53 protein-coding genes and 1 tRNA gene (2 of these 54 only partly in view) are annotated in these 57671 nt (G+C 70.1%); 21 read left to right on the forward strand and 33 right to left on the reverse strand.

The features are described 5' to 3' along the window. Nucleotides 1-1928: the 3' portion of a phosphoenolpyruvate carboxylase gene (locus MT347_RS04800; RefSeq protein ID WP_243498586.1), read on the forward strand. Its footprint begins 745 nt before the window's first position; 1928 of the gene's 2673 nt are visible here — the last part of the coding sequence; its start codon lies beyond the left edge, outside the window; its stop codon occupies nt 1926-1928. Nucleotides 1929-2346: 418 nt separating this feature from the next. On the opposite strand, the gene MT347_RS04805 is transcribed toward MT347_RS04800, so the two are convergent. Together MT347_RS04805 and mfd are read right to left on the reverse strand one after the other, a co-directional pair. Next, nucleotides 2347-2946: a gamma carbonic anhydrase family protein gene (locus tag MT347_RS04805; protein WP_243498588.1), complete on the reverse strand. Its 600-nt coding sequence runs from the start codon at nt 2944-2946 to the stop codon at nt 2347-2349. Between the two features lie 52 nt (nt 2947-2998). After that, entirely contained in the window at nt 2999-6583 is a 3585-nt protein-coding gene (gene mfd / locus MT347_RS04810; protein ID WP_243498590.1) for a transcription-repair coupling factor, read from the reverse strand. Nucleotides 6584-6667: 84 nt separating this feature from the next. Here mfd and MT347_RS04815 point away from each other — a divergent pair, with 84 nt between their 5' ends. Both MT347_RS04815 and MT347_RS04820 read left to right on the forward strand, forming a co-directional pair. Then, a complete protein-coding gene (locus MT347_RS04815) occupies nt 6668-7153 on the forward strand; it encodes a hypothetical protein (protein WP_243498592.1) in 486 nt (161 codons plus the stop codon). A gap of 155 nt (nt 7154-7308) precedes the next feature. Next, nucleotides 7309-7803: a hypothetical protein gene (locus MT347_RS04820; protein WP_243498594.1), complete on the forward strand. Its 495-nt coding sequence runs from the start codon at nt 7309-7311 to the stop codon at nt 7801-7803. 230 nt (nt 7804-8033) lie between these two features. Here MT347_RS04820 and pth read toward each other — a convergent pair whose 3' ends face one another. After that, nucleotides 8034-8618, reverse strand: a complete 585-nt coding sequence (pth, locus tag MT347_RS04825) for an aminoacyl-tRNA hydrolase (protein WP_243498596.1) — start codon at nt 8616-8618, stop codon at nt 8034-8036. A 129-nt stretch (nt 8619-8747) separates the two neighbouring features. Then, nucleotides 8748-9374, reverse strand: coding sequence for a 50S ribosomal protein L25/general stress protein Ctc (locus tag MT347_RS04830; protein ID WP_243498598.1), 627 nt, complete (start codon nt 9372-9374; stop codon nt 8748-8750). A gap of 369 nt (nt 9375-9743) precedes the next feature. Between MT347_RS04830 and MT347_RS18105 the strand changes: the two genes are divergently transcribed. After that, complete coding sequence (locus tag MT347_RS18105; protein ID WP_261742869.1) at nt 9744-9869, forward strand: hypothetical protein; 126 nt, start codon at nt 9744-9746, stop codon at nt 9867-9869. Nucleotides 9870-10003: 134 nt separating this feature from the next. Here MT347_RS18105 and MT347_RS04835 read toward each other — a convergent pair whose 3' ends face one another. The 6 genes from MT347_RS04835 to MT347_RS04860 all read right to left on the reverse strand — a co-directional run bounded on the left by MT347_RS04835 (nt 10004) and on the right by MT347_RS04860 (nt 16139). Continuing rightward, nucleotides 10004-11032: an L-idonate 5-dehydrogenase gene (locus MT347_RS04835; RefSeq protein WP_243498600.1), complete on the reverse strand. Its 1029-nt coding sequence runs from the start codon at nt 11030-11032 to the stop codon at nt 10004-10006. A gap of 9 nt (nt 11033-11041) precedes the next feature. Continuing rightward, nucleotides 11042-11779: a fumarylacetoacetate hydrolase family protein gene (locus MT347_RS04840; protein ID WP_243498602.1), complete on the reverse strand. Its 738-nt coding sequence runs from the start codon at nt 11777-11779 to the stop codon at nt 11042-11044. After that, complete coding sequence (locus MT347_RS04845; RefSeq protein ID WP_243498604.1) at nt 11779-12546, reverse strand: SDR family oxidoreductase; 768 nt, start codon at nt 12544-12546, stop codon at nt 11779-11781. Before MT347_RS04845 ends, MT347_RS04840 begins: the two co-directional genes overlap by 1 nt. Next, complete coding sequence (locus MT347_RS04850; protein WP_374206493.1) at nt 12543-13958, reverse strand: MFS transporter; 1416 nt, start codon at nt 13956-13958, stop codon at nt 12543-12545. Before MT347_RS04850 ends, MT347_RS04845 begins: the two co-directional genes overlap by 4 nt. A gap of 290 nt (nt 13959-14248) precedes the next feature. After that, complete coding sequence (locus tag MT347_RS04855) at nt 14249-15043, reverse strand: IclR family transcriptional regulator (RefSeq protein ID WP_243498608.1); 795 nt, start codon at nt 15041-15043, stop codon at nt 14249-14251. A gap of 40 nt (nt 15044-15083) precedes the next feature. Continuing rightward, nucleotides 15084-16139: a D-2-hydroxyacid dehydrogenase gene (locus MT347_RS04860; protein WP_243498610.1), complete on the reverse strand. Its 1056-nt coding sequence runs from the start codon at nt 16137-16139 to the stop codon at nt 15084-15086. Between the two features lie 110 nt (nt 16140-16249). On the opposite strand from MT347_RS04860, the gene MT347_RS04865 reads away from it, so the two are divergent. Continuing rightward, complete coding sequence (locus MT347_RS04865; protein WP_243498612.1) at nt 16250-17167, forward strand: NAD(P)-dependent oxidoreductase; 918 nt, start codon at nt 16250-16252, stop codon at nt 17165-17167. A 15-nt stretch (nt 17168-17182) separates the two neighbouring features. Here the strand turns inward: MT347_RS04865 and MT347_RS04870 are convergent, their stop codons facing one another. Continuing rightward, the gene (locus tag MT347_RS04870) at nt 17183-17893 is read right to left on the reverse strand and encodes a FadR/GntR family transcriptional regulator (protein WP_243498614.1); all 711 of its coding nucleotides are present in this window, start codon (nt 17891-17893) and stop codon (nt 17183-17185) included. 126 nt (nt 17894-18019) lie between these two features. Between MT347_RS04870 and MT347_RS04875 the strand changes: the two genes are divergently transcribed. The 8 genes from MT347_RS04875 to MT347_RS04910 all read left to right on the forward strand — a co-directional run bounded on the left by MT347_RS04875 (nt 18020) and on the right by MT347_RS04910 (nt 25791). After that, nucleotides 18020-19423 (forward strand): GntP family permease, encoded by a 1404-nt coding sequence (locus MT347_RS04875; protein WP_243498616.1) that lies wholly within the window; start codon nt 18020-18022, stop codon nt 19421-19423. A 21-nt stretch (nt 19424-19444) separates the two neighbouring features. Continuing rightward, a complete protein-coding gene (locus MT347_RS04880) occupies nt 19445-19954 on the forward strand; it encodes a gluconokinase (RefSeq protein ID WP_243498618.1) in 510 nt (169 codons plus the stop codon). A gap of 88 nt (nt 19955-20042) precedes the next feature. Further along, nucleotides 20043-21638, forward strand: coding sequence for an NADP-dependent phosphogluconate dehydrogenase (gene gndA, locus MT347_RS04885; protein ID WP_243498620.1), 1596 nt, complete (start codon nt 20043-20045; stop codon nt 21636-21638). 50 nt (nt 21639-21688) lie between these two features. After that, the gene (locus MT347_RS04890; RefSeq protein WP_374206494.1) at nt 21689-22114 is read left to right on the forward strand and encodes a VanZ family protein; all 426 of its coding nucleotides are present in this window, start codon (nt 21689-21691) and stop codon (nt 22112-22114) included. Nucleotides 22115-22118: 4 nt separating this feature from the next. Beyond that, the gene (locus MT347_RS04895) at nt 22119-22853 is read left to right on the forward strand and encodes a response regulator transcription factor (protein ID WP_243498625.1); all 735 of its coding nucleotides are present in this window, start codon (nt 22119-22121) and stop codon (nt 22851-22853) included. 56 nt (nt 22854-22909) lie between these two features. Further along, on the forward strand, nt 22910-24388 hold the full coding sequence (locus MT347_RS04900) for an ATP-binding protein (protein ID WP_308194206.1): 1479 nt from the start codon (nt 22910-22912) through the stop codon (nt 24386-24388). Nucleotides 24389-24941: 553 nt separating this feature from the next. After that, the gene (locus MT347_RS04905) at nt 24942-25382 is read left to right on the forward strand and encodes a hypothetical protein (RefSeq protein ID WP_243498627.1); all 441 of its coding nucleotides are present in this window, start codon (nt 24942-24944) and stop codon (nt 25380-25382) included. A gap of 31 nt (nt 25383-25413) precedes the next feature. Continuing rightward, the gene (locus MT347_RS04910) at nt 25414-25791 is read left to right on the forward strand and encodes a VOC family protein (protein WP_243498629.1); all 378 of its coding nucleotides are present in this window, start codon (nt 25414-25416) and stop codon (nt 25789-25791) included. Nucleotides 25792-25812: 21 nt separating this feature from the next. Here MT347_RS04910 and MT347_RS04915 read toward each other — a convergent pair whose 3' ends face one another. Genes MT347_RS04915 through MT347_RS04930 form a run of 4 tightly spaced genes read right to left on the reverse strand, consistent with a single transcriptional unit; the run spans nt 25813 to nt 29389 of the window. Then, nucleotides 25813-26412: a hypothetical protein gene (locus tag MT347_RS04915; RefSeq protein ID WP_243498631.1), complete on the reverse strand. Its 600-nt coding sequence runs from the start codon at nt 26410-26412 to the stop codon at nt 25813-25815. Nucleotides 26413-26454: 42 nt separating this feature from the next. Then, nucleotides 26455-28008 (reverse strand): FAD-dependent oxidoreductase, encoded by a 1554-nt coding sequence (locus MT347_RS04920; RefSeq protein WP_243498633.1) that lies wholly within the window; start codon nt 28006-28008, stop codon nt 26455-26457. After that, nucleotides 28005-28883 (reverse strand): FAD:protein FMN transferase, encoded by an 879-nt coding sequence (locus tag MT347_RS04925; RefSeq protein ID WP_243498635.1) that lies wholly within the window; start codon nt 28881-28883, stop codon nt 28005-28007. Before MT347_RS04925 ends, MT347_RS04920 begins: the two co-directional genes overlap by 4 nt. A gap of 5 nt (nt 28884-28888) precedes the next feature. Then, the gene (locus MT347_RS04930) at nt 28889-29389 is read right to left on the reverse strand and encodes a hypothetical protein (protein ID WP_243498637.1); all 501 of its coding nucleotides are present in this window, start codon (nt 29387-29389) and stop codon (nt 28889-28891) included. A 227-nt stretch (nt 29390-29616) separates the two neighbouring features. Between MT347_RS04930 and MT347_RS04935 the strand changes: the two genes are divergently transcribed. Beyond that, on the forward strand, nt 29617-30567 hold the full coding sequence (locus MT347_RS04935) for a manganese catalase family protein (protein ID WP_243498639.1): 951 nt from the start codon (nt 29617-29619) through the stop codon (nt 30565-30567). Between the two features lie 63 nt (nt 30568-30630). On the opposite strand, the gene MT347_RS04940 is transcribed toward MT347_RS04935, so the two are convergent. The 3 genes from MT347_RS04940 to MT347_RS04950 all read right to left on the reverse strand — a co-directional run bounded on the left by MT347_RS04940 (nt 30631) and on the right by MT347_RS04950 (nt 33176). Then, nucleotides 30631-31665, reverse strand: a complete 1035-nt coding sequence (locus MT347_RS04940; RefSeq protein ID WP_243498641.1) for a ribose-phosphate diphosphokinase — start codon at nt 31663-31665, stop codon at nt 30631-30633. Further along, a complete protein-coding gene (gene glmU / locus MT347_RS04945; RefSeq protein ID WP_243498644.1) occupies nt 31655-33103 on the reverse strand; it encodes a bifunctional UDP-N-acetylglucosamine diphosphorylase/glucosamine-1-phosphate N-acetyltransferase GlmU in 1449 nt (482 codons plus the stop codon). Before glmU ends, MT347_RS04940 begins: the two co-directional genes overlap by 11 nt. 1 nt (nt 33104) lies before the next feature. After that, nucleotides 33105-33176, reverse strand: a tRNA-Gln gene (locus tag MT347_RS04950). Between the two features lie 84 nt (nt 33177-33260). Between MT347_RS04950 and MT347_RS04955 the strand changes: the two genes are divergently transcribed. Continuing rightward, nucleotides 33261-33758, forward strand: a complete 498-nt coding sequence (locus MT347_RS04955; RefSeq protein ID WP_243498646.1) for a MarR family winged helix-turn-helix transcriptional regulator — start codon at nt 33261-33263, stop codon at nt 33756-33758. Next, entirely contained in the window at nt 33755-34267 is a 513-nt protein-coding gene (locus MT347_RS04960) for a hypothetical protein (protein ID WP_243498648.1), read from the forward strand. Before MT347_RS04955 ends, MT347_RS04960 begins: the two co-directional genes overlap by 4 nt. A gap of 262 nt (nt 34268-34529) precedes the next feature. On the opposite strand, the gene MT347_RS04965 is transcribed toward MT347_RS04960, so the two are convergent. From MT347_RS04965 to MT347_RS04995, 7 genes are all read right to left on the reverse strand, one after another. After that, nucleotides 34530-36323 carry an ABC-F family ATP-binding cassette domain-containing protein gene (locus MT347_RS04965; protein WP_243498651.1) on the reverse strand — a complete coding sequence of 598 codons (1794 nt, stop codon included), beginning with the start codon at nt 36321-36323 and terminating at the stop codon, nt 34530-34532. 92 nt (nt 36324-36415) lie between these two features. Then, nucleotides 36416-37351: an ABC transporter substrate-binding protein gene (locus MT347_RS04970; RefSeq protein ID WP_243498653.1), complete on the reverse strand. Its 936-nt coding sequence runs from the start codon at nt 37349-37351 to the stop codon at nt 36416-36418. After that, entirely contained in the window at nt 37348-38130 is a 783-nt protein-coding gene (locus MT347_RS04975; protein WP_243498655.1) for an ABC transporter permease, read from the reverse strand. The genes MT347_RS04970 and MT347_RS04975 overlap by 4 nt, the downstream gene beginning before the upstream one ends. Next, entirely contained in the window at nt 38127-38876 is a 750-nt protein-coding gene (locus MT347_RS04980; RefSeq protein WP_243498657.1) for an ABC transporter permease, read from the reverse strand. Before MT347_RS04980 ends, MT347_RS04975 begins: the two co-directional genes overlap by 4 nt. Then, nucleotides 38873-39697: an ABC transporter ATP-binding protein gene (locus MT347_RS04985; RefSeq protein ID WP_243498659.1), complete on the reverse strand. Its 825-nt coding sequence runs from the start codon at nt 39695-39697 to the stop codon at nt 38873-38875. Before MT347_RS04985 ends, MT347_RS04980 begins: the two co-directional genes overlap by 4 nt. Nucleotides 39698-39711: 14 nt before the next feature. Beyond that, on the reverse strand, nt 39712-40014 hold the full coding sequence (locus MT347_RS04990) for a DUF427 domain-containing protein (RefSeq protein ID WP_243498660.1): 303 nt from the start codon (nt 40012-40014) through the stop codon (nt 39712-39714). 136 nt (nt 40015-40150) lie between these two features. Further along, entirely contained in the window at nt 40151-41077 is a 927-nt protein-coding gene (locus tag MT347_RS04995) for a 4-(cytidine 5'-diphospho)-2-C-methyl-D-erythritol kinase (protein ID WP_243499055.1), read from the reverse strand. 246 nt (nt 41078-41323) lie between these two features. Here MT347_RS04995 and MT347_RS05000 point away from each other — a divergent pair, with 246 nt between their 5' ends. Then, complete coding sequence (locus tag MT347_RS05000) at nt 41324-42904, forward strand: stealth family protein (protein WP_243498662.1); 1581 nt, start codon at nt 41324-41326, stop codon at nt 42902-42904. Here the strand turns inward: MT347_RS05000 and MT347_RS05005 are convergent. Further along, nucleotides 42855-43790, reverse strand: coding sequence for a phosphodiesterase (locus MT347_RS05005; protein ID WP_243499057.1), 936 nt, complete (start codon nt 43788-43790; stop codon nt 42855-42857). The two genes, MT347_RS05000 and MT347_RS05005, sit on opposite strands and share 50 nt — an antisense overlap. Nucleotides 43791-44066: 276 nt before the next feature. Beyond that, nucleotides 44067-44906, reverse strand: coding sequence for a 16S rRNA (adenine(1518)-N(6)/adenine(1519)-N(6))-dimethyltransferase RsmA (gene rsmA, locus MT347_RS05010; protein ID WP_243498665.1), 840 nt, complete (start codon nt 44904-44906; stop codon nt 44067-44069). A 66-nt stretch (nt 44907-44972) separates the two neighbouring features. On the opposite strand from rsmA, the gene MT347_RS05015 reads away from it, so the two are divergent. Then, the gene (locus MT347_RS05015) at nt 44973-46433 is read left to right on the forward strand and encodes a sugar porter family MFS transporter (protein ID WP_243498667.1); all 1461 of its coding nucleotides are present in this window, start codon (nt 44973-44975) and stop codon (nt 46431-46433) included. A gap of 593 nt (nt 46434-47026) precedes the next feature. On the opposite strand, the gene MT347_RS05020 is transcribed toward MT347_RS05015, so the two are convergent. From MT347_RS05020 to rsmI, 3 genes are all read right to left on the reverse strand, one after another. After that, nucleotides 47027-47890 (reverse strand): TatD family hydrolase, encoded by an 864-nt coding sequence (locus MT347_RS05020; RefSeq protein WP_243499059.1) that lies wholly within the window; start codon nt 47888-47890, stop codon nt 47027-47029. A gap of 200 nt (nt 47891-48090) precedes the next feature. Then, entirely contained in the window at nt 48091-49665 is a 1575-nt protein-coding gene (metG, locus tag MT347_RS05025) for a methionine--tRNA ligase (protein ID WP_243498670.1), read from the reverse strand. Between the two features lie 167 nt (nt 49666-49832). Next, on the reverse strand, nt 49833-50651 hold the full coding sequence (gene rsmI / locus MT347_RS05030; protein WP_243498672.1) for a 16S rRNA (cytidine(1402)-2'-O)-methyltransferase: 819 nt from the start codon (nt 50649-50651) through the stop codon (nt 49833-49835). A 22-nt stretch (nt 50652-50673) separates the two neighbouring features. Between rsmI and MT347_RS05035 the strand changes: the two genes are divergently transcribed. Then, nucleotides 50674-52242, forward strand: a complete 1569-nt coding sequence (locus MT347_RS05035; protein ID WP_243498674.1) for a dolichyl-phosphate-mannose--protein mannosyltransferase — start codon at nt 50674-50676, stop codon at nt 52240-52242. 1 nt (nt 52243) lies between these two features. Then, nucleotides 52244-53005, forward strand: coding sequence for an AAA family ATPase (locus MT347_RS05040; protein WP_243498676.1), 762 nt, complete (start codon nt 52244-52246; stop codon nt 53003-53005). 210 nt (nt 53006-53215) lie between these two features. Here MT347_RS05040 and MT347_RS05045 read toward each other — a convergent pair whose 3' ends face one another. The 3 genes from MT347_RS05045 to MT347_RS05055 are packed head-to-tail and all read right to left on the reverse strand — an operon-like array spanning nt 53216 to nt 57323. After that, nucleotides 53216-55033 (reverse strand): thioredoxin domain-containing protein, encoded by a 1818-nt coding sequence (locus MT347_RS05045; RefSeq protein WP_243498679.1) that lies wholly within the window; start codon nt 55031-55033, stop codon nt 53216-53218. 15 nt (nt 55034-55048) lie between these two features. After that, a complete protein-coding gene (locus tag MT347_RS05050) occupies nt 55049-55885 on the reverse strand; it encodes an aldo/keto reductase (RefSeq protein WP_243498681.1) in 837 nt (278 codons plus the stop codon). A gap of 52 nt (nt 55886-55937) precedes the next feature. Beyond that, a complete protein-coding gene (locus MT347_RS05055) occupies nt 55938-57323 on the reverse strand; it encodes an aminotransferase class I/II-fold pyridoxal phosphate-dependent enzyme (protein WP_243498683.1) in 1386 nt (461 codons plus the stop codon). A 128-nt stretch (nt 57324-57451) separates the two neighbouring features. Here MT347_RS05055 and MT347_RS05060 point away from each other — a divergent pair, with 128 nt between their 5' ends. Continuing rightward, a protein-coding gene (locus MT347_RS05060) for a nitrilase-related carbon-nitrogen hydrolase (protein ID WP_243498685.1) crosses the window boundary here: on the forward strand, nt 57452-57671 show its start. Its footprint extends 629 nt past the window's final position; the window shows 220 of its 849 coding nt (coding positions 1-220); the start codon lies at nt 57452-57454; its stop codon lies beyond the right edge, outside the window.

A 57671-nucleotide genomic window follows, 5' to 3' on the forward strand; every position in this document is an offset into this window, starting at 1 on the left:
ACATCCTCCAGGGTGAGCACGCGGGGTCGCGCCCGCCGATCGTCAAGCCGTTCGTCCGCGTCGGCTCGTGGGTCGGCGGCGACCGCGACGGCAACCCCTTCGTGACGGCATCCGTCACCCGCAAGGCCGCCGCGATCGCCAGCGAGCACGTGCTGTTGGGACTGGAGCGCACCACGCAGCGCGTCGGGCGTGGCCTCACCCTGGATGCCGGGACCACCCCGCCCAGTGATGCCCTGGTCTCCTTGTGGCACCGGTTGCGCGCCGCCGACGAGGACGCCGCGAAAGAGATCGCCGAGCGCTCCCCCGACGAGCCGCACCGCCGCATCCTCCTGCTCCTGGCCCGCAAGATCGCCGCGACCCGCACGCGCAACGCCGACCTCGCCTACCGCGACCCCGAGCATCTGCTCGCCGACCTGCACACGGTGCAGGACTCGCTCGTCGCCGCCGGAGCTGCACGCCAGGCGTACGGTGCGCTGCAGCGCCTGGTCTGGCAGGTCGAGACCTACGGCTTCCACCTGACCGAGCTGGAGGTGCGCCAGCACTCCGCCGTGCACCGCAAGGTGCTCGACGAGCTTCGCACCGGCGGTCAGCGCAGCGAGCAGACCGACGAGGTGCTGGAGGTCTTCCGCTCGATCGCTTACGTGCAGGAGCGCTTCGGCCCCCGCGCCGCCGGTCGCTACATCGTGTCGTTCACGCAGTCGGCCGAAGACCTCGCGAACGTCCACGAACTCGCGTCGTACGCGATGGGACCGGGCGAGGCGGTCCCCGTGCTCGACGTCATCCCCCTGTTCGAGACCTTCGCCGACCTGCAGGCAGCGCCCGGCATCCTCGCCGAGATCGTCTCGCACCCCTCGTTCGTCAGCCGCTTGGATGCCACGGGGCTGCGCCTCGAGGTCATGCTCGGGTACTCCGACTCGTCGAAGGACGTCGGGCCGGTCGCGGCCAACCTCGCGCTCTACGAGGCGCAGGCGAAGATCTCGACGTGGGCCGAGGCCGAGGGCATCGAACTGACGCTCTTCCATGGACGCGGCGGCGCGCTCGGCCGGGGCGGCGGTCCCGCCAACTCCGCGATCCTCGCCCAGCCCCCGCACTCCGTCGACGGTCGGTTCAAGCTCACGGAGCAAGGCGAGGTCATCTTCGCCCGCTACGGCGATCCCGACATCGCGATGCGCCACATCGACCAGGTGGCGGCCGCGGTGCTCACGGCATCCTCGCCCTCGATCGAGCGGCGCAACCGCGGCGCTGCCGACGCTTTCGCCGATGTCGCATCGGCCATGGACGTCGCCTCGCGCGAGCGCTTCTTCGCCCTGGTCAAGGCCCCCGGCTTCGCCCCCTGGTTCGCCACCGTCACGCCGATGGAAGAACTCGGACACCTCGCCCTGGGCTCGCGCCCCGCGCGCCGGGGCCTGTCGGTCGAGTCGCTCGAGGACCTCCGCGCGATCCCCTGGGTGTTCTCGTGGACCCAGGCCCGCATCAACCTCGCCGGGTGGTTCGGTCTCGGAACGGCGCTCGACGCCGTCGGCGATGAGCAGCGTCTGCGTGACGCCTACGAGCAGTGGCCGCTGTTCCGCACGATGATCGACAACGTCGCGATGAGCCTCGCGAAGGCCGACGAGCGCATCGCCCGCCGCTACCTCGCCCTCGGCGACCGCGACGACCTCGCCCAGCTCGTCATGGACGAGATGCTGTTGACCCGCTCGTGGGTCGAGCGCATCACCGGCGGCGACCTGCTCGGCAACAAGCCCGTGCTCCAGCGCGCGGTGAAGATGCGCAGCCCCTACGTCGATGCGCTGTCATTGCTCCAGTTGCGGGCACTCCGCGCCCTGCGCGCCGCCGCCCCCGAATCCGACACCCCGGATGCCGAGCAGCAGCGACTGCTGCTGCTGTCGGTGAGCGGCGTGGCCGCGGGACTGCAGAACACCGGCTGAGCGGCATCCTGTCTCGTCGACGCGCCGGCTCCCCGAGTGGGGGCCGGCGCTTCGTCTTCGGCGGTCGAGGCTCGAGCGTGCCCTCAGCCGGACACTGCACAGGCAGGCCCCGAGAGCCGGGCCTCTACAGGTGGGCCCATAGCCGGGCACTCCGCCGGCGGGCCGGGCACAACGGCGAACCGCTCCCGCGGCACGCCGACATAACGAGCCGCCGGCCCGGCGCGTCGCGAATCGCCCCGCCGCTCGACACCTCCCCGCTGGCGCACGCCCCGCCGCTCCACACCTCCCCGCTGGCGCACGCCCCGCCAACCCGACCTCCGCGCACGGCACAGCCGGCCCGATCCCACGGCACCGCGAAGACGCCCCGACCGGCCGACCCGACGCAGACGGACGCGAGGATGCCGAAGGCGAGAGCGGGTCAGTCCAGCCGGCGGTCCGCGGCGTGACGGGCGAGGCTCCGGCCGTAGCGGTCGGTGAGCTGCACCATGAGGTCGGGCGTCTCACGATCGAGGCCGAACACGTACCCGGGGAAGTCGAGCTCCTTCTGCGCGGCCCAGATCTCCTCGTGGCGGTCGGGCGGGAGGATCTGCAGGGGGTCACCCACCGCCACCCACGAGATCGGCACGACAGTCCCCGGGGGCAGGACGGTGCGCACGTGCACCACGGCGTTGATGCGTACTTCGCTGCGATCGCCGATCTCGGCGCCGTTGAAGATGCGCGTGCCGGTGGCCAGGAAGACCTCGTCTCCGATGTCGGCGCCCGCGACGCTCGACATCGGGCCGATCAGGGTGTGCGCGCCGACGTGCACGGCGTGGGTCGAGCTCGCCCGCACCAGGGCGTTCTCCATGACGATCGTGTTCTCGCCGAGCACCACCGGACTGCCCTCGGCGGTGAGGATCGCGCCGTGCAGCACCTGGCACCCGGGTCCGATCGTCACGTCGCCGCTGATGACCGCGGTCGGCGCAACGACCGCGTCGGGATGGATGCGGGGCTCAGCCCCGAGATGAGCGAAGCGCATGGAGGCGTCCTTCCCGTCGGTGCCGACAGCGTAGCGCTGCGCCGACGCTGCGTCAGGAGGCCGGGACGGACTCCTTCTCGACCGGCAGCGGCCACAGCGCGTCGAGCAGTTGGCGCACCCACGCGATCAGGTTCGCGTCGTCGGCGTCCTGCGGCAACGGCACCACCATGGCATCCCCGCTCGCGACGAGCTTCGCCTTGGGGTACAGGCGCTGCAGACGCACGCGCATGGAATCGGCCAGGTTCGCCGGGGCGACGCGCAGGTTGGAGCCCATCGCGACGACATCGGCCAGACCCGCCTGCGCGGCTCGGCGTCGCAGGCGAGCGACGGCGATGAGACCCTCGACCTCGGCCGGCGGCTCCCCGTAGCGGTCACGGAGTTCTTCGACGACGAGGTCGATGGCGTCGTCCTTTGCGGTGGCGGATGCCGCGGCCGACAGCTTCTGGTACGCCTCGAGCCGCAGACGCTCGCTGTCGATGTAGAACTCGGGAAGACGCGCATCGACCGGGAGCTCGAGCCGCAGCTCGGTGGGGCCGTCGACATCCTCCCCGCGGAAGGTCGACACGGCCTCGCCGATCATGCGGAGGTACAGGTCGAAGCCGACGCCGGCGATGTGCCCCGCCTGTTCGGCGCCCAGCAGGTTTCCGGCCCCGCGGAGCTCGAGGTCTTTCAGCGCCACCTGCATGCCCGAACCGAGGTCGTTGTTGACGGCGATGGTCTCGAGGCGATCGGCCGCCGTCTCGGACAGGGGCTTCATCTCGTCGTACAGGAAGTACGCGTACGCCCGATCGCGACCTCGGCCCACGCGCCCGCGCAGCTGATGCAGTTGCGACAGGCCGTACTTGTCGGCGCGGTCGATGATGATCGTGTTGGCGTTCGAGATGTCGAGCCCCGTCTCGATGATCGTGGTCGACACGAGCACATCGGCGCGGCGCTCCCAGAAGTCGTCGACGACCTGCTCGAGGGCGTGCTCGCCCATCTGACCGTGGGCGACGACGATGCGCGCCTCCGGCACGATCTCGGCGAGGTGCGCGGCCACCCGTTGGATGGACGACACCCGGTTGTGCACGTAGAAGATCTGCCCCTCGCGCAGCAGCTCGCGCCGGATGGCGGCGGCAATCTGCTTGTCGTTGCGGGGACCGACGTAGGAGAGGATCGGATGCCGATCCTCGGGCGGGGTGGCGAGGGTCGACATCTCGCGGATGCCGGTGACGGCCATCTCGAGCGTGCGCGGGATCGGCGTGGCGCTCATCGCGAGGATGTCGACGTTCGTCTTGAGCTTCTTCAACTGGTCTTTGTGTTCGACGCCGAAACGCTGCTCCTCGTCGATGATCATGAGCCCGAGGTCTTTGAAGATCACCTTCTCGGTGAGGATGCGGTGCGTTCCGATGACCATGTCGACGGTGCCGTCGGTGAGACCGGCGAGGGTCGCCTTCGCCTCTTTGTCGCTCTGGAAGCGCGAAAGAGGGCGCACCGTCACGGGGAAGCCGGCATAGCGCTCGGCGAAGGTCTCGAGGTGCTGCTTGACCAGCAGCGTCGTCGGCACGAGCATGGCGACCTGCTTGCCCTCTTGGATGGCCTTGAACGCCGCGCGCACCGCGACCTCGGTCTTGCCGAAACCGACATCTCCCGAGAGCAAGCGGTCCATCGGGATCGGCTTCTCCATGTCGGCCTTGATCTCGTCGATGGTCTGCAGCTGGTCCATGGTCTCGGCGAAGGGGAAGGCTTCTTCGAGTTCGCGCTGCCACGGGGTGTCGGGCCCGAACGCGTATCCCTTCGACGCCATGCGCGCCGAGTACAGCTTCACGAGCTCGACCGCGATGTCGCGAACGGCCTTGCGGGCCCGACCCTTCGCCGCCGCCCAGTCGCTGCCGCCCATCTTCGACAGCGTGGGTGCCTCGCCGCCGACGTACTTCGAGAGCAGGTCGAGTTGGTCGGTGGGCACGAACAGCTTGTCGCCCGGATACCCGCGCTTGGCGGGGGCGTACTCGAGGACGAGGTACTCCTTCGTCGTCTTGACCGCATTGCGCCCGCCGCTGGAGACCTCACGCTGGGTCAGCTCGAGGAATTTGCCGATGCCGTGGGTGGCGTGCACGACGACGTCGCCGGGCTTCAGCTGCAGTGGATCGACGACGTTGCGTCGCCGCGAGGCGAGCTTCTTGACGCCGCGGTTGTCGCCGCCCACCGACCGTCCGTAGAACTCGGTCTCGGTGATGACGGCGAACTTCGCCTCGACGAGGTGGAAGCCGCGTTCGAGCGGCGCGCACACCACGTGCGCCACACCGGGTTCGGGTGGCGTCCGCACGTCGTCGACGCGCCGCGCCGCGATGCCGCGCTCCGCGAGCACATCGCGGGCGCGATCGACCATGCCGGGTCCGGATGCCGTGACCACCACGGACCAGCCGTCGGCCAACAACTGACCGACGTGCGCCGTGGCGCCGTCGACGTTGCCCTGGAACGACGGCACGGAGTCCGCCTTGATGCGATGCGCGGAGTCGTCGCCGACGACGAGACCCTCGTCTTCGGCGTCGGCCGCGCCCGAGTCGAACGCACTGAACTGCCACCAGACGCCCCCGCGACCGCTGGCCCTCTCGTGCAGGTCGTCGAGGGTGACGAAGTCGCCGGAGTCGAGGTCGACGGGGGTATCGGCCCCCGCTGTCGCCGCCGACCAGGCCGCCTCGAGGAACTCGCGGTTGGTGTCGCCGAGTGTCGTCGCGCGGGCGAGGGATCGCTCGGGATCGACGAGGGCGACGGCGCTGCCTCCGGGGAGGTAGTCGACGATCGTGACGAGGTCGTCGATGAGGACGGGGATGAGCGATTCCATGCCCTCGGCGGGAATGCCCTCCGACATCTTCTCGAGCAGTTGCCGCAGACCCGGGTACGCGTCGCGCAACGCGGCGGCGCGCGCGCGGACCTCGGCGGTGAGCAGGAGCTCGCGGCTGGGAACGAGGGTGACGTCGGTGATCTCGCCCGGGAGCGACCGCTGATCGGCGACCGAGAAGGCACGGATCTGGTCGACCTCGTCGCCGAAGAACTCCACGCGGTAGGGGTGGTCGGCCACGGGCGGGAACACGTCGAGGATGCCGCCGCGCACGGCGAACTCGCCGCGTCGCGACACCATGTCGACGCGGTGGTAGGCCAACTCGACCAAACGCGTCGTGACCGCCTCCAGCTCGTGTCCGCGACCGCCCACGACGAGCTGGACCGGCTGGACGTCTCCCAAGCCGGGGGCGAGCGGTTGCAGGGCGCTGCGCACCGAGGCTGTGACGACCAGCGGCGCCTGGCCATCCCACGCCGCGATGCGACGGAGCACGTCGAGGCGGCGACCCACCGTCTCGGGGCTGGGGCTGAGGCGCTCGTGCGGCAGGGTCTCCCACGCGGGGAAGTGGAGCACATGGGCGCCGGGGAGAACGGCATCGATGGCCGGCCCCAGCGACTCGGCGCGACGGCCGGTCGGAGCGATCACCAGCACGGCGCCGGGCTCGCCCGCGGCGCGTCGCCGCTCGATGAGACCCGCGATGACGGGCACGTCGAGGCCATCGACGAGGGAGAGAGACAGGTCGGCGGATGCCGCGGAAGCGGCCTCACGGTACGACTCAGCCTGCTCGAGGGCGCGAACGATCCCGGGAACTGTCACTCGGGAGAGTTTACGCGGGGGCTCCGACATCGGGCCGTCCGCGGAGGCAGGCGAGAACCCGACGACGTCTCGTAGGCTGACGGCATGACCTCCCCGAGCGCCCCGAGCGGTCCGGTCTTCGCCGCGCCGCACGTCGCGCCGCCGGTCGGGACGATGCTCGCTTCCCCGCAGCCCCGCCGTCGCGGGCGACCACTGGGGACGTGGGCGCTGCTCCTGTCGATCGTCGCCACGGTCCTGGCATCCGCCGTCGGGGGTTTTTCGGCGTTCCGGACGGCGCGCGGTGCGGGACCCGGACTCGAGGCCGTCACCTCCCGCACCCTCGATTGGCGCGTGCTGTCGCCGGTGCGCGACATCGTGCTGGTCGGCGAGATCGCCTTCTGGGCGGGCACGGTCATCGGAGTCGCCGCGCTCGTGCTCGGCATCGTCGCCACCGCACTCGGCTCCGGACGCGGGTCGGGCATCGCCGCCATCGTCGTCTCGGCGTTCGGACCGCTGGTGTTCGGGGGTCTGGTCGCCGCGGGGCTCGTCGCGGGACTGGCCACGATGCCTGTCGGAATCGCCCCGATCTGATCGTCGTCGGCGATGCGCTACCGCGCCGATGGGGCGCCCGTCCAGCCCCGCCGGTCTTGCGCAACCGCTTCTCTACACTCGCGGCAACGGGCACACCGTGCCCGCCATCCGCCGAACCGGGCACCCGCTGCCCGCCGACGACACAGGAGCATCCCGTGAGCACCAACCCGCCGCCGCCGGAACCCTACAACCCGCCCCTCACGCGCAGCGAGGCCCACGCGGCGCCGGGCGGTTACGCCGCTCCCGCATACGCCCCCGGCCCCGCGGCTCCGGTGTCGAAGAAACTCGGCATCATCGCCTTCGTCGCCTCCCTCCTGGCCGTGGTCGTGGGCTCGATCCTGGCGTTCGTGGCCGGTCTGCAGACCGGGAGCATCGCGCAGTACACCGACTCCTCAGGGCAGCTCGACACGAACGCGCTCCCGCCGGGAACCGAGCAGACCGCCGTCATGGTCGCCGTGCTGTCCGTCGGCGCGTTCGTCGTCTACGGCATCCTCGGTCTCTGGGGCTTCATCCAGGGCATCATCGCCGCGGTGAAGAACCGCGGCCGCGGGTGGGCGATCGCCGCGATCGTCATCGCCGTCCTCGGCGGAATCGTCGTCATCGCCGCGCTCGGCGTGGGTGCCGCCGTCGGCCTCGGCTCCGGCATGTGACACGCACGTCGCGAACGACCCCGTCCCTCGAGGGCGGGGTCGTTCGTCGTTTTTCGTTCCTGTGTCCGTCGGCCGAATGCCGGGCGTGTGGACGGCACCGGCGGCGGGTTCTCGGCACGGGAAGACGGTTGCCGGCGCAGGATCGGTGATCGGGGCGAAACGGTGATCAGATGAGAGGGCGGTGATCGGTGCGGGGCGGGTGACGGGCCGACGGCCTCGGGAGGCGGTGGTCAGGCGCGGGGGGCGTGGAAGCGCTGCTGCGCGGCGACCAGGCCCTCATCGACGAGCAGCTCCACGGCATCCGCGGCATCCGAGACCAGGATGGGCAACGTCTGGCGCTCGGTCGCGCTGAACGGATCGAGCACCCAGTCGGCGGGATCCTGCCGACCCACGGGACGACCGATCCCCACCCGCACACGTGGGAAGTCGGCGGTACCGAGGGCTTTGGCGATGTCGCGCACCCCGTTGTGTCCACCGTGGCCGCCGCCGGTCTTGAGCTTGAGCGTGTCGTAGGGGATGTCGAGCTCGTCGTGGACGACGACGACGCGATCCGCCTCGACGCCGTAGAAGCGCGCGAGACCGGCGACGGGACCGCCCGAGACGTTCATGAAGCAGTTCAGCTTGGCGAGCACGAGCTTCGCCGATCCCGGCCGGAGCCAGGTCTCGACGACCCGCGCGTTGGCCTTGTGGGCGCGGAACGCCTCGCGCCGTCGGCCGGCGAGCTCGTCCATCACCATCTGGCCGACGTTGTGGCGGGTCGCCTCGTACCGCGGGCCGGGGTTGCCGAGACCGACGATGAGCCAGGTGTCTGCCATGGCATCCATCCTTCCCGATGCGCGAACCCCGTCCGCACGCACGAGCCGGGCCGCGAAAGCCCGGGAGAAGAGAACGAGGGGACGCGAGACGCGCCCCCTCGTGGTCGGCGAGCAGGAGCCCGCCGGGGATTACTTGTCGTCGCCCTCGGCCTCTTCGGACTGCTCCTCGGCGACCTCGGCGTCGGCCTCGGCGATCTGCTCGTCGGCGGCGATGGTGTCGAGCGGCACCGAGACACCGATGATCAGGGTCTCGGGGTCGGTCACCAGAGTGGCGCCGGCGGGCAGCGTCAGGTCGGCGGCGGTGATCTGCGTGCCGTCCTCGGCACCCTCGACCGAGACCTCCACGTTCTGCGGAATGTGGGTGGCCTCGACCTCGAGCGACACGGTCGTGTTCTCGAGGTTGGCGATGGTGCCGGGGAAGGGCTCGCCGATGACCGTGACGGGCACGTCGACCTGGACCTTCTCGCCCTTGCGCACGACGATGAGGTCGATGTGCTCGATGATCTGGCGCACGGGGTCCTTCTGCACGTCCTTCACGAGCACGAGCTGACCCTTGCCCGCGATGTCGAGGTCGAGCAGCGCGTTGGCGCGACGGATGAGCAGCGCGACCTGGTGGCCGGGCAGCGCGACGTGCTGGGGCTCGGTGCCGTGACCGTAGATCACGGCCGGGATCTTGCCCGCGGCGCGAAGGCGACGGGCGAAGCCCTTGCCGAAGTTCTCGCGGAGCTCCACGACGACCTTGTTGTCTTCCGACATGATGTTCTCCTCGCGAGCACGCGGCCCGCAGCTTGTGCGCGGACATGGCCCGCACCTGTGTGGTCTGGATTCGACTCGAACGCGAGCGCGTGAGGAAAGCCGGGGAGCCTGCATCACTGCGTCGATCACGGATCCCCCGTGCACCGGGCGGTGCGCGGCAATCCCTCGCCGAAGTTCCCCGGAAGTCTACCAGCGCTCACGCGGCCGTACGACCCGCGTCCCCGCCTGCTCAGGCCGGACGCGACGGCGACGGATCTCCGCAAGGCGCCGCGGCGACGCAGACGCGTGCGTCCGCCCCTTCGCGCGCGACAGGGTCCGGCGCGGCGCGACGGTAAGATCGATGAGCCACACCGACCCCGGAGGATCATCATGGACAGCGGCTTCTTCTCTCACGTCGTGCTCTGGGTCATCGGCGGCATCGCCACGATCGGCCTCGTCGGCACGGTCGGCGCCCTCTTCTCGATGGGGCGCAACGCAGGCTACAAGAAGCACTGACCCTCGGCGTTCCGCCCCGATCAACGCCCGATCTAGGCCCGTCGAACGGCCCACGGACGGCCTCGCCGGCGGGCAACGATGTCGCCGTGTCGAGCGTCGACGACATGGTGGTCCCGAGTCGTCGCGCTCGACGGTCAGGCGAACGACAGGGCGACCTTCGACGACACGGACGAATCGGCAGCCGTCGCAAAGGCCGAGAGGGCGTCCGCGACCGGAATGACGTGCGTGATGATGCCCTCGACGTCGAGGGACCCGTCGGCGAGCGCCGCGATCACCTCGGCGAACTCGTCGCCGAAGCGGAACGACCCGACCAGGGTGAGTTCGCGCGTGATGGCGGTTGCGAGCGGGGCCGGCACTCCTCCCGCGGCTTGCAGGCCCAGCAGCACGACGGTGCCGCCGCGACGGGCGGTGGCGATGGCGGATGCCAGGCCGGGCGCCGTCCCGCTGGATTCGATCACGACGTCGGCGTGCAGCTGAGCGGTCGCCTGGTCGTCGCGCGCGTCGAGCGCTCGAGCTCCGCGCGCCTCCGCGAGCGAACGCGGAAGCTCATGCAGATCGGTGGCGATGACGTCGGCGGCGCCGCGATGACGGGCGACGGCGACGGCGAGCTGACCGATGGGCCCCGCGCCGATCACCGCGACCCGGCGTCCCGCGACGGCTCCCGCCTGGCTCACCGCGTGCCACGCGACGGCGGCGGGTTCCGCCAGGACGGCCACGCGCAGGTCGAGGCCCGGAGGGAGGGGGAACAGCATGCGCGTGGGAAGGGCCACGCGCTCGGCGAAGCCACCCTGGGTGTGCGGCAGGTGCATGGCGGAGCCGAGGTAGGTCGAGGCTGGCGCGAGCTGGGGCCGATCCTCGGGCCAGGGCGTCACCCCGTCACCCCGAGGGGTGAGCGGGTGCACGGCCACCGGGGTTCCCACGCTCGGCCCGCTGCCGTCGGCCGCGGCTCGCACGACCGTCCCGGCCAGCTCGTGCCCGAGTACGAGCGGCTCGCGGAGGATCGACGCGCCGGCCGCTCCGTGGCGCCAGTAGTGCAGGTCGGAACCGCAGACGCCGCCGTAGGCGACGGCGATGACGGCCTCGTCGGCATCCGGGATCGGTTCGTCGATGTCTTCGACGCGCAGGTCGTCGGCGGCATGGGCCACCACGGCGAAGTTGGTCATCGTCGCTCCTCAGGACGTGGGGGTCGACAGGCGCAGGTCGCCGATGACGACCTCGACCGTCTCTCCGGGGTGAACAGGCGCCTGCGAATGCGGGGCGCCCATCATGACCACGTCGCCGGGGCCGAGGGTCGTCCACCCCGCGACATAGGCAAGGCACTCGCGGGGGGTCATCGGCAGCCGGCCGGCGGAGGTCTCGGCGCGGGTGGCACCATCAGCGAGCAGGGCCATGGGCAGGTCGGCGTCGAGCGGGAGGGCGGTGTCGATCCACGGTCCGAGCGGGGTGTACCCCTCCCCCGACTTCGACTCGAAGTTGCGCGGATCCACCGCTGCCCGGTCGGGGCTGGACAGATCGTTCACCGCGGTGATCCCGAGCACGTACTCGTGGGCGTTCTCGGCCGTGAGTCCGGTCGTATCGCGCCCGATCACGACGGCCACCTCGGCCTCGGCCACGGTCTGGCCGGCATCGCGGCGCAACCGCACGGTGACGCCGGGACCCGTGACGGTGCGCGGACTCTTCAACCACGCCTGCACCGGAGACGCGTGGCCCGGCCCGTTCTGCGCGATGCCCACGACGACCGTCGGGGAGCACGGAGCGGCGAACTCGCCGTCGACGGGCTCGGCGGCATCCCGCGGCTCTTTCCCCTCCGCGAACGCGGCATAGGGGTCGTCGATGGGGATGAACGACCCGTCGTCACCGACGCGCACGGTGGTGACGCCACCCGACGTGGACACTCGAGCGATGCGCATCACACCACCGCCGTCATTCCGCCGTCGACGAAGATCGTCTGACCGTTGACGAAGTCGCTCGCGGAGCTGGAGAGGAACACCAGCGTCCCCACCAGATCACTGGTGTCCCCCCATCGTCCCGCCGGGGTGCGCGTGCGCACCCACCTCGAGAACGTCTCGTCGTCGACGAGAGCTTGCGTGAGCTCGGTCGCGAAGTACCCTGGCGCGATGGCATTCGCCTGGATGCCGTGGGGTGCCAGATCGGCGCACAGCCCCTTCGACAGCATCGCGATGGCGCCCTTCGTCGCGCCGTAGGCCGCGATCGAGGGGCGGGCGAGCTGAGACTGCACGCTGCCGATCTGCACGAGCTTTCCGGAACCGCGCGCGATCATGCCCCGCGCCACCCGACGCGACACGTAGAACGCGCTCGAGAGGTTCGTGCGGACCAGGTCGTCCCAGTCGGCGTCGGCGAACTCGGCGATGGGCGCCCGGCGCTGGACGCCGGCGTTGTTCACGACGACGTCCGGCACACCGTGGTCCCGTTCGATCCGGTCGATGCCGGCGTCGACGGCGGCCGAGTCGCCGACGTCGAACGTCGAGACGTGAGCGGTCACGCCGGTCGCCGCGGTGATCTCGTCGGCGGCGCGGCCCGCGGTCGCGGCATCCCTCCCGTGCACGATGACCGTCGCGCCCGCCTCGGCGAGCCCCTGGGCGAGGGTGCGGCCGATGCCGCGGCTGGAGCCGGTCACGAGGGCGAGACGGCCGGCGAGGTCGAACGCGGCGCTCATCGGATGGTCCGGACGGTGACGGTCGTGGCATCCACGCCCTCGCCGACCTCTTCGCGCGACACCTTGATGGCGTCGTCGGTGCGGGTGAGGTCGCGACGCAGGGTCTCGGGGACGAGGAACGTCGACGCGGTGGTGATGAGCGCGAGGGTCGCCATGTAGATCGCCAGCAGCAGCCAGTTCGCGTCGCTGACGGCGATGATGTACGCCCCCAGCACCCCCGCGAGGCCACCGGCGAGAACGGCCGAGAGCTCACGCGCCATGGCCACGCCGAGGTAGCGGTGACGGTTGCCGAACAGCTCCGGGAGCATGGCGCACTGCGGTCCGAGCATCGAATTGACCGCGACGCCGATGCCGATCGCGACGACGGCGATGGTGATCGGGTAGCTGCCGAGCGACATCAGCCACCACGCCGGGAAGGTGAACACCAGCATGAACAGCGCACCCGCACGATAGACGGTGCGCCGGCCCATGCGGTCGGACAGCGCTCCCGTGAGCGGCACCGAGAAGATACCGATCAGCGAACCGAGCGTGACACCCCAGGTGAGCAGGCTGCGGTCGGCCTGGCCCCCGACGGTGGCGACGAAGAACGTCAACGCGAGGGTGTTGAACATGTAGGAGCCGCCGTTCTCGGCCATGCGCAGGCCGATGCCGACGATGACACCCGGCAGACCCCGGGTGAAGATGTCTCGAACTGGACGCTCAGCGATCTGCTCGCTCTTCTCGAGCTCGATGAAGGTCGGCGTCTCGCGCAGCCGTATGCGGATGAACAGCGCGAGCAGAATGAGCACGAACGAGGCGAGGAACGGCACGCGCCAGCCCCAGCTGAGCAGTTGGTCCTCGGGCAGCAGCGAGATCAGGCTGAAGACGACGGCCGCGAGCAGGGTTCCCGCCTGGATGCCGATGAAGGGCAGCGCCGAGAAGAAACCGCGGCGCTTCACGGGCGCGTACTCGGCCATGAGCACCGTGGCACCGGCCTGCTCGGCGCCGGCGCCGAAGCCCTGGAGCAGGCGCATGATCACGAGCAGAATCGGGGCGAGGATGCCGACCGCCTCGTAGGTGGGCAGCAGTCCGATGGCCGTCGACGCCCCGCCCATCAGCAGGATCGTGATGACGAGCACCCACTTGCGTCCGAGCTTGTCGCCGAGGACGCCGAAGAAGAGCCCGCCGAACGGCCGGGCGAGGAATCCGACACCGTAGGTCGCGAACGCGGCCACCGTGGCGAGGGCGGGGTTGTCCTGCGAGAAGAACAGCACATTGAAGATCAACGCCGTCGATAGACCGTAGAGCGCGAAATCGAAGTACTCGAGCGCACTGCCGATGCTCGAGGCGAGCGTGGCGCGGCGCAGGTTCGCGGCGTATTCGGGGTCATCCGTCGGCTGCGGCGTCGGTGTGGATGCAGTGGTCACGGCCATCTCCTTCGATCGGCTTGCGTCTTGCGACGAGCCGACTGTACCAACGGAGTGGACACAGTTCAATATGTTGAACAGGATTGACGAAGGCCGAGGGCGGGCACTCGTTGCGTCGGCGCGGAATCGGCCGTTCGGGGCGCAGCGGACGCGCCCCGAACGGCGAGATGCGCCCCGAATCCGAGCCTCGACACACCGGTCGACGGGCGCGGGATGCGCCCCGAAGCAGCGCGCCGCGGCGCGCGTCGACGCGCGCGAGAAGCGCCCCGACCCCGAGCCGTGAGCACCGACGCGCGTCAGGTCGCGCGGGAGGCGCTGAACGGGTTCGTGAGGGCCCGCGCCGCCTCACGGAGCGCAGCGCCCACGCGTGAGACGCGCTCGGGAGTGGCATCCGCCACCGGGATGCCGACGCCCAGCGCCAACTGCGGATCGCCCGGCGCCCAGCCTTCGAGGGGAACGGCGACGCCGACGATGCCGCGGAACGACTCCTCCTCGTCGACGGACCACCCGCGCTGGCGGGCAGTGGCGATCTTGGCGAGGACGGCTTCGACGTCGACCGTGCTGTGCGAGGTGAGCCGGGGCAGCGGGCGCCCCCGCGACAGCATCTCGCGCACGTCGTCGTCCGCGCGGGTCATCAGCAGCGCCCGGCCCGTGGCCGACAACGCGGCGGGCAGGCGCGAGCCCAGGGGCGTTCCGAGGCGCACCGACCGCGACCCTTCGTACCGCGCGAGGTAGAGGGCGTCGGTGTCGTCGAGCACAGCGACCTGCACGAGCTCCGTCGCCAGCACCGGCGACGTCTCGCACACGGCGTAGAACTCGCGCACCTGATTGAACTGCGCGGCGAAGGCGCCGCCGAGCTCTGCCGTGCGGATCCCGAGGCGGTACCCGAGCGGCACGCGCTCGATCATGCGGCCCGCCTCGAGCGACAGGCAGAGGTTCGCCGTCGATGACTTCGCCAGGCCGAGGCCCGCTGCCAGTTCCGTGAGCGTCAGCGCGCGTCCCGCCTCGGCGAGAAGCCCGAGAAGCCGGATGCCACGCCCCACCGCCGGGGCCGGATCCCGGACGACACCGCCCTCTTCGTCATCGCTCACCGCGACCTCCCCGTCGTGCCGGCGCCGCCGGGGCGACGCGTCAGTAGAACTCGACCGTATCGACAACGGCGCGCATCGGCTGACCGTCGAGCAGTCGCGTGGCGTTCTCGGCGAAGCGGCGGGCGATGCGCTCCTCCTCCTTGCTACTGAGAGCGGCCGTGTGCGGGCTCACGAGCACGCGCGGATGCCGCCACAGCGGGGACTCCTCCGGCAGCGGCTCCACCTCGAACACGTCCATGGCGGCGAAAGACACGCGACCGTCGTCCAGCGCCGCCAGGAGCGCCGACTCGTCGATGACGGTGCCACGACCGACACTGGCGAGGATCACCCCGGGCTTGACCGCCGCGAGGACGTGCGCGTCGACGAGGTGGTGCGTCTGGTCGGTGCCGGGGAGGGTGACCACGATGGCATCCACCTCTGCGACCGCGCCGACCAGGTCGTCGAGCGGAATCAGGCGATCGACCCCGTCGACGGCCACGCCGGAACGGGTCGTCCCCCACACCTCGGCACCGAGGGCCCGGAAGCGACGGGCGCACTCGGCACCGATGCCGCCGAGACCGACGACCAGCACGGTCATCTCGTCGAGCTGTCGCATCTCCCACCGGTCGGTCCAGGCGCGCTCGTCCTGCTGGCGCGCGAGGCGGGACAGGTCTTTCGCGCCCGCCATCACACCGAACACGGCAAACTCCGCCAGCGGTCCGCCGTGGACGCCCGCACTCGTGGTGAAGACGACTCGGTCGAGTGCGGCACGGTCGAGCCCGGCGGCTTTGACCTGGCCGCCGCCGCCCGCGGCCGTGGTCATGACCCAGCGCAGGCGCGGGTTCGCGACGACGGTACGGGCGAGGGCTGCGGGATCGACGTCCGGGATGCCGAAGAGCGCGTCGGCCGAGTCGATCAGGGCGTCGAACTCGTCCTGCTCCTTCGCCGAGCGCTCGTGGGCCGGGTCGCCGGACCAGTCGGCGGGGCCGCGCATCGGATGGGTCAGCCGCGCGTCACGCACGAGGTCCAGCCGCGGCTCCAGCCGCTCGATGAGACGGCAGTGCTCCTCTTTCAGGGGCACGGCCACCACGGCGCGTAGTCTCTCGTTGGTCGACATCGTCGTCTCTCCCTCCGCCGCGTCGGTCGGTGACCGCCACGGCTCGCGTGAATCCTCGTTCACCATACTGAACCCTGTTCAACCTGTTGTCCAGCCGATAGGATGTCGCCATGACGCAGCTCGACGAAGAGACGGCCACCCCCGCAGCGACCGACGTCCGTCTGGGCGTGTGGGGCCTCGGCGCGATGGGCGAGCCGATGGCGAAACACCTGCTTGCGGCGCGCGGCGCCCTCACGGTGCACGCCCGCCGCGAACGTCCCTCCCTGATCGACGCCGGTGCGCACTGGGCCTCGACCGCCCGTGAACTCGGGGCCGCAACCGACGCCGTCCTGGTCCTGCTGCCCGACCTCCCCCAGCTCGAGGAGCACCTCGACGGACCCGACGGCCTGCTGGCCGGCATCGGCGAGCGCGATTTCCTGCTCCTGATCGGATCGACGTCGTCGCCGGTCGGTGTGCGCGAGCTCGCCGCGCGCCTGGCCCCCGGCATCCGTGTCGTGGACTGCCCCGTCTCGGGCGGCGAAGACGGCGCGAAAGCCGGGACGCTGTCGATCATGCTCGGCGGCTCGCCCGCCGACACCGACCTCGCCGCCGCCCTCCTGACTCCCTGCGGCACCCCGGTGCGCCTCGGCCCGCTCGGCGCGGGAGAGGTCGCGAAGGCGTGCAATCAGATGGTCGTGGCGGCGACGATCCTGGCCCTCGGCGAAGCGACCGAGCTCGCGGCCCGCTCCGATGTCGACCCCGCCGCCCTGTGGGCGCTTCTCGGGGGCGGATACGCCGGGTCGAACCTGCTCGAGAGCCGTCGGCAGAAGCTCGTCGACGGTGACGACTCCCCCAGCGGCATCGCGGGGTACATGGTGAAGGACCTGGGCTTCGCGGCGGACGTCGCTGCGGCCACCGATACCCGGCCGGCGCTGCTCCCGGCTCTGCGCGAGGCCTTCGACGAGATCGTCGAGCGCGGCCTCGGCGAGCGCGACATCGCCGTCACCCGCCGCTTCACGGCCGAGCGGAGCAAGACGGACGCGGGCTGACGCCTGCGAGCGCGGTCAGTCCGCGGAGTTCGCGGATGCCATCGCGTCACCGGCCTCGCGCACGATCAGACGCATCGCCTGGGCGGCCTCCTCGGCCCGACCCGCCGTGACGGCGAACGCGACGTCCTGATGCCAGCGGACGGCGTGGGGGTTGGCGTCGTGCGGCATGAGGTCGTGCAGGGTGCGCCCCACGAGCACCGACTCCACGACCGAGCCGAGAGCGGCGAACATCGCGTTGCCGGATGCCGAGAGCAGCGTGCGGTGAAACCGCACGTCGGCCTCGAGATACTCGGCGCCGTCCGCGTCGCGCTCGGTGCGGGCCATCTCCATGACGGCTGCGACGAGGTCGCGGCGCTGTGCATCGGTAGCGGAGGCGGCGGCCGCCCGAGCGGCGAGCGGTTCGATCGCCCCCCGCAGCTCGCTGAGCTCGCGCAACTGCGCGCTGCGGCCGGGGCCCGCGAGCCGCCACGCGATGATCTCGGGCGCGTAGACGTTCCACTCCGTCGACGGGAGCACCTCGACGCCGGTCTTGCGGCGCACGCGGACGAGACCCAGCGACTGAAGCACGCGGACGGCCTCACGGCCGGCGCCGCGGGAGGAACCTGACGATAAGTCCGCCGTGATCAGGCGGGATCCCGCCGCCAGGTCGCCGTCGACGATCGCCGACCCGAGACGGTCGACGAGCGCGTCGTGCAGCGACACCGCATCGATGCGCTCCGTCGTCATCCTTCGATGATGCCAGACGTGTTGCACGACATTTCCATTTTCGTCGTGCGTGATCCGTCGTCTTGTGGTTTTATGTACGACAAATAGCAAGCGGCATTGCTGCCGCCCGCCAGAACAAGGACGCTCATGGCCCTCACCTCCCTTCCCGCACCCCTCGTGCTCGCCGCCGCCGAGACCGGGCCCGCCGCCCCGGCCGGTCAACTGATCGCGGCCGCCCTCGTCGGCGTCGCCCTCATCGTGGTGCTGATCACGTGGGGCAAGCTCCACCCGTTCCTCGCTCTGACGATCGGCGCGTTGACCACCGGTGTCGTCGCCGGCATGGCGATCCCCACCACCGTGAGCAGCTTCACCGGCGGCTTCGGCTCGACGATGGGCGGGGTCGGAATCCTCGTCGCCCTCGGCGCCATCTACGGCAAACTCCTCGCCAACTCGGGAGGCGCCGACCGCATCGTCGACACGCTGGTCGCCCGTGCGACGCCCCGGAGCCTGCCGTGGGTCATGGGCCTCATCGGCGCGATCATCGGCCTGCCGATGTTCTTCGAAGTCGGCCTCGTCCTGCTGGTTCCCGTCATCATCCTCGTCGCCCGCCGCTCCGGCGTCGCGCTGATGAAGATCGCCATCCCGACGCTGGCGGGCCTCTCGGCGATGCACGGACTCGTGCCCCCGCACCCCGGTCCCCTCGCCGCCATCGACGCGCTCGGCGCCAACCTGGGCCTGACCCTCTTCTTCGGCGTGATCGTGGCCATCCCCGCCGTCATCATCGCGGGCCCGCTGTTCGCACCCATCGCCGCCCGGTGGGCACCGGTCCCCGTTCCCGAGCTGTTCCTCTCGGCGGAGGAGAAGGGCGACGCGCCCGCTCGTCGACCCTCGTTCGCCGCGACCCTGGGCAGCATCCTGCTCCCCGTCTTCCTCATGTTGCTCAAGGCCGTCGCCGACATCGTCGCGCCGGGCTCGAACGACGCATGGAAGGTCGTCATCGACTTCCTGGGCCTGCCGATCATCGCTCTTCTGCTCGCCGTGCTCGTCGGCTTCGTCGTACTGGGCCGCGGGGCGGGCTTCGACCGTGCCAAGTTGACGAGCGTCGTCGGCTCCTCCCTCGGTCCCATCGCCGGCATCCTGCTGATCGTGGGCGCGGGCGGCGGCTTCAAGCAGGTGCTCGTCGACACCGGCATCGGCAAGGTCATCGCCGACCTCGTCGCCGGCTCCAGCGTGTCGGTGCTGCTGCTCGCCTGGCTGGTCGCCGTCGTCATCCGCGTCGCCACGGGATCGGCCACCGTCGCCACCATCACCGCCGCTGGAATCCTGCAGCCCCTCACCGAGACGCTCGACGCCCCCATGACGGCCCTCCTCGTCCTCGCAATCGGCGCGGGTTCGGTGTTCCTCAGCCACGTCAACGACGCCGGTTTCTGGCTCATCAAGGAGTACTTCGGTCTCGACATCCCGATGACCCTGAAAACATGGACGGTGCTGGAGTGCGTGATCTCGGTCACGGGCCTGGCCGGCGTCCTCGTCATCAGCGCGTTCGTCTGACCGGAACGGAAAGAGAGCATCATGGCATCCCACCCCGTCCTCGTGTTCATGGGCCCCGCCGGCACCGGCAAATCCACCGTCGCGGGCATGCTCGCCGGCCGCCTCGGCTGGGATTTCCAGGAGGGCGACGATCTGCACCCTGAGACCAACGTCGCCAAGATGGCGTCGGGGCACGCGCTGAACGACGACGACCGCTGGCCCTGGCTCGACCGAGTCGCCGCCTGGATCGACGGCCGGATCGCCGCGGACCGTCCGGGCATCATCACGTGCTCGGCCCTGAAGCGCAGCTACCGCGACATCCTGCGCCGCGACGACGTGACCTTCGTGCTGCTGATGGGCGACCCCGCCCTCGTGCTCGAGCGACTCCTGCGCCGCCAGGGGCACTACATGCCCCCGTCGCTGCTGACCTCGCAGTTCGACACCCTCGAGATGCCGGATGCCGACGAGCAGGCGATCCGCGTCGACCTCGACCTCACCCCGCAGGAGCAGGTGCAGGAGGTCGTCGACCGTCTGCGCCTCTCCCCCGCCTGAAACACGGGGGACCCGAGCCGATAAAGTGGCATCGGCAACCCCACGTGCGCCCGATACCCCTTCTCGCAGCCGATTTACGGAGCAACGAATGACGTCGACCCCCTCCCCGACCGGACCCTCGACCGATCAGGATCAGGCCCCTCACCGGGCCGCACAGGTGCACGAGGGTGCGCCCGGCATCGAAGAGGTGGAACGCCCCACCGCCGAGGCCGACTCCCGCCCCGAGGGCACGGGTGACGGCCGCGCGAACATCGGCGTCGTGGGCCTGGCCGTCATGGGCTCGAACCTCGCGCGCAACCTCGCCAGCCGTGAGGGCAACACCGTCGCGGTGTTCAACCGCAGCGCCGACAAAACCGAGCACGTGCTCGAGGCGCACCCGGAGGCGAACTTCGTCGCGTCGTACTCGTACGAGGACTTCGCCGCGTCGCTCGCGAAGCCGCGCACCGCGATCATCATGGTCAAGGCCGGCCGCCCCACCGACTTCGTCATCGACGAGCTCGTGAAGGTCTTCGAACCCGGCGACATCATCGTCGACGGCGGCAACGCCCTGTTCACTGACACGATCCGTCGCGAGAAGGCGGTGCGCGACACGGGCATCAACTTCGTCGGCATGGGTGTCTCGGGCGGTGAAGAGGGTGCGCTCCTCGGCCCCTCGATCATGCCCGGCGGTTCCGACGAGGCCTGGGCCACGCTCGGCCCGATCCTGACCTCGATCGCCGCGGTCGCCGAGGGCGAGCCGTGCGTCACGCACGTCGGCCACGACGGCGCCGGACACTTCGTCAAGATGGTGCACAACGGCATCGAGTACGCCGATATGCAGCTCATCGCCGAGGCGTACGACCTCATCCGTCAGGCCACGGGGAAGACCCCCGCCGAGATCGCCGACGTGTTCGCCGAGTGGAACCGGGGCGAGCTGGAGTCCTACCTCATCGAGATCACCGCCGAGGTGCTGCGTCAGGTGGATGCCGCCACCGGCAAGCCCCTCGTCGACGTCATCCTCGACCAGGCCGGCGCCAAGGGCACCGGGGCCTGGACCGTGCAGACCGCTCTCGACCTGGGCGTCCCCGTCTCGGGCATCGCCGAGGCCACCTTCGCGCGGTCGCTGTCGAGCCACCCCGAGCAGCGCGAGGTCTCGCGCGAGCTCCCCGGCCCGTCCGGCACCGACGTGCTGGTCGGCGACGACGCCGACGCGTTCATCGAGCAGGTGCGCATGGCGCTGTACGCGTCGAAGATCGTCGCCTACAGCCAGGGCTTCGACGAGATCCGCGCCGGCGCCGCCCAGTACGACTGGAAGATCGACCTGGCGGCGGTGTCGAAGATCTTCCGCGGCGGCTGCATCATCCGCGCGCAGTTCCTCAACCGCATCGCCGAGGCCTACGACGCCGAGCCGAGCCTGCCCGTGCTGCTGACGGCGCCGTACTTCGTCGAGGCCCTCGGCCGCGCCCAGGATTCGTGGCGCGACATCGTCGCCCTCGCCGCCTCGGCCGGCATCCCCGCCCCGGCGTTCAGCTCGTCGCTGGCGTACTACGACGGTCTGCGCGCCGAGCGACTGCCCGCCGCCCTCATCCAGGGCCAGCGCGACTTCTTCGGCGCCCACACCTACCGTCGCATCGACAAAGAGGGCACCTTCCACACCCTCTGGTCGGGTGATCGCACCGAGATCGAGGCCGAGGACACCCACTGACCCGGCCGGTCACGAAGCGGCGACGGGCACTGCTCGTCGCCGCTTCGGCGTTGTACGCGTGGGGACTGTGGTGGATGACGTTGCGCCCCACGATCGTCGGCCCGGAGGTCGAGAGCCTGATCTGGCGTCTGGTCCGGGTGCTGCAGTCGGCGCCGGGCCTGGGATGGGTGACCTACGACGGGGTGGAGTTCACGGCCAATGTCGCGATGTTCATGCCCCTGGGGGGCCTGATCGTGGCCTGGCGCGGCCGATGGTGGCACGGCATCCTGGGCGGTCTCATCCTCAGCGCCGGTATCGAGGCATGGCAGCTGTTGTTCCTGCCGACCCGCGTGGCCGACGTGCGCGACCTCGTCGCGAACACGCTCGGTGCCGCCGTGGGGGTAGGGATGATGCTGATCTTCAGCCGATGGCGCACTCGCTCACAGCAAGCACATAACCCGCGCCATAGAAAGGTCATAGATTCCCCCGCACAATGAGTGCATGACCGCGACTGCCGCCGCCCCCGCCTTCACCCGCCCCGACGGGAGCGCCCTGCGCGTGCTCGTCGTCGACGACGAGCAGATGCTCACCGACCTGCTGTCGATGGCGCTGCGCATGGAGGGCTGGGAGGTCAAGACCGCCGGCTCCGGATTCGACGCCCTGCAGTCCGCGCGCGACTTCGAACCGGATGCCATGGTGCTCGACATCATGATGCCCGACCTCGACGGCATGGCGGTCCTGCAGCGCCTGCGTCACTCGGGCAACGACGTGCCCGTGCTCTTCCTCACCGCCAAGGACGCCGTGGCCGATCGCGTCGCCGGTCTCACCGCCGGTGGCGATGACTACGTGACGAAGCCGTTCAGCCTTGAAGAGGTGGTGGCGCGCCTCCGCGGTCTCATGCGTCGGGCCGGCACCGCACTGACGCGGGATTCCGAGCCGATCCTGCGCGTCGGCGACCTGTCGCTGAACGAGGACAGCCACGAGGTGGTCCGCGCCGGCCGCGAGATCGAGCTGACCGCGACCGAATTCGAGCTCCTTCGCTTCCTCATGCGCAACCAGCGCCGCGTGGTGTCGAAGGCGCAGATCCTCGACCGCGTGTGGAACTACGACTTCGGCGGCCGCTCCAGCGTCGTCGAGCTCTACATCTCCTACCTGCGCAAGAAGATCGACGCGGGCCAGGAGCCGCTCATCCACACCGTGCGCGGTGTGGGCTACATGATCAAAGCCCCCCAGTGAGCCTCCCGCCCCGGCCCGCTGCCCCGCTGCCGGATCCACCGGTGCGCGAAAGCGTCGTGACCCGACTGCGGCACCCGTGGACGTTGCAGGCCCGCCTGATGACCGCGGTGATCGGGATGGTCGCCTTCATCCTGGTGATGATCGGCATCTCCACCAGCGCGATCCTGAGCGGGGTGCTGTACGTCAATCTCGGTGCGCAGGTCGACGAGGTCGCCCCGGCCATCCAGTCCCAGGCGGCCTTCCAGGCAAGCGCTCAGAGCGTGCTCGAGTCCACTCGGTTCCCCGACGGGACCCTGCTGGTGATGAACTCGCGGTCGACCTACTCCGGCGCCGTCGTGGACGACGACGGTCCTCGCGCATTGAACGACGACGACCTCAGCCAGATCACAGAAACCCTGCAGTCGGCCGACTCCTCGGCGCAGACCGTCAACCTCCCCAACCTCGGCGAGTACCTCGTACGGTTGTACGCAGCCCCCGGCGGCGGCGCATTCCTCGTGGGGCTCCCCCTCTCCAACGTCACCGGCACCATCGGCGCGATCCTCACCACCGTCGCGCTCGTCACCGCCGGTGGACTTCTGCTGCTCGCCGTCATCATCGCCATCGTCATCCGCCTCGGCCTGCGCCCGCTGCGCGCCGTCGCCGAGACGGCTACGCGAGTGGCTTCGCTGCGCATGGAGGAGGGCGACATCTCGATCACCGAACGCGTTCCCGGCGACCAGGTCGACGAGCACACGGAGATCGGCCAAGTGGGTGCAGCACTGAACACGCTGCTCGACCGGGTCGAGGCCTCGCTCGCCGCTCGCCAACGCAACGAAGAAATGATGCGCCGTTTCGTGGCGGATGCCAGTCACGAACTGCGCACGCCCCTGGCATCCATTCGAGGGTTCAGTGAACTTTCGCTGCGCGCCATGCGTCAGGCGCAGGACGACGAGAGTCGCCAGCGCATCGCCCTCGCCGTGGAGACGACGGAGCAGTCGCTCGAGCGGATTCAAGCGCAGTCGATCCGCATGACCACGCTGGTCGAAGACCTGCTGTTGCTCGCCCGCCTCGACGAGGGGCAGGAGCTGGTCTTCGGCTCGGTCGATCTGACGCGCCTCGCCGTCGAGGCCGTGGGCGATGCCCGCCCCGCCGGCCTCGACCACTCCTGGACCATCGACGTTCCCGATCGGCCCGTCGAACTCGCCGGAGACGCCGCACGCCTGCACCAGGTCGTGGCGAATCTGCTCGCCAACGCGCGCACCCACACTCCCGCCGGCAGCCGGGTGGCCGTTTCGGTCGCGCACGAAGATGGCGAGGCGGTGCTTCGCGTAAACGACGACGGACCCGGTATCGACCCCTCGGTCGCCGCGCACCTGTTCGAACGGTTCGCCCGGGCCGACAGCTCACGCGACCGCAAGACCGGCGGCACGGGCCTCGGCCTCTCGATCGCCCGCGCCATCGTCGAAGCGCACCACGGCACGATCACCGTCCGCAGTGCCCCCGGCGACACGACCTTCGAGGTACGCCTCCCCGCGAGGCCGGCCGACCCGGCGTGAGGCGGGTCTCCCCGCGAAGCCGGCCGATCCGGCGTGAAGCGGCTCGTCAGCCGAAGAGTTCGTTTTCTCTCGCCTGTGCTGTCCGTTCGTCGCCGCTTTGCGGCCTCGATAAGCTGGACGTCACCTGAGAGTCCCGCTCCGTCTCGCAGGGATCGAGCTGGAGCAGTCGGAGGTAGGTGTGCTTACTCGCGCGCGCACGGGCCGGGCTCTCACTGTCGTACTCGTCGCATTGATCATCTCGACGGGAACCCAGGCGCACGCTGAGACGGTCACTTCGCCGGACCCGACGGGCGAGGTGATCGAGGAGCCGGCGGTGCCCCCGGGCTCGGAACCGTACACCGAGCCGACGGTTCCCGAAGGAACCTTCGAGCCCGCTCCGACCGGACCCGTCCCGACCGCAGTGCCGACCGTGGCGCCCCCGGCGCCCGTGGGCACCGCACCTTTCCAGTCGACGCGCCCCGACGGCACCGTCGTCGAATACTTCCGCTCGGGGGACGCGACCACGCCCTCTCGCGGGAGGGAGGGCGAGACGTCTGGCGGGACGGACAGCGGAGTGTCCCGAGACACCGCCCCCGCCCCTCAGGTCGTCGAGCCGGAGACGGAACCCACGAGGAAAGCCACCGCATCACCCACCCCCGTCGCCACCACCGCACCGGCATCCCCCGTCCCCGATGACGCGCGCGGAGGGTCGATGGAGCCGGGCGCGGCGGTGCCGTCGACGTCCGCGCAAAGAGCACCCACACCTACTCTGCCCACCCTTGTCATCGGGATGGCGGTTCTCATCGGCGGACTGTTGCTGATGAGGTATCGCATTGCCGTTTACCACGCCACCGTGAGGGTGGGGAAGCAGCCGATCGCGGCGGGTTCGGGCGAACGCGCCGAGCGCCTGCAGGGCCCGTTCCGGGTCGGAGTCGCGGGTGCGGTCGTTGCGCTCATCGGGGTCGTGATGAACGGTTATGCGGGGTGGCAGCTCTGGATCTCTCTCACGTCCTGACGGGCGCATCTCGGCACGGACAAGGCACCGCATGGACATGAAGCTCGAACTCATCCCCCTTCCGGTCTCCGACGTGAACCGCAGCAAAGCGTTCTACGTCGATGCCGTGGGCTTCCACCTCGACCACGACGTGGAGCCCGGCAACGGCATGCGGATCGTCCAGGTCACTCCACCCGGGTCAGCGTGCTCCATCGCCTTCGGCACGGGCATGACCCGAGCGGATGCCGGCCCCGTCCACGGCATCCATCTCGTGGTCGACGACATCGCGGCCGTTCGCGAGAACCTCCGGGCGCGCGGGGTGGACGTCGGTCCCGTGCGCGACCTGGGCGGTGTCGCCTACGCATCATTCAGCGACCCGGATGGCAACACGTGGGAACTGCAGTCGCTGCGGGGGCTGCGCGCGCTCTGACCGGCTCGGCGGGCTGGGGGCTCAGCCCCAGAGCGGCTTGACCGACGCGGCCAGTGCCCGCAACTTCCCGCCGTCGACGATGACCCGTGACTCCCCGATGCCGAACGCGGGCCACTGCAGGACGAGCTCGAGGGGCCCCTCGGGCGGGAGCGGGTGGAGCCACAGGCCGTCATGCATCGTCGAGCTTTCGGCACCACCGGTCCCGCCGCCGCCCGTCATGCGTACGGTGTTCCCCTCGGGCGTCTCCGTGACGGGCATCCCGAAATGCCCGTCGGCGAAAAGACGCCTTCCGTCGCCGAGGACGAGTCCGCACCGCAGCCGATCGCTGCCGTTCATCGCCGGACCCCAGTGACCGGAGAAGTCCATCTGCGCCAACTGCCATTCGCGGGGGTCGCGGTTGCCCCGGCGCAGATGCCGATCGACCAGAAGTTCCACGCCGTCCGAATAGACCCGCACGCCGGTCAGAGCGACGACGACGTCATCGCCCCGTCCGATGACCTCGCACACGGCGAACAACGCGGGAAGCTCGTCGCGGGGCGGTTCGAACGACGGTGTGCGCTCGTCCACCTGATCGAACGGATTCTGGTCGTCGCCGGGAGCGTCGTCGGGGAAGAAGTCCATCTCCCCACTCTTCCGACTGGCTCCGCTCACCGCCACCCCGGATCAGTACCCCGCGAACGCGTCGGTCGTCAGCGACTTCGCCTTCGACAGCGCCGGCGCCAGCGCTGAGATCAGCCGCGGCGGACCGGAGACGTAGGCCGCGCGCTGCGCGATGTCGGGCACGGCGCGCAGGAGTCCCTCGGCATCCACCCGGTCGGGGCCGGCCCAGGTCCACCCCGCGGGCAGGCCGTGCGGCTCGTCACGCGAGTACACCACGACCGGGATGCCGCTGGCGGCGATGTCGTCGCGGAAGGCGAGTTCCGCGGCCTCCGCCACGACGTACACGAGCACCGCGTCGCGGTCTCGACCCGTGGCGACGAGGTGGCGCAGCTGCGACACGAACGGCGTCACGCCGATGCCGGCGGCCACCAGCAGCACGGGCGCGGTCGGCCGCGACGGCAGCACGAAGTCGCCCCACACCCCGGTGACGGCGAGCGTCGACCCGGACTCGACGGCGGCGAGGGCCTTCTTGTACGACGACTGCGACCCGTCCTTGAACGCGATCCGCACGGTGGGCAGATCCTCCGGTGCCGACGCGATCGAGAACTCGCGACGGGTGCCGCGGGCATCGGGGCGACGGTGCGGCACGTCGAGCTCGAGATACTGCCCCGGCGAGAACGAGAAGGGCCGGGCGGCATGGAAGGTCAACTCGCGCACGGTGGGCGTGAGATCGCGGCGCCGCTCGACGCGCAGACGGACGGCCGCCCGCAGGCACAGCAGGAACGCAAGCAGGTTGCCGATGAGCAGTGCCCGCTCCTGGCCGAGGGTGATGTCGCCGACAGGCAACGGCCAGCCGGCCAGAACGCCGACGACGATCGCGACGAGGTACTGCTGCGTCCGGCGCGGAGGCAGGGTGAGCGGCTCCGACAGCATGAAGGCGCCCAGGAAGAGGAAGGGCGACGAGAACGCGACCTGCAGCAGCACGGCGGGCACATCGACGGGGAAACCCGCCGCCTGGAACTGCACGGTGGTGCGCGTGAACGCGACCGCCATCGCCACGGCCCAGAACACCGCGACGATCGGCAGCTTGTCCGTGCGCACCAGGAGGAGAACGCCGAGCACGAACACCGGGGCGGCGAGCCACGGCGAACCCACCCACCAGGCCGACGAGCCGAGGTCGGGCGCCCAGATGCTCACGATGGTGAGCACGCTCGCGCCGGTCGCGGCCGGGTTGAAGATGTGTCGCCCGCGCCAGACCAGCACGTACTTGGACGCGGATGCCACGACTCCCGCGAGCGCGAGACCCGCGAGCCCCAGCGGCTCGATCGACGGACGCAGCACGAACAGCAGGATCAGGGCCGTGATCAGCGAGGATTCCAGACGTCGCGGCATCCGGAGCACGGCCTGGGCGACGAGGTCGGTCGCGGCGCACGCGAGCGCCAGCACGACGGCGCTCGCGACGAGCTCGAGCGGCTCGGGGACCACGAGACCGCCGAACGACAGCAGCAGCGCGATCAGTGCGATCAGACCGAGCGACGACAGGACCAGCCGGTACATCGACACCCGGCCGATGAGACCGAGGACGCGGGTCGAGCCCGCGGTGAGTGTGGCGCTCATGAGAAGACCTCTCCAATGAATCCGGGTGACCACTCCACGCGCCCGTCGGTGCGCATGCGCACCCACTGCGCGTTCCAGGATGCCGCCAGCTCCGGGCCGCCGTCGAAGAACAGCGCGGTGGCGAGCGCGTCCGCCCGCATGGCCGTCTCCGCCAGCGCCCAGGTGGCGGCGAAGGCCCGCACGGGCGCGCCGGTGCGGGCATCGAGTACGTGGTGCAGGCCGTCGCCCCACGCGCGGCGGTTGATGGCCGACGCGCACAGGGCGCCGTCGGTCAGGGTGACGACGCCGATGGCGAGCGTCGGATCGTACGGGTGCTCGAGCGCGACGCGCACCGAAGCTCCCCGTGCGGCGAGATCGCCCGAGGCGTCGACGACGGCATCGCCGTCGACGTGCGCGCGCACCACGTCGAGCACCAGGTCGACGAGGCGGCCCTTACCCAGGGCGCCGACATCGATCATCGACGGGGTCGAGACGCTCAGCTGACCGTCACCCCACGTGAGCGCATCACGCCAGGAAGGAGCCGGCTGTGGCCCACCCGACGGCGTGAGCGTCAGCCGGGCGTCGTACCCGAGGCGCGCCAGTGCGTCGCCGACCAGCGGGTTGACGGCCCCGGCCGTCGCCGCGTCGAGCTCGTCGTAGAGCGAGAACATGGCATCCGTGTCGTCCGGGGCGGGAACGGATGCCGCATGGCCGTGCGCGAGGGCTGCGATGACCGAATCGTCGCGGAAGCGCGACCACTCGCGATCGAAGCGCTCGACGAGGGCCGCGACCGCATCGCGGGCGACCGACGGCAGCGGCTCGGCCGTGTCGATCGCCCACGACGTGCCGATCGCGTCGAAGGCCCAGGTCGAGCCCGTCGCGGCCGGAGTGGTCATGAGGGTCAGGCCTTGGCCTCGGTCTTGATGGTCTCCACGGCGGTGTTGAAGCCGCCGCTGGTGAGAGAAGAACCCGCCACCTTGCTGACCGAGATCTCGTCGAGCTTCTTACCGACCACTTCGCCCTGGATGCCGCCGATGAACTCGCTCTGGTAGCGCCTCGACTCCGCGGCCTGGGGGTCGCCGGTCACCTCGACCGCGGTGATCGTGTCGCCCGCGATGGTGAGGGTGACATCGACGGTCTCGACGCTCTCGGGGGTCGCGTACTGGCCTGTCGCCTCGTAGGTGCCGTCGGTGTAGGTGCCCGACGTCGTCGCGGTGTCCGTGGTGGCGCTCGCGCTCGGAGCCGAGGTGGCGGCGGGAGCAACGGACGTCTCGGACGGAGCGGGCGCGGCGGCCTCGGTGGTGGAGCCGCCGGCGCAGCCGGCGAGGGTGACGATGCCGGCGACGCCCAGCAGGGCGGTGCCGACGCGGACGGGACGGGGTACGGCGGTGGTGTGGATCATGGGGGTCCTCCTAGGGTCGTGCCGAGTTCACGCGTTCGTGCTCACGGTAGGGACACGACCTTTACGCCTCCCCGGTTCATTCTTTTGTGCCGCCTGTGAACGATCTCCCCCCGACCCGTTGCCCGCGAACCCTCGCCGGAGGATATCCGCCCGCGACGTCGGTGGCGAGGGGGTCAGCCGTGGGGCGGATGGGGCGCACCCTTTGCGCCACACCCCTTGGAGGACACATGTATTTCCACGTTCAGGAATTCATCAATGAGATCGCTCAGGACGAGCCGGATCCGGCCGCCGCCAATGCCCTGCAAGAGGGTCTCGGCGGGCAGTTCGGTGAGATGCGCACGATGATGCAGTACCTCTTCCAGAGCATCAACTTCCGCGGCCCGTCGGGCAAACCGTACAAAGACCTCATTCAGGGCATCGGCACCGAGGAGATCAGCCACGTCGAGCTGATCGGCACCACGATCTCGCGGCTGCTCGACGGATCGCCCGCAAACCGGGGAAAGCCGAGCGACCCGGTGGATCAGCCCGGCGCCGGAGGAGCCACGCCGCTGAGCATCGCCGTCGACCACGGCAACATCCACCACTACCTCGTCGGGGCACAGGGCGCGCTCCCCGTCGACGCGGCGGGAAACCCCTGGTCGGGGAGCTACGTCTACAACTCCGGCAATCTCGTGCTCGACCTGCTCTACAACCTCATGCTCGAGTCGACCGGACGTCTGCAGAAGTGCCGACTGTACGAGATGACCGACAACAAGATGGCCCGCAGCACCATCTCGTACCTCATCGTGCGCGATCAGGCTCGCGAGAACGCCTACGCCAAGGCTCTGGAAACCCTCGGTGTGAACTGGCGCACCTCGCTGCCGATCCCGAAGACGAATGCCGAGCGATTCCCCGAGGTCAAGCGCCTCGTCGACCTGGGGCTGCAGAGCAAGCAGTACTCGTTCGATCTGGGCAACCAGTCCGAGGCCGGCAGGATCTTCCAGGGCGCCTCTCCGTCGAATGACGGCACGCAACTGGATGCCAGCGAGCAGGCGCCCGCGGGCACGCCCATGACCATCTCCCCCGAACGCCCCGAGGAGTACTCCCCCGGTGCCGACACCGAGCTCCGCGCACTCATCGAGGCGACGGCCGCGATGGAGATGGCTGACATCGACGCGACGTTCGGGCGGATGGCGTAGACCCGCCGGGTTCGGTGCGCCGCGTTCCGACGAATGCCGTCGGAACGCGGCGTGAGAGGACGCCTACGCGTCGCCGCCGAACATGCTCGTGACCGAGCCGTCCTCGAAGACCTCGTGGATCGCGCGGGCCAGGAGCGGAGCGATCGGCAGCACCGTGAGGCGGTCGAAGCGACGGTCGGCGGGCAGCGGAACGGTGTCGGTGACCACGACCTCGTCGATCGCGGCATCCTGAAGACGTTCAGTCGCCGGGTCGCTGAAGATCGCGTGGGTGGCGGCGACGATGACCTTGCGCGCACCGCTGGCCTTGAGCGCCTGCGCGGCCTTCTGGATCGTGCCACCGGTGTCGATCATGTCGTCGACGAGCAGGCAGGTGCGCCCCCTCACGTCGCCGACGATCTCGTGCACCGAGACCTGATTGGCGACCTTCGGGTCGCGGCGCTTGTGGATGATCGCCAGCGGCGCCCCCAGGCTGTCGGACCAGGTGTCCGCCACGCGCACGCGCCCCATGTCAGGGGAGACGACGGTGAGCGTCTCACGGTCCTCGCCGGTGAGCGTCTGCTCGAAGTGCTCGAGCAGCACGGGCTTGGCGAAGAGGTGGTCGACGGGCCCGTCGAAGAACCCCTGGATCTGGGCCGCGTGCAGATCGACGCTCATGATGCGATCGGCGCCCGCGGTCTTGAGCAGATCGGCGACGAGGCGGGCGCTGATGGGCTCGCGGCCCCGACCCTTCTTGTCTTGGCGGGAGTAGGGGTAATACGGGGCGACGACGGTGATGCGCTTGGCCGAGGCGCGCTTGAGCGCGTCGAGCATGATGAGGAGTTCCATCAGCCACTCGTTGACGGGCGGACCGAAGGACTGGATGACGAACACGTCGCAACCGCGGATCGACACCTCGAAGCGGGTGTAGATCTCGCCCGAGGCGAAAGTACGGTGCTCGGTGGGAGCCAACTCGGTGCCGAGGTGGTGCGCGACCTGGGCGGCCACCTCGGGGTGCGACCGCCCCGAGGCGACGACCAGTCGTTTCTTGGTCTTGGCGACGAGCCCGGGGGCGATGCCGTTGACGCGGTCGAGATCTACACGATTCTTCTTACGAGCCATCGGCCGCTTCCTGTTCAGCCCGAGCCCGAGCGGCCACGTCGGCTGCTGCGGTGCCCGGTCGGTTCTTCTCGACCCACCCCTCGATGTTGCGCTGGGGTGCCACGCTGAGAGCCAGAGCACCGGCCGGAACGTCCTTGCGGATGACCGCACCGGCGCCCGTCTTGGCGCCGTCCCCAATCGTAACCGGCGCGACGAAGACGTTGTGCGAACCGCTGTGCACCTCGTCGCCGATGACGGTGCGGTGCTTGGTGAGATCGTCGTAGTTGGCGGTGATCGCACCGGCGCCGAGGTTGACGCCGCGCCCGATGTCGGTGTCGCCGATGTAGGACAGGTGGGGGACCTTGCTTCCCTCGCCGATGGAGGAGTTCTTGACCTCGACGAAGGTGCCGACCTTGCCCTTCACACCCACACGAGCGTTGGCGCGGAGGTAGGCGAAGGGTCCCACGGTGGCGCCCGCCTCGATGACGGCGAGCGTGGCGTCGGAGCGGGTGATGGTGGCATCCTCTCCGACCTCGCAATCGACCAGGCTCGTGTCGGGCCCGACCGTGGCACCCGAGGCGATGACCGTGGCGCCGCGCACGTGGGTGTTGGGCAGAATCGTGACGTCGGGGGCGAGGGTCGCGGTCGTGTCGATCCAGGTGGTGGCGGGGTCGACGACCGTGACGCCCTCGATCTGCCAGCGCCGGACGGTGCGGGCGTTGAGCGTGCGCCCCGCCTCCGACAGCTGCACGCGGTCGTTGACGCCGAGAGCTGCCGCGGCGTCCGCGGTGACGGATGCCGCAACCCCCAGGTGGGCGTCGCGCAGCAGGCCGACGACATCGGTGAGGTACTTCTCACCCTGCGCGTTGTCGGTGCCGACGAGAGCGAGTTGGGTGCGCAGCGGCGAGGACTGGAAGACGTAGACGCCGACGTTGATCTCGGACACCGCGGCCTCGTCGGCCGTGGCGTCCTTCTGCTCCACGATGCGGCGCACGCCGTCGCTCTCGTCACGCAGGATGCGGCCGTACCCGAACGGCTGGTCCACCCGCGCGCTCAGCAACGTCACGGCCGTTCCGCCCGTGCGGTGGGTCGCGAGGAGTTCGGTGAGGGTGCCGGTCTCGAGCAGCGGCACGTCGGCGCTGAGGACGAGGACATCTCCATCGAAGCCGTCGAGCGCCCCGAGGGCGGCCTCGACCGCGCGACCGGTGCCGGACACCTCGTCCTGGTCGACGACGATGACCCCGGGCGCGAGCTCGGCGACCGTCTCGGCGACGAGCTCGCGCTCGTGCCGCACCACGACGACGATGCGGGAGGGGTCGAGGGATGCCGCGGTGTCGAGCACGTGGCCGACCAGTGGCCGCCCACCCACGGGGTGCAGCACCTTCGGGAGGCGGGAACGCATGCGGGTGCCCTGACCCGCAGCGAGGACGACGACGGCGAGCTCGGTCGTGGAAGTCATGCTCCGCCGCCAGGATTCGAACCTGGACCTAACAGCTCCAAAGGCTGTCGTGCTGCCGTTACACCACAGCGGACCGTGCCCGCGGGCACCGGTCAAGTCTGCCAGACGGCGCGCCCTCGTACCCGCGCCGTCGCGCGCCGGCCGCCATAATGAGACCGTGAGCCGGGACAGCGACGAGGTCGACCGCATCGTCGATGCGTGGGTGCGTCAGCGCCCCGACCTCGACTTCTCCCCCCTCGAGGTCCTCTCCCGTGTCGCACGGCTGTCGCGCCACCTCGACATCGCCCGCAAAGAGGCGTTCCGCCGCAGCGACATCGAGTCGTGGGAGTGGGACGTGCTGTCGGCGTTGCGCCGCGCCGGCGAACCGTACCAGCTGAGCCCGAAGCAACTGCTGCAGCAGACGCTGGTCTCCAGCGGCACCATGACCAACCGCATCGACCGGCTCGTCGCCCGCCGGTTCGTGCGCCGCGAGGCCGACCCGGGTGACGGACGGAGCATCCTCGTGACATTGACCGAAGACGGCCGCGTGCGCGTGGATGCCGCCATCACCCGCCTCGTCGACGCCGAGGCCCTGCTGCTCGAGAGCTTGTCGCGCGGTGACCGCGAACGACTGGCGACGCTGCTGCGCAAGCTCAGCATGGGGTTCGACGCGTGAGCGCCACCGTCGAGTCGCCCACGGGCTGGGCGCGCGTGCGGGCGTGGTTCGATGTGCGCTTCCGCTCCCCCGCTGCCATCTACGGCCTCATCGTCTTCGCCGCGTTCGTCACGATCGCCGATGACCATGCCGAGTCCGTCGGCGAGGTGCTGGTCAGCGCGTCGAGTTCGCTCGTGGTGTTCTTCATCGCCCACGTCTTTGCCCACACCCTCACCCAGCACGCGGAGCACGGCCTCCGGCACGCGACCGCCGAAGGGTTCCGCCACGGCGCCGGCATGCTGTACGCCTCGGTGCCGTCGGTGCTCGTCCTCGTCTTCGCCGACGCCGCGGACATGTCGGTCGAAGATGCGTCCGAGCTGTGCGGGTGGTCCACGTTCGTGGTCCTCGGCATCCTCGGCTATTTCGCGTACGCGCGGCGCCGGGCGAACCTGGTGATGCGCCTCCTCGGCGCTTTCTCGACCGCGTGCCTCGGGCTGTTCATCGTCATCCTGGAGTACGCGGTCCACTGAGGGGCGGTCGCGCGCCCCCGTCTGAAGAGACCGCGCCGGGAGGAGAATCCGGCAGTGGAGGACGGATGCCTCGCACCCGGCCCTCCGCTCCCGGAATCCCCTCCGCTGCGCTTCGGCGCTGTGCAGCGTAGCGAGGCCGCGAAGGGAGCAGTTTCCGGGGGTGGAGGGCGGATGCCTCGCACCCGGCCCTCCGCTCCCGGGAACTCCTCCGCTCCCGGCGTGTCGACGCAGCGCGGAGCGGCGGCCCCGCGTCACATCCGGCTCAGCCGATCGCCTCCGTCAACTCGAACCACTGCATCTCGAGCTCGTCACGCTCGCCTTCCAGAGCCGAGATGCGCTGCATCTCCTTGCCGAGGCCGACGTAGTCCCCCTGGTCGTGCTCGACGAGCGCCGCTTTGGCGCGGTCGATCTGCTGCTGGAGCTTCTCGATGCGCCGCTCGGTGGCCGAGGCCTCCTTCTGCGCCGCGCGCAGCTCAGCGCCCTGCAGGCCGGGAATCGCGTTCGCACCCCCGGTCGCCGCAGGCCGTGAGGGCTCGGCATCCTGCATCGCCCGCAGGCGCAGGTACTCCTCGACGCCGCCCGGCAGGTGACGGAGCCGGGCGTCCAGGATCGCGAACTGCTGGTCGGTGACGCGCTCGAGGAAGTAGCGGTCGTGCGAGACGACGATGAGGGTGCCCGACCACGAGTCGAGCAGGTCTTCCATGGCGGCGAGCATGTCGGTGTCGAGGTCATTCGTGGGCTCGTCGAGGATCAGCACGTTGGGCTGATCGAGGATGACGAGCAGCAGCTGCAGTCGCCGTTTCTGACCACCGGAGAGATCCTTCACGGGCGTGGAGAGCTGCGCGCTCGAGAACCCGAGGCGCTCGAGCAACTGCCCGGGGGTGAGTTCCTGCGCCTTCGATCCGGACCCGAAGGCGTACGTCGTGCGCAGGCCCGCGATCACGACGCGCACCGGGTCGTTCATGTGCTGCTCGAGCTCGTCGAGCCGCTGGGTGAGGGTGGCGACCTTGACCGTTTTGCCGCGCTTGACGCGACCGGTCGACGGCTCGAGGGTGCCGGTCACCAGGCTCAGCAGCGTCGACTTGCCGGCACCGTTGACCCCCAGGATGCCGGTGCGCTCGCCCGGCGCGATACGCCACTCGACGTCTTTCAGAACCGTGTGGTCGCCGTAGGACACGCCGACGTCGAGGAGGTCGACCACGTCCTTACCCAAGCGGGCGACCGCGAGCGACTGCAGGGCGACGCGGTCGCGGATCTCGGGGACGTCGGCGATGAGCTCGTTCGCCGCGTCGATCCGGAACTTCGGCTTCGAGGTGCGGGCGGGGGCTCCGCGACGCAACCAGGCGAGTTCTTTGCGCGCGAGGTTCTGGCGGCGCTGCTCGATGGTCGCCGCCTGACGGTCGCGCTCGACACGCTGCAAGATGTAGGCCGCGTACCCGCCTTCGAAGGGCTCGACGAGGCGATCGTGCACCTCCCACGTGACGGTGCAGATCTCGTCCAGGAACCACCGGTCGTGCGTGACGACCAGCAACCCGCCCGCGGTGGGCGCCCAGCGTCGCTTGAGGTGGCCCGCGAGCCAGGTGATCGCCTCGACGTCGAGGTGGTTGGTGGGCTCGTCGAGGAACAGCACGTCCCAGTCACCCGAGAGCAACCGTGCCAGCGCGACGCGGCGGCGTTGTCCGCCCGAGAGGTCGCCGAGCCGCGCCTCCCAGGGCAGATCGCCGAGGAGCCCCGCGATCACGTCGCGCGTGCGGGCATCGCCCGCCCATTCGTGCTCGAGCCGGTCGCCGACGACCGCGTGGCCGATCGTCTCCTCGTCGTCGAGGGTGTCCTGCTGGTCGAGTACGCCGACGGTGACCCCGCCGCGCACGGTCACGCGGCCCCCGTCGGGCACGCGGAGACCGGCGAGCATCCCGAGCAGACTCGACTTGCCGTCGCCGTTGCGTCCGACGATGCCGATGCGGTCGCCCTCGTTCACGCCGAGCGAGACGGAGTCGAAGACGACCTTGGTCGGGTATTCCAGGTGCAGGGCTTCGCCCCCGAGCAGATGTGCCATATCCGTCCCAGGCTACGCGGTGACCGGCTGCCCGGCGGACGACGAAGGCCGCCCCCGAGCGGGGACGGCCTCCGTCGAGTGGTCGGGTCCGGTCAGACCAGGCCGGCCTCCTTGAGCCAGTCGGCTGCGGCGGTGGACGCCGACGCCTGTTCGCTGCCTTCGACGCGGTCGCGCAGGGCGATCAGGTCGTCGGTGGTGAGCTTGGCCGAGATGGCGTCGAGCGCCTCCTTCAGCTCGGGCGAGTCGATGGAGGTGCTGAGCAGCGGGAGCACGTTCTGCGCGGCGATGAGGTTCTCCGGGTCCTCCAGCACGACCAGGTTCTCGGCGACCAGCGCCGGCGAGGTGGTGTAGATGTCGGCCACCTGGACGGTGTTGTCGACCAGCGCGCGCACGGTGTCGGGGCCGCCGAAGTCCTCATAGGGCACGAAGGTGACGTTGCTGACGCCGTAGACGGACGCCAGACCCGGGATGCCGTACCCGAGCTCCGCGAACTGCGGGTTGGCGCCGAGGCTGAAGGGCTGGACCTTGGCCAGGTCGGCGATCGAGGTGAGGCCGTTCGCCTGCGCGTACGCGCTCGTGACGACGTAGGCGTCCTTGTCCTCCGCCTCGGCGGAGTCGTAGACGGTGAGGTCGTCGGCGGCGACCGCATCGGTCAGGGCGGCGTCGACGTCCTCGGTCGTGCGCTGGGTGAACTCGGTGTCGTAGTAGGCCAGCAGGTTGCCGTTGTACTCGGGGATCAGGTTGATCGAGCCGTCCTGCAGGGCCGGGATCGTCTGCTGACGCGGGCCGATGTTGAACTTGGTCTGGACGTCGAAGCCCTTGGCCGTCAGCGCCTGCGCGTAGATCTCGCCCAGGATCTCGCTCTCGGGGAACGCGAACGAACCGACGATGATCTGGCTGGAGTCACCACCACCGGCATTACCGGTGTCGGGAGCGGTGGGATCCGCCTGCGAACACCCTGCCAGGGCCACGACGGCCCCGACCGCGATGACGCCCACGGCGACCCGGCCTTTACTGAAAATGCTCATGCTGTGACATTCCTCTCTTGGGTTGGTGTTTCCACCACCGTCTCGGGACGGGACGCCCGTCGACGGGATTTGAGTCCGCGGGAGCCGTCATCGGCTCCGGGGACTCGGGTGACGCGCTGCACCAGTGCGAACAACGCGTCTACCACGAGGGCGAACACCGTCACGAGGATGGCGCCGCCGAGTATGCGGTCGTAATCATTGAGACCGATTCCGCTGCTGATGATGCGACCCAGCCCGCCCAGCCCCGCGTAAGAGGCGATGACCGCCGTCGCGATGACCTGCAGGGTGCCGGCTCGGAGTCCACCGATGATCAGCGGAAGGGCCAGCGGGATCTCCACCCGCGTCAGGATCTGCATTTCTGTCATGCCCAGCGAGCGGGCGGCGTCGATGGCCGGACGCGAGACCGATTCCAAGCCGGCGTAGGCCCCGGCGAGGATCGAGGGGATGGCCAGGATGACGAGGGCCACCGTCGTGCCCCAGAACACGCCGGAGGCGCCCTTCACGAGGGTGCCGAGCACCATCGTGAGGAAGAACAGCACGCCGAGGGTCGGCAGCGCGCGCATGGCGCCGGTGAAGCCGATCACGAATTGGCGGCCCCGACCGGTGTGCCCGATGTAGAACCCGAGCGGAAGGGCGATGAGCGCGGCGATGACCACCGCGAGGGCCGTGTACTGCAGGTGCTCGAGGAGCCGGTCCTGGATGGGCAGGGGCGAAACGCCCCCCGGCTGCCAGTTCTGCGGCGTGAGGATCCACGCGATCGCGTCGAGGAAGAGGTTCACGAATCCTCCCCCGCTCCGGTGAACACGCTGTTGCCCGCGGCGATCGGTGCGGTTCCGCCCGCCGCGATCGGCACGGCGACGGTTGCGCGCTTGCTCCCGCGGCGCGCCGCTCGATCGACGCGCACCCACGGCATGAGGATTCGTCCGGCGGCTACCAGGATGAGGTCGAACACGAGGGCGATCAGCAGCGTGGCCATGATGCCGACCCCCACCTCTTCGAGGTTGTTACGCGCCTTGCCGTTGGTGAACAGGTAGCCGAGGTTCTGCGAACCGATCAGCACACCGACCGACACGAGGGCGATCGTCGACACCGAGACGACGCGAAGACCCGCCAGCATGACAGGGCCCGCGAGCGGGAACTCCACCTGCCAGAACCGCCGCCACGCGGAAAAGCCCATGGCGGTGGCGGCCTGTTTGGTCTCGGCGGAGACGGAGAAGAACGCGTCCGACGTGGCTCGCACCATGATCGCGACCGCGTAGATCGTGAGGGCCACGATCAGGTTCGTGTCGCTGAGGACCTTCGTTCCGAGGATCGCCGGAAGGATGACGAACAACGGCAGCGAGGGGATCGTGTACAGCAGGCTCATCGCGGTGATGACCGTGCCGCGCGCGAAACGCCCCGTGAGCGTCAGACGCCCCAGCGGCACGGCGATCACGAACCCGAGCACGATCGGGATGATGCTCAACCGGATGTGGTTGAGGGTGAGGTCCAGCACGAGGGGGAAGTTTCCCCACAGCCAGGTCACGACACCGGCTCGTCTCTCAGCGCACCCTGAGTGCGCCCTTCCGCATCCACCACCACCGTGCCGTTCGGCGTCTCCTTGAGGTGCAGGGCACGCTTGCCCTTGACGGCACCGATGAAGCTCGCGACGAAGTCGCTCGCGGGGTTCTCGACGATCTCGCTCGGGGTCCCGACCTGGGCGATCTTCGCGCCCTTCTCGAGGATGACGACCTGGTCGCCCAGGAGGAAGGCCTCGTCGATATCGTGGGTGACGAAGACGATGGTCTTGCCGATTTCGCTCTGCAGGCGGATGAGCTCCTGCTGCAGCTCGTCGCGGACGATGGGGTCGACCGCCCCGAACGGCTCGTCCATGAGCAAAATGTTCGGGTCGGCCGCGAGACCGCGGGCCACGCCCACGCGCTGCTGCTGTCCGCCGGAGAGCTGGCTCGGGTAGCGGTCGGCCATGGCGGAGTCCAGGCCCACGGTCTGCATCAACTCGATCGCACGGGTGCGCGCGGCCTTGCGATTCTGCCCCTGCAGCACCGGAACGGTGGCGATGTTGTCGGACACGGTGAAGTGCGGCAGCAGGCCCGAGTTCTGCATCACATAACCGATGCTGCGCCGGAGCTGCACGGCGGGCTTGCCGCCGATGTCGTCGCCGTCGATCGTGATCGACCCCGACGAGGGCTCGACCATGCGGTTGATCATTCGCAGGAGCGTGGTCTTCCCGCATCCGGACGATCCGACGAAGACCGTCGTCTTGCGTGACGGGATGACGAGATGGAAGTCGTCGACGGCGCGCGTGCCGTCGGGGAAGGCCTTCGAGACGGCCGAGAATTCGATCATGGGTTCGTCCGACCTCAGTCGGAGACCACGACCTTGCGGTCGAAGGCGACGTAGCCGGCGAAGTCCTTGCCGACGCGATCGACCGCGCCGGGGCGAAGATCGGGGTAGGACCACGCGCCGTCGGTAAGCTCCGCGCCGTCCAGCGAGACGTTCCAGTACTGGGCAGCCCCCTTCCAGGGGCAGGTGTAGGGGGTGGGGCTCTGGTGAAGTGCGCCCTCGCGAACGGCCTGCGGCGGGAAATACCAGTTGCCCTCGATCGAGGCCAGGTCGTCGCGGTCTGCTTCGGCGATCACGACGCCGTCGAGCACTGCCTTCATGGGATACCCCCTTCGTGGCGTCCCGCGGGCACGGCGCCCAGCGGTGACGGACCACCTCGCACGAGGCTAACCAGGTACCCGTTTCGACATCGGAAGATTGCTCCGTGTGTCGGCCTGGGCTATGGTGCAGGCGCTGTCAGACCACTCGCGCGCCCGCCACGGGTCCGTGCACGTGGAGAGCGATGAGTCCGGCAGCGCTCAGGGTGACCTGAAGGTCGATGGCGGATGACTCGTCGGCCGCGAGGAAGGCCAGCGTCGGACCCGACCCCGAGACGAGACCCGCCAGGGCTCCCGAACTCTCACCGCGCTCGAGCACGCGCGCCAGATCGGGCCGCAGGTGCAGCGCCGGTGCCTGCAGATCGTTGCGCAGCGTCGCCGCGAGCATCTTCGCGTCGCCCTGCCGCAGCGCGTGCAAGACGTCGGGGTCGACGGCGGGGACACGCGGCGCCGGGCCGATGTCGACGGCGTGGCGCTCGCGGTGCGCGTCGAGCTCGCCGTAGACCACCGGCGTCGACATCCCGACGTCGTTGGGCACGAGCACCCAGTCGAACCGGCCGCGAGCCAGGGCGGGGCTCAACTCGTCACCGCGTCCGGTGCCCACCGCCGTGCCACCCATCAACGCGAACGGCACGTCGGCGCCCAGGCGTGCGGCGAGCCGGGAGAGCTCGCTCGTCGGCATCCCGAGCCCCCACAGCGCATCACAGGCGACGAGGGCCGCGGCTGCATCGGCGGAGCCTCCGCCCATTCCGCCGGCGACGGGCACGGCCTTGCGGATCGACAGGTGCGCGCCCCGGTCGACGCCCGCGGTCTGCGCGAGCAGCCGGGCCGCGCGCACGGCGAGGTTGCGATCGTCGGTGGGGACGCCCTCGACGTCGACGGGGCCCCGAGCCGACACCTCGATCGTGATGTCATCGGCGGGCGATGCCGTCATCTCTTCGTACAGCGACACCGCCTGAAACGCCGTCGCCAGCTCGTGGTAGCCGTCGTTCTGCACGTCGCCGACTTCGAGGAAGACGTTGATCTTTCCCGGTGCACGCACGCGGACGGATGCCGGGGTATGCAGCGTCACCGTCGCCCCCCTCGGCTCACACGACCCGCGCGGCCCGCGTGTGCGAGACTGATGCTTCGGCCCATGTCTTTCCGTCGCTCGTCAAGCGGTACGGGAAGGTCCGGGCCGGAGCGAGCGATCTGAGTCACTCTTCGACAGTAGCGCTCCGCTCCCCGCCGTTCGCCGTCGCCGCCGAAACGTCGCCGAAACCCCGGAACCGTACGGTGACCGGAACCCGTCCCCTACCCCCGAGGAGGCAGTATGCGCCCGATGGTCCCCCTGTCGATCGACGCCGATCCCTGGCGCGCCCTGCTCTCCCGATCGGATATCCGGATGCACGACGGCATCCTGCACATGGTCGACGACACGGCCACCCCGGCCCTCGCCGAGCGTGACGACCTGCTGACGGCCGCCTCGGCGATCGAGGCCGCGGGGGTGCGCGTGCTGCTGGTGCGCGACGCGAACCGTCGTCCGAAGCTCGTCGTCGACACCGCCGACGCGGGAGCCGCGATCACGGCTCTGCACGACCCCGAGCTGGGCCCGTTCTACATGAAGGCCCGGGGCGAAGACCCTGTGCCCGCGCACAGCGTTCACACTCCGGCCGGCTCCGTGCAGGCGTACGCCGTGTTCCGTCCCCGCACCTCCACCGAGGGCTCGTACCGCTACGGTGCCTCGCTCGCCCCCCGCCTCGAGCTCTGGCGCTTCGGCGAGAAGACCGTCGAGGCCCCTCGACCCAGCGCCCTCAGCCGCCGCCGGTTCGCCGTCGCCGACCTCGACCTCGCCGAGGTGGAGCGCTACGGACGCCGTTGGACGACGATCTCGGGCATGTTCGACCCGCACCCCAACGAGTTCACCGCCGATGTCGACATGGTCTTCTCCTGGGTCGACGGTTCGTCCAGTGAGTTCCAGCGCCAGCGCGCGGCCCGCATGAAGGGTTACGTGGTCGGCGACGGCGACGACAACGCCGCCCGCTACCGCCAGGTCGACGAGCTGCGCTACGCGCTGCGGAGCGTCCACATGTACGCCCCGTGGGTGCGTCGCATCTTCATCGCGACCGACTCCCCCACCCCGGAGTGGCTCGCGGACCACCCCAAGGTGACGATCGTGCGTAGCGAGGAGTTCTTCGCCGACCCCTCAGTGCTGCCCACGCACAACTCTCACGCGGTCGAGGCTCAGCTGCATCGCATCCCCGGGCTGGCCGAGCACTTCCTTTACAGCAACGACGACATGTTCTTCGGGCGCCCCGTCACCCCCGAGCTGTTCTTCAGCGGCGGTGGGGTGAGCCGCTTCGTGGAGAGCGGCGTGCGGATCGGCGCCGGTCCGGCGCACGTCGATCGCTCGGGCCACGACAACGGCCTGCGAGTGAATCGCGCGCTGCTGAAGGAGCGATTCAACCGCGTCATCACGCTCGACCTCGAGCACTGCGCGACGCCGCTGCGCCGCTCGGTCGCCTTCGAACTCGAGCAGGAATTCGCCGACGATTATGCGCGCACGGCGGCGAGCCGTTTCCGTTCGTCGACCGACATCTCGGTCACGAACAGCCTGTACCACTACTACGCGCTGGCGACCGGTCGCGCGATCGTGACCACCGCACCTCGCACGCGCTACGTGCAGACCACCCAGCTCGATTCGCTGCGCACGATGGAGCGCCTCGTCTCGCGCCGCGACACCGACATGTTCTGCCTCAACGACGGCAGCGTTCCCGAGATCCCCGAAGAGGTCCGCGTGCCGGCTCTCCGAGCGTGCCTCGAACGCTACTTCCCGGTCGCCGCCCCGTGGGAGAAGCCGGCGGTCAGCGCAGGATCGGCAGCGGCGTCGTCGGCGGCGATACCCGTCCGCTGAGTTCACGCGTGGCCGGGACCATGAGCCCGGCCTCGCGCAGACGTCGCTGCGACTCCGCGGCATCCACGTACTGCAGAGCCTCGGCAGCACCGAGGGGCACGACCGAGTGCACGACCGTCTCGTCGTAGACGTGCACGATGTTGAAGCCCTGCGCGGCGTCCTGGGGGCGGGTTCCGCCCACGGGGACCATGAGGTCCTGCGTGTAGCAGGTGGCGGATGCCACCGACACGGGGATGCCGGCGAAGGTGGCGAACGTCGAGTAGTGCAGGTGTCCGGCGAGAATGGCGCGCACGTCGCTGCCGCGGAGCACAGCGGCCAGGCTCCGCTGGTCGCGCAGTTCGACGGAGGCGGCCAGATCGAGGACGCTCGGCACCGGCGGGTGGTGCATCGCGAGGATCGTTCCGAGCGGGGCGGGTGTCGCGAGCACGTCGGCGAGCCACGCGAGCTGCGGGGCACTCACCTCGCCGTGGTGGGCGCCCGGCACCGAAGTGTCGAGGGTGACGATGCGCAGGCCGTCGAACTCGTCGACCCGGTCGACCGGTGCGGTGGGGGCGGCGCCGTCGCCGGGGAGCAGGCTCGCGCGGAAGGCGGTGCGGTCGTCGTGGTTGCCCATGACCCACACGACGCGCGTGCCGAGGCGTTCGGCGAGAGGATCGATCAGCGCGCGCACCCGCTCGTACGCGTCGGCTTCGCCGAAGTCGGCGAGATCGCCCGTGAACACCATCGCGTGCGGCCGGACCCCGGACTGCTCGATCGCCAACACCGCACGAGCGAGATAGGCCTCCGAGTCGACACTGTCGTACAGCGGCGTGCCGCCGGCACGGAGGTGGGTGTCGCTCAGGTGCAGCAGCACGCGTTCGGCACGGGGGTATTCGGAGTAGCGCATCTCGAGTTCCTCTCGGGCCGTCGGGTGCGGCCTCGTCACCGGCGTGATGCTCCCGGTGCCTCGAAATGTTACAGACATGTTTCGCGAACGCGTGATGAACACGTCGGGAATTCACCCAGACGCGTCTGTGCCCGGCGGTGACTCCGTCGCTCCCGCGCACGCACAGCGGGGCGTGCCAGCCCCGACACGACGAGGAACACCCAGTCCCGTGCGGCACGTCGCGAAACGCCCCGCCATCGTGCCGGAACGAACCGCGCCGTCAGGCCCGGCGCCGGGTCAGAGGGCGGCGATGCGCGCGTAGTCCTCGACCGTGAGCTGCTCGCCGCGCAGCGTCGGGTCGACCCCGACCTTCTCGAGCGTCGCAGACGCCTCGGCCGACGTTCCGCCCAGAACGCCGGACAGCGCCTGGCGGAGCATCTTGCGGCGCTGCTGGAACGCGGCATCCACGATCTGGAAGGTGCGGCGCCGGTGCTCCTCGGTGCCGCGCGGCTCGGCATCCCGATCGAAGCCGACGAGCACGCTGTCGACGTTCGGCACGGGCCAGAACACCTGCCGCGACACCGTCCCGGCCAGGCGCCATGAGCCGTACCATGCGGCCTTCACGCTCGGCGCTCCGTAGATCTTGGAGCCGGGCGGCGCCGCGAGGCGCTCCCCCACCTCGGCCTGCACCATTACGACACCGCGTTGCAGGTACGGGAAGGTCTCGAGAAAATGCAGCAGCACGGGCACCGAGACGTTGTACGGCAGGTTGGCCACGAGCACGCTCGGCTCGCCCGGCAGCTCGTCGACGCGCAACGCGTCGGCGTCGATCACGGTGAGCCGGTCGGCGGGCACATCGTGCGCAGCGGCGGTGGCGGGCAATCGCGCCGCCAGGCGGTGGTCGATCTCGACGGCGACCACCGATGCCCCCGTCTCGAGGATCGCGAGGGTGAGTGAGCCGAGGCCCGGACCGATCTCGACGACGCGGTCGGATGCCGTGACCCGAGCCGCCTGCACGATCTTGCGCACGGTGTTGGCGTCGACGACGAAGTTCTGCCCGAGCTTCTTGGTGGGGGTGACGTCGAGGTCGGCGGCGAGCCGTCGGATCTCGGTCGCGCCGAGGAGGGAAACGGGCATTGTTCCACTGTAGTCAGGGCTCCGCCAGAACCCGCTGCGCCGAAGCGTCGGGACTAGCGTGAACGGGTGAGCCAGACGCAGTCCATCCCCTCGAACGCCTTCACACTCAGAAGTCCCTACGGGCGCCGAGCGATCGGACTGTCGCTCGCCGCCGCCGTGGGCGGCTTCCTCTTCGGGTTCGACTCCTCCGTGATCAACGGCGCCGTGGATGCCGTCGAGAGCAACTTCGAGCTCACCCAGGTGCTCACCGGCTTCGTCGTCGCGGTGGCCCTGCTCGGCTGCGCGGTGGGGGCCGTGGTCGCCGGAGCACTGTCGGATCGCTGGGGACGCCTGAAGGTCATGCTCCTGGGAGCCGTGCTGTTCTTCGTGTCATCGATCGGCGCCGCCCTGACCTTCAGCGTGCCCGATCTGATCCTCTGGCGTGTGATGAGCGGCCTCGGCATCGGGATCGCCTCGGTCGTCGCGCCCGCCTACATCGCCGAGGTCGCCCCCCGCCAGATCCGCGGCGCGCTCGCATCGCTGCAGCAGTTGGCGATCACGCTCGGCATCTTCGGCGCGCTGCTGTCCGATGCCGTGTTGGCCAACAGCGCCGGCGGCGCCGCCAACGAGCTGTGGCTCGGTATGGAGGCCTGGCGCTGGATGTTCCTGGTCGGGGTCGTGCCGGCGGCGGTCTACGGCATCCTGTCGTTCACCGTTCCGGAGTCGCCGCGCTTCCTGCTGGCGAAGGGACGGGTCGACGAGGCCCGCGCGATCTTCACCCGGCTGGTGCCGCCCGCGGATCTCGAGAAGACGATGAAGGACCTCACCCAGGCGATCGAGACCGATCGCAAGAACGCGAACGTGTCGCTGCGGGGTCCGGTCCTGGGCCTACAGCGCATCGTCTGGATCGGCATCATCCTGTCGGCGTTCCAGCAATTCGTCGGCATCAACGTGATCTTCTACTACTCGACGACCCTTTGGAAGGCGGTCGGCTTCCAGGAGAGCGACTCGCTGCTGATCTCGGTCATCACGTCGGTGACCAACGTCCTGGTGACGCTCGTGGCGATCTTCCTCGTCGACCGGGTGGGCCGGAAGCCCATCCTGCTGACCGGTTCGGTGTTGATGACGGTGTCGCTCGGAGCCATGGCTCTGGCATTCACCTTCGCTCAGGGCAGCGGTGACGACGTGTCGCTGCCGGCGCCGTGGGGAACGGTGGCGCTGGTCGCTGCGAACCTCTTCGTCGTCGGCTTCGGCGCGTCGTGGGGGCCCTTGGTGTGGGTGCTGTTGGGCGAGATCTTCCCGAGCCGCATCCGCGGTCGCGCTCTCGGCGTCGCGGCCGGGGCGCAGTGGATCGCGAACTTCGCGATCACGGTGTCGTTCCCGGCGATGTCGAGCTGGTCGCTCCCGCTCACCTACGGCATGTACGCGCTGTTCGCGGCGCTGTCGTTCTTCTATGTCGCCTTCCGCATCCCCGAGACCAAGGGCATGGAGCTCGAGCAGACCGAGACGCTGTTCGTGGACAAGCCGAAGACTCGAGCGAAGGCATAGCGGATGCCGAAGGCCGGCGCCCCGCGGGGTGCCGGCCTTTCGTGTGCGCGCACGTCTGCCGCGAGCGCAACCTCCGCGATTCGCGCAGAGTCAGCGGCATCCGCGACGAAGCGGGTGAGGCTGCGCAGATCACTGAGGATGTGCACCGCGCCGCGCGCACCGCGCACAACCTCCGCGATTCGCACAAACTCAGGAGCATCCAGGAAGAAGCGGGTGAGGCTACGCAGATCACTGAGGATGCGCACCTCGCCGCTCTGCGCGCGCCGCGCACAACCTCCGCGATTCGCGCAGAGTCAGCGGCATCCGCGACGAAGCGGGTGAGGCTACGCAGATCACTGAGGATGTGCACCGCGCCGCGCGCACCCCGCGCGCCCTCCAGATCCGCCGGCCGGGGCGGTCGCGCGGGTCGCGGTGAGCGCAACCTCCGCGACCTGAACGACCTCAGTCGCCCTCGGGGCGCGAGGCTGAGATTGCGCGGATCACTGAGGTTGTGCGCGAGCGCCGCCGTCGCGGCCGGAGCGATCTCGCGCAATCCCGACGACAGCCCGAGTCGTAAATGGGAGGGAGGGCGGACCGCGGGCGCGGGACGCGCGTCAATCCTCGAACGTGCCGTAGACGCGCAGCGTGTTCGCCGCGATCTGCGCGGCGAGCTCGTCGGCATCCATCCCGAGCTCCGCCGCGAGGAACCGCAGCGTGACCGGAATCAGGTACGGGGCATTCGGACGACCGCGGTACGGCGCGGGCGTCAGGAACGGCGCGTCGGTTTCGACGAGGATGCGATCGAGCGGCGTCACGGCGAGGGCGTCGCGGAGGTTCTGGGCGTTCTTGAACGTGACGTTGCCCGCGAACGACAGGTAGTACCCACGGTCGGCGGCGAGGCGCGCCATGTCGGCGTCGCCGGAGAAGCAGTGGAACACCGTCTTTTCAGGGGCACCGACGCGTTCGAGCGTCTCGAGCACCGCGTCGTGGGCGTCGCGGTCGTGGATCTGCATCGCGATCCCGTGTTTCTTCGCCAGGGCGATGTGCGCCTCGAAGGAACGCATCTGCGCAGGGATGCCGTCCGCGTCGGTGCGGAAGAAGTCGAGCCCCGTCTCGCCGATGGCGCGCACCCGCGGCTCGGCGGCCAGCTCGTCGATCACCGCGATCGCGGCATCCAGCTCGCCTGCCCGCTCGTACACGGGGGCCTCGTTGGGGTGGATCGCCACCGCCGCGAGCACGCGGGCCTGCGTGCGCGCCGCCCACGCCGACCAGCGCGAGGAGTCGACATCTCCACCCGCCTGCACCACCCCGTGCACCCCCACCGCGAGAGCGCGTTCGAGCTGCTCGTGGAGCGAGAGACCGGTGTCGCCGTCTTCGATCTCGAGGTGCGTGTGATTGTCGTAGACCGGGATGCCGAGCGGCTCCGGCGCGGGCGGGTAGCTGACGTCGCGACGGCCGTCCACTGACCGCTCGCGCACGTACTGGCTGGGGTCGGCGGCGTCGACCGTGCCGCGGGGGCGCTCGACGGGGGTGGAACCGGCGGTCGGCCCCGTGGCCGGGCCGTGCTCGGAGGCGGACCCTTCGACGGGCTCAGGGACCGCCTGCGCTGCTATGCCAGGACCCGGACTATTCCCGGCAGCCGCGCCGGACGCCCTGGCCGGCTCCGGTGTCACGGGCGTCACGCCTGCTCGACGCGCGGGAACAGCGGCGTGAGAGCGCTGACCGTCGACCCGGGACGCAGCGCACCCCACGCCCCGGCCTCGCGCAGCGGCTGATCGACCAGGCGACCGAGGCTCTCGGCCGCGCCGAGCGCGATCCACAACTTCTCGGTCGAGGCGGGCATGACCGGCGACAGCAGCACCGCCAGGGCACGAAGCCCCTCGGCCGCCGTGTAGAGGACCGTACCGAGGCGCTCGCGGTTGGCCTCGTCTTTGGCGAGGGCCCACGGCTCGTTCTCGGTGATGTAGCCGTTGAGGGCGTCGACGATGGTCCAGATGGCGGCGATCGCCTCATCGATGCGGAAGCGCTCGACGGCTGCGTCGGCGGCCGCCGCGGCATCCGCCACGATCTTCTGGATCGCCAGATCGCCCTCGGCGTAGGTGCCGGCCGACGGCACGACCCCGTCGAAGTACTTCTCGATCATCGCGACGCTGCGCGACGCCAGGTTGCCGAAACCGTTGGCGAGCTCGGCCTGGTAGCGGGCCGACAGGTCTTCCCACGAGAAGGACCCGTCTTGGCCGAAGGCGATGGCGGAGAGGAAGTAGAAGCGGTACGCGTCGGAGCCGAAGACATCGGTGATCTCGGTGGGCGCGATGCCGGTGAGCTTCGACTTCGACATCTTCTCGCCGCCGACGAGCAGCCACCCGTGGGCGAAGACGCCGCGGGGCACGTCGAGTCCGGCGGCCATGAGCATGGCCGGCCAGATGACGGCGTGGAAGCGCAGGATGTCTTTACCGACCACGTGGAACGCGGGCCACCGGCGGGCGAACTGCTCGGGGTCGTTGCCGTAGCCGACGGCGGTGGCGTAGTTGAGCAGCGCGTCGACCCACACGTAGATGACGTGCGAGGAGTCCCACGGAACCGTGATGCCCCAGTCGAACGCCGAGCGCGAAATCGAGAGGTCTTTCAGTCCGCTCCGCACGAACGAGACGACCTCGTTGCGCGCCGATTCGGGACGCACGAAGTCGGGCTCGGTCTTGTACAGCTCGAGCAGACGGTCCTGGAACTCGCTGAGCTTGAAGAAGTAGTTCTTCTCCTGCAGCAGTTCGAGGGGCTTCGAGTGGATCGCGCACACCTTGAGGCCCTCGAAGGGGCCGGTGCCGTCGACGATCTCGGCCTCGGGCTTGAACTCCTCGCAGCCGACGCAGTACAGCGCCTCGTATTCGCCCGCGTAGATGTATCCGCGGTCGAAGAGCGCCTGCACGAACTGCTGCACGCGCTCCTCGTGGCGGGGCTGCGTCGTGCGGATGAAGTCGTCGTTGGCGACGTCGAGCGTCTCGAGAAGTGGGAACCACGACTCGGTGACGAGCTTGTCGACCCATTCCTGCGGCGTGACGTTGTTGGCGGCCGCGGCGCGCAGCATCTTCTGGCCGTGCTCGTCGGTGCCCGTCAGCATCCAGGTGTCGTCGCCCGCCTGGCGGTGCCAGCGCGCGAGCGTGTCGACGGCGACGGTCGTGTACCCGTGCCCGATGTGGGGCAGATCGCTGGGGTAGTAGATCGGCGTCGTGATGTAGAAGGATCGGCCGGAAGTCACCTCAGGATTCTACGGGGGTGCACCGACACGGCCGACCGTGTGACGCCCCGACCGTGCCGCCGTCCGGCCGCGCGAGCCGGCGCGAGAGAGGTCATCTTTTGTCGCCGCGGGCGATTCTCGGCGACACTTTCCGACCCCTCGCGCGCGGTGCGGGCCGAGGACGGGCATCAGCGCTTGACGGCGAGCCCCGCCTGATACAACTCGCGCGACGAGTGACCGGTCTGCGACGCCACCTCGGCAGCCGCCTCTTTGAGCCGCGTCCCGGCGCGCACGAGCTCGAGCACCTGGGTCACGGCATCCGGGAACGCCACCTCGCGGGCCTCGGCTCCGCCCACCACGATCGCGATCTCACCGCGCACGCCCTCGGCGGCCCACGCGGCGAGCTCGGCGAGGGTACCGCGCTTGACCTCTTCGTAGAGCTTGGTCAGCTCGCGGCAGACGGCGGCGGGGCGATCGGCGCCGAACGCCGAAGCGAGGTCGTCGAGGGTGGATGCCAGTCGCGACGGCGACTCGAAGAACACGAGGGTCCGCTCCTCGGAGGCCAGCTGCGCGAAAGCTCTGCGGCGCTCCCCGGGCTTGCGACGCGGAAACCCCTCGAACGCGAAGCGATCGGTGGGGAGCCCCGCGACGGCGAGCGCGGTGACGACGGCGCTGGGTCCGGGAAGGGCGGTGACGGTGACGCCCGCCGCGGCCGCGGCGGCGACGAGACCGAAACCGGGGTCGCTCACCGTGGGCATGCCGGCGTCGCTGAGGACGAGGAGGTCGTCGTTGCGGGCGAGCTCGACGAGCTCGGCGGCGCGTTCCTTCTCATTGTGATCGTGCAGAGCGATGAGGCGCGGGCGGTTCTCGACGCCGAGACCCGCGAGAAGGCGCTGGGTGGTGCGGGTGTCTTCGGCGGCGATGACGTGAGCGTTCTCGAGTGCCTCGACCAAGCGCTTCGAGGCGTCGCCGAGGTTACCGATCGGCGTCGCCGCGAGGATGATCACCGCCCCACCTTATGCTGGGCGCGTGAGTACCGCTGTCCCCACTCTGCACCCCGATGGGGAACGCACGCGCCTCGATCGGTGGCGCGATGCCCTGCTCGGCGATCCCCGCAGACTGCGTCTGTGGGGCTGGCTCGCGCCCGCCATCGTGACCATCGTCGCCGCGGTGCTGCGCCTGTTCGATGTGGGCACGCCCCATGCGCTCGTCTTCGACGAGACGTACTACGTGAAGGACTCGTGGAGCCAGTGGGTGCTCGGCTATCCGTCGACGTGGCCCGAGAACGCCGACGCCAGCTTCACCACGGGCGACACCGACATCTTCACCGGCGTCGGCAGTTACGTGGTGCACCCCCCTCTCGGTCGCATCCTCATCGGCGCGGGAATGGCGCTGCTCGGACCCGACTCGGCGACGGGCTGGCGGCTGTCGGCCGCCCTCTTCGGCACCGCCACCGTGCTGCTGGTGTACGTCATCGCGCACCACCTCACCCGGTCGATCCCCTTCGCCACCGTGGCATCCGGTCTCATCGCCATCGACGGCGTCAGCATCGTCCTCAGCCGCACCGCGCTGCTCGACGTTTTCCTGACGTTCTTCGTCGTGCTCACTTTCTGGTTCGCCTTGCTCGACCACAAACGCACCGGCGACCGCCTCGACGCGGCCATGGACGAGCTCCCCGGCCCCAACACGTGGGGTCCGCTGCTGTGGGACCGCCCGTGGCTCCTGGCGGCCGGCGCCGCCGCGGGGGCCGCCACCGCGGTGAAGTGGTCGGGGTTGTACCTGATCGCCGCGATCGGCATCTACGTCGTCGTCACCGATGCCCTCGCCCGCCGCCGCGTCGGGATCGTGCAGTGGCCGATGGATGCCGTGCGCCAGGGCCTCATCTCGTTCGTGCTGATCGTGCCGGTCTCCATCGTCGTGTATCTGACGAGCTGGTCGGGCTGGCTGTTCACCACCGGCGGCTACATGCGCGGCAGCGAAGGGATGGGCACGGGTCTACTGGCCTTCCTTCCCGTGCCGCTGCAGAACCTGTGGGCGTACCACCAGTCGATGTACGGCTTCCACGTCGGTCTCGTCACCCCGCACAGCTACGCCAGCCCCGCGTGGCAGTGGCCGCTGCTGATCCGCCCCACGTCGATGTATTGGCACCAGGACGACTTCGGCGTGAACGGCTGCGCGCTGCCGAACGGCTGCACGGAGGCGATCGCGAGCAACGCCAACCCCCTCATCTGGTGGGCCGGGATCGCGGCATCCGTGTATCTGCTCGTGAGGTTCGTGATGGTCCGCGACTGGCGCTTCGCGCTGGTGCTGACCGGCCTCGCCTGCACCTACCTGCCGTGGTTGCTGTACCCCGAGCGCACGATCTTCCAGTTCTACACGGTGGCGATGGTGCCGTTCCTCGTGCTGGCCCTCGCCTTCGCGCTGCAGGACGTCGGCCGAGGGGTAGGCGGGCTCTCGCGCGCCACGGGTCAGGTGATCGTGGCGGTTTTCCTCGTCGTGTGCGTCGCTATCTCGGCGTTCTGGTATCCGGTGTGGGCGGGCCTTCCCGTCTCATACGAGTTCTGGCGGCTGCACAACTGGCTGCCCAGCTGGATCTGACATGTCGCGCGGTGACACCTGGCTCCACGACCCGCGGCCGATCCAGCGCGTCAAAGTGCTCCGCGACGCGCCCGTCGACCCGCAGGTGTGGCCGGCCGACATCCCCGCCGTAGCTCACTTCCTCGACGTCGCGCGCGGCGACGGCTGGGAGTTCGGCGCAGGTGTGACCTTCCTCGTCGGGGAGAACGGCTCGGGCAAGTCGACACTCATCGAGGGCATCGCCGAGGCGTACGGCCTGCCCGCGGAGGGCGGTTCGACGAACGGTGGCGGCGAGACGCGCCGCACCGAGAGCCCGCTCGGCGAGTGGCTGCGCGTCGAACGCAGCCCCCGCGCCCCGCGATGGGGCTTCTTCCTGCGCGCCGAGACGATGCACAGCTACTACTCGTGGCGGGACGACCTGCCCGACGCCCCGCCGAGCCTGCACCCGATGAGCCACGGCGAGTCATTCAACGCGCTGCTCGACGAAGCGCTCGACCATCCCCACTACGTCGCGGGGCTCGCGTGCCTCGACGAGCCCGAGGCGGCGCTGTCGTTCTCGTCGACGCTGCGCTGGTTGGCATCCCTCGACCGCATGCGCTCGCGCGGCACGCAGGTGATCTGCGCCACCCACTCCCCCGTGCTGGCGGCGCTGCCCGGGGCGACGATCCTCGAGCTCGGCGAGTGGGGCATCCGCGAGAGCGCGTGGGAGGACCTCGAGGTGGTGCGGTTGCAGCGCGGGTTCCTGGAGGCGCCGGGGCGGTACTTGCGGCACTTGCTGGACTGAAGGCGGCGCGGGGCGGCACAGGGGCGACGTGGAGGCGGCGGGGATGTGCCGAGAAACGCGATGCGCAAGGAGAAACGCCTCGACGCGTTGTTTCACCGCGCGGATGCCGTTTCTCGACAGAGGTGCTGACCACGGCGCGGATGCCGCGGATGCGGGCTGTGGCGGGACGTGCGTGTCGCGCGGGGGGCGACGAGCCTCGGCGCCGCGGCGTCAGACGAGCGCGGCCGGATCCGTCGTCGGCAAGGCACACGTGAACGCGCGGCAGTCGTACGCCGTCGCCTCACCGCGCAGCGCGACCTTGCCCTCGAACAACTCGAAGCCCGCCGCGGCGAACGCGACGGCCTGAGACGGCGACACCACTGCGACCACGTCGGCGGCGACCCGGCGGGCGGCGTCGGCGATCTCGGCATCGGGCTCCCCGACCACGACGACCTGACGGGGCGCCGACGCCAGCCCCACCGCGACATCGAGGATCGCACCGTGCGCGAGAGGTGTGGCCAGCGCCGTCTCCGTCGCAGCGCGAACGAGCGCGAGAGCGGCCGCACGGTACCGCTCCCCCGCCCCCAGGCGCCAGAGGTCGAGGGCGGCCGCGGCGAACACCGACGGCCCCGAGGGCGACGCGCCGTCACTGGGCACGCCCTGGGCCTGCATGCCCTGAGCGACGAGCACCGGATCGCCGCCGCCGGGCGGGTGGATGCCGTCGTCGCCGAGGCAGAGGTCGACGAGCGCCCGCGCCCGCTCGGCGTAGGCGACTTCGCCGGTCGCGCGCGCAAGGGCGATGAGACCCCGAGCGAGTCCGCCGTAGTCCTCGAGCGTCGCGGGGGCGGCGGAGCGGATCTCGTCGAGCGAGGCGCGGCGGAGGGTTCCGTCGTCGGCCATGTTGCTCTCGAGCACGGCGTCGGCGGCCCAGCGCGCGGCCTCGAGGAAGCGCGGGTCGGTGCGGGTTCCGGCGGCGGCGAGCGCGGCGATCGCGTGGCCGTTCCACCCGGTCACGACCTTGGCATCCAGGGCCGGGGGCGTCAGCGTGGACCGATCCGTCGCGCGGTAATACCCGCCCTCGTTGCGAACGCCGTCGATGATCGACTCGGAGTCCTGGGCTGCCGCGATCCCGCCGGACGGCAGCTGCAGCACGTCGACGAGGAACCGCGCGGCGTCGATCGCGGTGGCGTCGTCGCCGGCGGCGAGAGCGACCTCGACGAGACCCGCGTTGTCGGTGAGCATGCGCTCGTAGTGCGGCACGCTCCAGTCGCGGCGGGTGGCGTAACGGAAGAAGCCGCGCTCGACGGTGTCGTGGAGGTCGGAGCCGGCCATGGCCCGCAACGCACGGGATGCCACGGCTGCGGCATCCGGGGCCTCCGGGGCCAGCGCGGGGTGCTGGAGGAATCGCAGGACGGGGGTGTTCGGGAACTTCGGCGTCTCGAAGGCCGGGCCCGCGGCGAAGCCGGCGTACTCCCGATCCTCGCGCGCGGCGACGGTGCGCGCGGCGGCCGCGAGCTGCGCGAGAGACGGGGGCGCATCGGCCGGGGCGGTTGCGGCGGCCGCCAGCGCGTCGCGCAGCGAGGATCCTGTGGCATCCACGTCGCTCCGCCGCTCGGTCCACGCCTCCCGGACCGCGGCGAGCACCTGACGGAACGAGGGCTGGGGCGGGCGCGGCGCGGGCGGGAAATACGTGCCGGCGTAGAACACGCGACCCTGGGGCGAGACGAAGACCGTCAGCGGCCACCCGAGGTGCGGGGTGAAGGCGGACGCGGCGTCGAGGTAGGCGGCATCCACATCGGGATGCTCCTCGCGGTCGACCTTGATCGCGACGAAGCCGTCGTCGAGGATCGCCGCAACCTCGGGGTCTTGGAACGACTCCCGCGCCATCACGTGGCACCAGTGGCAGGTGCTGTAACCGATCGAGACCATCACGGGGACGTCTCGCTCGGCCGCGAGCGCGAACGCCTCGGCCCCCCACGGGAACCACGCGACGGGATTGTCGGCGTGGGCCCGGAGGTAGGGGCTCGAGGCGTTCGCGAGGCGGTTCATGCGCGCCTTGTCAGATCACTCGACGTCGTCGGGGTGCGAGCCGACACGGCCCGAACCGTCGCCCGGGTCGACGGCGTCGATCGCGGCCATCTCGTCGGCGGTGAGCTCGAAGTCGAACAGGGCGAAGTTCTCTTCGAGGCGCTCGCGGCGCACCGACTTGGGGAACACGATGAAGCCGTGCTGGATGTGCCAGCGCAGAACGGCCTGCGCCGGGGACTTGCCGTGGGCCTCGGCGGCATCCTTCACCGCGGGCAGCTCGAACAGGTCGTACTTGCCCTGGCCGAGCGGGCCCCACGACTCGATGTGCATGTCGTGCTCCTGGCCCCAGGCGGAGATCTCGCGCTGACTGAGGGCGGGGTGCAGCTCGATCTGGTTCACCACCGGGGTGACACCGGTCTCGGCGACGATGCGGTCGAGGTGCGGCACGAGGAAGTTCGAGACGCCGATCGATCGGGTCTTTCCCGCCTCACGGATCTCGATGAGCTTCTGCCACGCGTTGAGGTAGTTGTCGGCCTTGGGCGTCGGCCAGTGCACGAGGTAGAGGTCGACGGCGTCGAGACCGAGCTTCTGAAGGCTCTCATCGATCGCGGCGTGGGGCTCGTCGCCGTCGTGCCGTGCATTCCAGAGCTTCGTGGTGACGAAGAGGTCGTCGCGGGGGATGCCGCTCGCGGCGATGGCCTTTCCGACCCCCTCCTCGTTCTTGTAGATCGCGGCGGTGTCGATGTGGCGGTAGCCGACCTCGAGGGCCTCGGAGACGGCACGCTCGGCGTCGTCGGCGGGCACGAGGAACACCCCGTAGCCGAGCTGGGGGATGGAGTTTCCGTCGTTGAGCTGAACTGAAGGAACGGTCATGCATCGAGCCTAGGAGAATCGATTCGGAGCGGCTTCGGGGTTGACGCGCCGGTCACGACGGCGGAGGAGCGGATGCCGCCCGGGCGAGCGCATCGGCCACCAGCCGCACGTTCTCGGTGACCGATCCCGCCGTGACCCGCACTCGTTGATGCGCCGACCCATCGGCCACGAACGGCCCGCCCGCGGCCACCGCGATCCCCTCCGCGGCGAGATAGACGACGGCCGCGCGCTCGTCACGGACGGGCAGCCACAGGTTGATACCGTCGGGTGCGCCCACGTCGATGTCGAGACGGCGCAGAGCCGCGGCCATGCGGTCGAGCCGGTCGCGGTAGATGAGCCGGGCCGTGCGCACCGGTGCGACCGAGCGCGAGTCGGTGAGCAGTTCGAGCAGCACGCTCTGCAGCAGCCGCGACGTCCACCCCGGTCCGAGCATCCGGCGCCGCACGATCCGCTCGACGATGCGGGCGGGCCCGCCGAGCGCGGCGATGCGCAGGTCGGGGCCGTGCGACTTCGAGAACCCGCGGACGTGGACGACCTGAGCGGGGATCCAGCGCGCGAGGGTGACCGCCGGGGCGGTGGCGATGAGCGCCGAATGGTCGTCCTCGATCACCGTGACCGCCCGCCCTCCCGGAACGGTCAGGAGCACGTTCGCCAGGCGCCGTGCCCGCTCGACCGACATCGACACCCCGGTGGGGTTCTGCGCCCGGGTCTGCAGCATCAGAGTCGACGGACGCTGCGCCAGAGCGCGCGCCAGCGCGGCGGGCAGGATGCCGTCGGCGTCGCTCTCGAGCGGCAGGACGACGCCCCCGGTGGCATCCACCAGATCGAAGATGTAGGGGAACCCCGGGGACTCCACCGCGACCCGATCGCCGAAGCGCACCACCTGCTCGACCGTGCGCGAGATGCCGTCGAGCGCGCCGTCGACGACGGTGAGCGCCTCCACCGTCCGCACCGGCCAGTCCTCCACAAGCGCGTCGTGCAGCTCGGGGAGCACGGGAAGGTCGTGGTAGCGGCCGGTGTCGGCGCGCGGACGCGCGCGCGAGAGCGCCCGCTCGAGCGAGGGCAGCATCGCGGGATCGGGCGTCCCGAGGGAGAGGTCGAGACGGATGCCGTGGGCTCCGCGTCCGCCGAGTCCGCTCGGAGCGGCGACGGGCGATCCCTCGCCCGAGGCCATCCCCCGCACCCGCGGGCTCAGCCACTCGCGACGTTCGGAGCGCACGAACGTGCCCGAACGTCCGCGGGAGGTGACGACTCCCGCCTGGGCCAGTGCGCGCCAGGCCGCGGCGACCGTCCCGGTGGACAAGCCCAGGTCGGCCGCCATCTGACGGACGGTGGGGAGTCGTTCTCCAGGGCCCAGTGTTCCGTCGCTGACGAGGCGGGCGATCTCGGCCGCGAGGCCCGCCGCGGAGCGGGATGCGAGGGCGCGGGGTGAGAGCATGCGGCTCCAATTAACGGCGAAGTCACCCGACGAAATCGTCGGGAAATGTTCAGGCGCGACAGTAACAGAACGCCCCGCCAGAATGCGACCACCCGCACTCCCCGCGGGGCAGAGACCGAGGAGGACCCATGACGACGGTGCGAGCGGCCATCACGCAGACCACGTGGACCGGTGACAAGGAATCGATGCTCGACAAGCACGAGCAGTTCGCCCGTGACGCGGCGGCTCGCGGCGCCGAAATCGTGTGCTTCCAGGAGCTGTTCTACGGGCCCTACTTCGGCATTACGCAGGACCAGAAGTACTACCGGTACGCGGAGCCCGTCGACGGGCCGATCGTGAAGCGCTTCG

The organism is Microbacterium sp. VKM Ac-2923 (assembly GCF_022815605.1).
GTDB lineage: Bacteria > Actinomycetota > Actinomycetes > Actinomycetales > Microbacteriaceae > Microbacterium.

Bases quoted from the DNA above. Each gene is read 5' to 3' on its own strand.
- MT347_RS04805 (WP_243498588.1), bottom strand. From the start codon at position 2,946: ATGCGCTTCGCTCATCTCGGGGCTGAGCCCCGCATCCATCCCGACGCG.
- MT347_RS04815 (WP_243498592.1), top strand. From the start codon at position 6,668: ATGACCTCCCCGAGCGCCCCGAGCGGTCCGGTCTTCGCCGCGCCGCAC.
- pth (WP_243498596.1), bottom strand. From the start codon at position 8,618: ATGGCAGACACCTGGCTCATCGTCGGTCTCGGCAACCCCGGCCCGCGG.
- MT347_RS04830 (WP_243498598.1), bottom strand. From the start codon at position 9,374: ATGTCGGAAGACAACAAGGTCGTCGTGGAGCTCCGCGAGAACTTCGGC.
- MT347_RS18105 (WP_261742869.1), top strand. From the start codon at position 9,744: ATGGACAGCGGCTTCTTCTCTCACGTCGTGCTCTGGGTCATCGGCGGC.
- MT347_RS04835 (WP_243498600.1), bottom strand. From the start codon at position 11,032: ATGACCAACTTCGCCGTGGTGGCCCATGCCGCCGACGACCTGCGCGTC.
- MT347_RS04840 (WP_243498602.1), bottom strand. From the start codon at position 11,779: ATGCGCATCGCTCGAGTGTCCACGTCGGGTGGCGTCACCACCGTGCGC.
- MT347_RS04845 (WP_243498604.1), bottom strand. From the start codon at position 12,546: ATGAGCGCCGCGTTCGACCTCGCCGGCCGTCTCGCCCTCGTGACCGGC.
- MT347_RS04850 (WP_374206493.1), bottom strand. From the start codon at position 13,958: ATGGCCGTGACCACTGCATCCACACCGACGCCGCAGCCGACGGATGAC.
- MT347_RS04860 (WP_243498610.1), bottom strand. From the start codon at position 16,139: ATGTCGACCAACGAGAGACTACGCGCCGTGGTGGCCGTGCCCCTGAAA.
- MT347_RS04865 (WP_243498612.1), top strand. From the start codon at position 16,250: ATGACGCAGCTCGACGAAGAGACGGCCACCCCCGCAGCGACCGACGTC.
- MT347_RS04870 (WP_243498614.1), bottom strand. From the start codon at position 17,893: ATGACGACGGAGCGCATCGATGCGGTGTCGCTGCACGACGCGCTCGTC.
- MT347_RS04875 (WP_243498616.1), top strand. From the start codon at position 18,020: ATGGCCCTCACCTCCCTTCCCGCACCCCTCGTGCTCGCCGCCGCCGAG.
- MT347_RS04880 (WP_243498618.1), top strand. From the start codon at position 19,445: ATGGCATCCCACCCCGTCCTCGTGTTCATGGGCCCCGCCGGCACCGGC.
- gndA (WP_243498620.1), top strand. From the start codon at position 20,043: ATGACGTCGACCCCCTCCCCGACCGGACCCTCGACCGATCAGGATCAG.
- MT347_RS04895 (WP_243498625.1), top strand. From the start codon at position 22,119: ATGACCGCGACTGCCGCCGCCCCCGCCTTCACCCGCCCCGACGGGAGC.
- MT347_RS04910 (WP_243498629.1), top strand. From the start codon at position 25,414: ATGGACATGAAGCTCGAACTCATCCCCCTTCCGGTCTCCGACGTGAAC.
- MT347_RS04915 (WP_243498631.1), bottom strand. From the start codon at position 26,412: ATGGACTTCTTCCCCGACGACGCTCCCGGCGACGACCAGAATCCGTTC.
- MT347_RS04920 (WP_243498633.1), bottom strand. From the start codon at position 28,008: ATGAGCGCCACACTCACCGCGGGCTCGACCCGCGTCCTCGGTCTCATC.
- MT347_RS04925 (WP_243498635.1), bottom strand. From the start codon at position 28,883: ATGACCACTCCGGCCGCGACGGGCTCGACCTGGGCCTTCGACGCGATC.
- MT347_RS04930 (WP_243498637.1), bottom strand. From the start codon at position 29,389: ATGATCCACACCACCGCCGTACCCCGTCCCGTCCGCGTCGGCACCGCC.
- MT347_RS04935 (WP_243498639.1), top strand. From the start codon at position 29,617: ATGTATTTCCACGTTCAGGAATTCATCAATGAGATCGCTCAGGACGAG.
- MT347_RS04940 (WP_243498641.1), bottom strand. From the start codon at position 31,665: ATGGCTCGTAAGAAGAATCGTGTAGATCTCGACCGCGTCAACGGCATC.
- glmU (WP_243498644.1), bottom strand. From the start codon at position 33,103: ATGACTTCCACGACCGAGCTCGCCGTCGTCGTCCTCGCTGCGGGTCAG.
- MT347_RS04965 (WP_243498651.1), bottom strand. From the start codon at position 36,323: ATGGCACATCTGCTCGGGGGCGAAGCCCTGCACCTGGAATACCCGACC.
- MT347_RS04970 (WP_243498653.1), bottom strand. From the start codon at position 37,351: ATGAGCATTTTCAGTAAAGGCCGGGTCGCCGTGGGCGTCATCGCGGTC.
- MT347_RS04985 (WP_243498659.1), bottom strand. From the start codon at position 39,697: ATGATCGAATTCTCGGCCGTCTCGAAGGCCTTCCCCGACGGCACGCGC.
- MT347_RS04990 (WP_243498660.1), bottom strand. From the start codon at position 40,014: ATGAAGGCAGTGCTCGACGGCGTCGTGATCGCCGAAGCAGACCGCGAC.
- MT347_RS05000 (WP_243498662.1), top strand. From the start codon at position 41,324: ATGCGCCCGATGGTCCCCCTGTCGATCGACGCCGATCCCTGGCGCGCC.
- MT347_RS05005 (WP_243499057.1), bottom strand. From the start codon at position 43,790: ATGCGCTACTCCGAATACCCCCGTGCCGAACGCGTGCTGCTGCACCTG.
- rsmA (WP_243498665.1), bottom strand. From the start codon at position 44,906: ATGCCCGTTTCCCTCCTCGGCGCGACCGAGATCCGACGGCTCGCCGCC.
- MT347_RS05040 (WP_243498676.1), top strand. From the start codon at position 52,244: ATGTCGCGCGGTGACACCTGGCTCCACGACCCGCGGCCGATCCAGCGC.
- MT347_RS05045 (WP_243498679.1), bottom strand. From the start codon at position 55,033: ATGAACCGCCTCGCGAACGCCTCGAGCCCCTACCTCCGGGCCCACGCC.
- MT347_RS05050 (WP_243498681.1), bottom strand. From the start codon at position 55,885: ATGACCGTTCCTTCAGTTCAGCTCAACGACGGAAACTCCATCCCCCAG.
- MT347_RS05055 (WP_243498683.1), bottom strand. From the start codon at position 57,323: ATGCTCTCACCCCGCGCCCTCGCATCCCGCTCCGCGGCGGGCCTCGCG.